General features: G+C 71.5%; 57 protein-coding genes and 1 tRNA gene (1 of these 58 only partly in view). 40 read left to right on the top strand and 18 right to left on the bottom strand.

The genetic code is table 11. The features are described from left to right. Positions 1-214 precede the first annotated feature (214 nt). From EUA94_RS18190 to mobA, 4 genes are all read right to left on the bottom strand, one after another. A complete protein-coding gene (locus tag EUA94_RS18190; protein ID WP_129428316.1) occupies positions 215-844 on the bottom strand; it encodes a bacterial proteasome activator family protein in 630 nt (209 codons plus the stop codon). A 320-nt stretch (positions 845-1164) separates the two neighbouring features. Then, positions 1165-2133: an NAD(P)H-quinone oxidoreductase gene (locus tag EUA94_RS18195; RefSeq protein WP_129428317.1), complete on the bottom strand. Its 969-nt coding sequence runs from the start codon at positions 2131-2133 to the stop codon at positions 1165-1167. Between the two features lie 4 nt (positions 2134-2137). Next, positions 2138-2461 (bottom strand): DUF6457 domain-containing protein, encoded by a 324-nt coding sequence (locus EUA94_RS18200; RefSeq protein WP_129428318.1) that lies wholly within the window; start codon positions 2459-2461, stop codon positions 2138-2140. A gap of 48 nt (positions 2462-2509) precedes the next feature. Beyond that, on the bottom strand, positions 2510-3085 hold the full coding sequence (gene mobA / locus EUA94_RS18205; RefSeq protein WP_129428319.1) for a molybdenum cofactor guanylyltransferase: 576 nt from the start codon (positions 3083-3085) through the stop codon (positions 2510-2512). Between the two features lie 42 nt (positions 3086-3127). Between mobA and EUA94_RS18210 the strand changes: the two genes are divergently transcribed. From EUA94_RS18210 to EUA94_RS18230, 5 genes are read left to right on the top strand one after another with little or no spacing between them, the layout of a single operon-like run. Then, positions 3128-3895 (top strand): carbon-nitrogen hydrolase family protein, encoded by a 768-nt coding sequence (locus EUA94_RS18210; RefSeq protein WP_129428320.1) that lies wholly within the window; start codon positions 3128-3130, stop codon positions 3893-3895. 11 nt (positions 3896-3906) lie between these two features. Beyond that, positions 3907-5136 (top strand): hypothetical protein, encoded by a 1230-nt coding sequence (locus EUA94_RS18215; protein ID WP_129428321.1) that lies wholly within the window; start codon positions 3907-3909, stop codon positions 5134-5136. Positions 5137-5182: 46 nt separating this feature from the next. Then, entirely contained in the window at positions 5183-5410 is a 228-nt protein-coding gene (locus EUA94_RS18220; RefSeq protein WP_129428322.1) for a biotin/lipoyl-binding carrier protein, read from the top strand. An 18-nt stretch (positions 5411-5428) separates the two neighbouring features. Then, entirely contained in the window at positions 5429-6073 is a 645-nt protein-coding gene (locus tag EUA94_RS18225; protein ID WP_129428323.1) for a Pr6Pr family membrane protein, read from the top strand. A gap of 9 nt (positions 6074-6082) precedes the next feature. Then, positions 6083-7093, top strand: a complete 1011-nt coding sequence (locus EUA94_RS18230) for an aldo/keto reductase family protein (RefSeq protein ID WP_129428324.1) — start codon at positions 6083-6085, stop codon at positions 7091-7093. Positions 7094-7119: 26 nt separating this feature from the next. Here the strand turns inward: EUA94_RS18230 and EUA94_RS18235 are convergent, their stop codons facing one another. Next, positions 7120-8394 carry an MFS transporter gene (locus EUA94_RS18235; RefSeq protein ID WP_129428325.1) on the bottom strand — a complete coding sequence of 425 codons (1275 nt, stop codon included), beginning with the start codon at positions 8392-8394 and terminating at the stop codon, positions 7120-7122. 21 nt (positions 8395-8415) lie between these two features. Further along, positions 8416-9165, bottom strand: coding sequence for an ABC transporter permease (locus tag EUA94_RS18240; RefSeq protein WP_242494951.1), 750 nt, complete (start codon positions 9163-9165; stop codon positions 8416-8418). Positions 9166-9278: 113 nt separating this feature from the next. Here EUA94_RS18240 and EUA94_RS18245 point away from each other — a divergent pair, with 113 nt between their 5' ends. The 12 genes from EUA94_RS18245 to EUA94_RS18300 all read left to right on the top strand — a co-directional run bounded on the left by EUA94_RS18245 (position 9279) and on the right by EUA94_RS18300 (position 18437). Further along, the gene (locus EUA94_RS18245) at positions 9279-9755 is read left to right on the top strand and encodes a DUF2231 domain-containing protein (RefSeq protein WP_129428326.1); all 477 of its coding nucleotides are present in this window, start codon (positions 9279-9281) and stop codon (positions 9753-9755) included. A gap of 43 nt (positions 9756-9798) precedes the next feature. Then, positions 9799-10482 (top strand): response regulator transcription factor, encoded by a 684-nt coding sequence (locus tag EUA94_RS18250; RefSeq protein WP_129428327.1) that lies wholly within the window; start codon positions 9799-9801, stop codon positions 10480-10482. A 7-nt stretch (positions 10483-10489) separates the two neighbouring features. Then, on the top strand, positions 10490-11848 hold the full coding sequence (locus EUA94_RS18255) for a HAMP domain-containing sensor histidine kinase (RefSeq protein ID WP_129428328.1): 1359 nt from the start codon (positions 10490-10492) through the stop codon (positions 11846-11848). Positions 11849-11858: 10 nt separating this feature from the next. Then, positions 11859-12665 carry a COG4705 family protein gene (locus EUA94_RS18260; RefSeq protein ID WP_129428329.1) on the top strand — a complete coding sequence of 269 codons (807 nt, stop codon included), beginning with the start codon at positions 11859-11861 and terminating at the stop codon, positions 12663-12665. Beyond that, entirely contained in the window at positions 12662-13624 is a 963-nt protein-coding gene (locus EUA94_RS18265; RefSeq protein ID WP_129428330.1) for an ABC transporter ATP-binding protein, read from the top strand. Before EUA94_RS18260 ends, EUA94_RS18265 begins: the two co-directional genes overlap by 4 nt. Continuing rightward, the gene (locus tag EUA94_RS18270; protein ID WP_129428331.1) at positions 13621-14496 is read left to right on the top strand and encodes an ABC transporter permease; all 876 of its coding nucleotides are present in this window, start codon (positions 13621-13623) and stop codon (positions 14494-14496) included. The genes EUA94_RS18265 and EUA94_RS18270 overlap by 4 nt, the downstream gene beginning before the upstream one ends. A gap of 5 nt (positions 14497-14501) precedes the next feature. Beyond that, complete coding sequence (locus EUA94_RS18275; RefSeq protein ID WP_129428332.1) at positions 14502-15284, top strand: hypothetical protein; 783 nt, start codon at positions 14502-14504, stop codon at positions 15282-15284. A gap of 134 nt (positions 15285-15418) precedes the next feature. After that, positions 15419-15751 (top strand): ArsR/SmtB family transcription factor, encoded by a 333-nt coding sequence (locus EUA94_RS18280; RefSeq protein ID WP_479724697.1) that lies wholly within the window; start codon positions 15419-15421, stop codon positions 15749-15751. Beyond that, positions 15748-16500: a cation diffusion facilitator family transporter gene (locus EUA94_RS18285; protein ID WP_129428334.1), complete on the top strand. Its 753-nt coding sequence runs from the start codon at positions 15748-15750 to the stop codon at positions 16498-16500. The genes EUA94_RS18280 and EUA94_RS18285 overlap by 4 nt, the downstream gene beginning before the upstream one ends. Further along, a complete protein-coding gene (locus tag EUA94_RS18290; RefSeq protein WP_129428335.1) occupies positions 16500-17399 on the top strand; it encodes a cation diffusion facilitator family transporter in 900 nt (299 codons plus the stop codon). Before EUA94_RS18285 ends, EUA94_RS18290 begins: the two co-directional genes overlap by 1 nt. Positions 17400-17451: 52 nt before the next feature. Further along, positions 17452-18090 (top strand): DUF2238 domain-containing protein, encoded by a 639-nt coding sequence (locus EUA94_RS18295; RefSeq protein ID WP_129428336.1) that lies wholly within the window; start codon positions 17452-17454, stop codon positions 18088-18090. 104 nt (positions 18091-18194) lie between these two features. Beyond that, positions 18195-18437, top strand: a complete 243-nt coding sequence (locus EUA94_RS18300; protein ID WP_129428337.1) for a hypothetical protein — start codon at positions 18195-18197, stop codon at positions 18435-18437. A 24-nt stretch (positions 18438-18461) separates the two neighbouring features. On the opposite strand, the gene EUA94_RS18305 is transcribed toward EUA94_RS18300, so the two are convergent. Next, a complete protein-coding gene (locus EUA94_RS18305; RefSeq protein WP_165357016.1) occupies positions 18462-19040 on the bottom strand; it encodes a DUF305 domain-containing protein in 579 nt (192 codons plus the stop codon). Positions 19041-19184: 144 nt separating this feature from the next. Between EUA94_RS18305 and chrA the strand changes: the two genes are divergently transcribed. Further along, a complete protein-coding gene (gene chrA, locus EUA94_RS18310) occupies positions 19185-20549 on the top strand; it encodes a chromate efflux transporter (protein WP_129428339.1) in 1365 nt (454 codons plus the stop codon). A gap of 7 nt (positions 20550-20556) precedes the next feature. On the opposite strand, the gene EUA94_RS18315 is transcribed toward chrA, so the two are convergent. From EUA94_RS18315 to EUA94_RS18325, 3 genes are all read right to left on the bottom strand, one after another. Continuing rightward, complete coding sequence (locus tag EUA94_RS18315; protein WP_479724696.1) at positions 20557-21366, bottom strand: HAD-IIA family hydrolase; 810 nt, start codon at positions 21364-21366, stop codon at positions 20557-20559. A gap of 78 nt (positions 21367-21444) precedes the next feature. Continuing rightward, positions 21445-23979, bottom strand: coding sequence for an MMPL family transporter (locus tag EUA94_RS18320; protein WP_129428340.1), 2535 nt, complete (start codon positions 23977-23979; stop codon positions 21445-21447). Positions 23980-24020: 41 nt separating this feature from the next. Beyond that, positions 24021-24671 (bottom strand): TetR/AcrR family transcriptional regulator, encoded by a 651-nt coding sequence (locus EUA94_RS18325; RefSeq protein ID WP_165357018.1) that lies wholly within the window; start codon positions 24669-24671, stop codon positions 24021-24023. Positions 24672-24741: 70 nt separating this feature from the next. Here EUA94_RS18325 and EUA94_RS18330 point away from each other — a divergent pair, with 70 nt between their 5' ends. Further along, complete coding sequence (locus tag EUA94_RS18330) at positions 24742-26244, top strand: fused MFS/spermidine synthase (protein ID WP_129428342.1); 1503 nt, start codon at positions 24742-24744, stop codon at positions 26242-26244. A 9-nt stretch (positions 26245-26253) separates the two neighbouring features. On the opposite strand, the gene EUA94_RS18335 is transcribed toward EUA94_RS18330, so the two are convergent. Then, positions 26254-27291 carry a zinc-dependent alcohol dehydrogenase family protein gene (locus EUA94_RS18335; protein WP_129428343.1) on the bottom strand — a complete coding sequence of 346 codons (1038 nt, stop codon included), beginning with the start codon at positions 27289-27291 and terminating at the stop codon, positions 26254-26256. A gap of 69 nt (positions 27292-27360) precedes the next feature. Continuing rightward, positions 27361-27447 (bottom strand) — tRNA-Ser (locus EUA94_RS18340). Positions 27448-27603: 156 nt separating this feature from the next. On the opposite strand from EUA94_RS18340, the gene EUA94_RS18345 reads away from it, so the two are divergent. The 3 genes from EUA94_RS18345 to EUA94_RS18355 are packed head-to-tail and all read left to right on the top strand — an operon-like array spanning position 27604 to position 32365. Beyond that, entirely contained in the window at positions 27604-29538 is a 1935-nt protein-coding gene (locus EUA94_RS18345) for a lysophospholipid acyltransferase (protein ID WP_165357020.1), read from the top strand. Beyond that, positions 29535-30968, top strand: a complete 1434-nt coding sequence (locus EUA94_RS18350) for an HAD-IB family hydrolase (protein WP_129428345.1) — start codon at positions 29535-29537, stop codon at positions 30966-30968. Before EUA94_RS18345 ends, EUA94_RS18350 begins: the two co-directional genes overlap by 4 nt. Further along, complete coding sequence (locus EUA94_RS18355) at positions 30965-32365, top strand: wax ester/triacylglycerol synthase domain-containing protein (protein ID WP_242494972.1); 1401 nt, start codon at positions 30965-30967, stop codon at positions 32363-32365. Before EUA94_RS18350 ends, EUA94_RS18355 begins: the two co-directional genes overlap by 4 nt. A 129-nt stretch (positions 32366-32494) precedes the next feature. Here the strand turns inward: EUA94_RS18355 and EUA94_RS18360 are convergent, their stop codons facing one another. Genes EUA94_RS18360 through EUA94_RS18370 form a run of 3 tightly spaced genes read right to left on the bottom strand, consistent with a single transcriptional unit; the run spans position 32495 to position 33989 of the window. Then, complete coding sequence (locus EUA94_RS18360; RefSeq protein ID WP_129428347.1) at positions 32495-32962, bottom strand: GNAT family N-acetyltransferase; 468 nt, start codon at positions 32960-32962, stop codon at positions 32495-32497. After that, entirely contained in the window at positions 32959-33495 is a 537-nt protein-coding gene (locus tag EUA94_RS18365) for a nucleoside deaminase (RefSeq protein ID WP_129428386.1), read from the bottom strand. The genes EUA94_RS18360 and EUA94_RS18365 overlap by 4 nt, the downstream gene beginning before the upstream one ends. A gap of 8 nt (positions 33496-33503) precedes the next feature. Next, a complete protein-coding gene (locus EUA94_RS18370; RefSeq protein WP_129428348.1) occupies positions 33504-33989 on the bottom strand; it encodes a tRNA adenosine deaminase-associated protein in 486 nt (161 codons plus the stop codon). A 110-nt stretch (positions 33990-34099) separates the two neighbouring features. On the opposite strand from EUA94_RS18370, the gene upp reads away from it, so the two are divergent. Further along, complete coding sequence (gene upp, locus EUA94_RS18375) at positions 34100-34741, top strand: uracil phosphoribosyltransferase (protein WP_129428349.1); 642 nt, start codon at positions 34100-34102, stop codon at positions 34739-34741. Positions 34742-34851: 110 nt separating this feature from the next. Here upp and EUA94_RS18380 read toward each other — a convergent pair whose 3' ends face one another. After that, entirely contained in the window at positions 34852-35865 is a 1014-nt protein-coding gene (locus EUA94_RS18380; RefSeq protein WP_165357022.1) for a LacI family DNA-binding transcriptional regulator, read from the bottom strand. A gap of 198 nt (positions 35866-36063) precedes the next feature. Here EUA94_RS18380 and EUA94_RS18385 point away from each other — a divergent pair, with 198 nt between their 5' ends. The 16 genes from EUA94_RS18385 to pntB all read left to right on the top strand — a co-directional run bounded on the left by EUA94_RS18385 (position 36064) and on the right by pntB (position 53160). Beyond that, positions 36064-37581, top strand: a complete 1518-nt coding sequence (locus tag EUA94_RS18385; protein ID WP_129428351.1) for a sugar ABC transporter ATP-binding protein — start codon at positions 36064-36066, stop codon at positions 37579-37581. Further along, entirely contained in the window at positions 37578-38651 is a 1074-nt protein-coding gene (locus EUA94_RS18390; RefSeq protein WP_129428352.1) for an ABC transporter permease, read from the top strand. The genes EUA94_RS18385 and EUA94_RS18390 overlap by 4 nt, the downstream gene beginning before the upstream one ends. Next, complete coding sequence (locus EUA94_RS18395; protein WP_129428353.1) at positions 38648-39748, top strand: ABC transporter permease; 1101 nt, start codon at positions 38648-38650, stop codon at positions 39746-39748. The genes EUA94_RS18390 and EUA94_RS18395 overlap by 4 nt, the downstream gene beginning before the upstream one ends. Beyond that, the gene (rhaS, locus tag EUA94_RS18400; protein WP_129428354.1) at positions 39745-40797 is read left to right on the top strand and encodes a rhamnose ABC transporter substrate-binding protein; all 1053 of its coding nucleotides are present in this window, start codon (positions 39745-39747) and stop codon (positions 40795-40797) included. Before EUA94_RS18395 ends, rhaS begins: the two co-directional genes overlap by 4 nt. Positions 40798-40901: 104 nt before the next feature. After that, complete coding sequence (locus EUA94_RS18405) at positions 40902-41279, top strand: L-rhamnose mutarotase (RefSeq protein ID WP_129428355.1); 378 nt, start codon at positions 40902-40904, stop codon at positions 41277-41279. Then, on the top strand, positions 41279-42475 hold the full coding sequence (gene rhaI, locus EUA94_RS18410) for an L-rhamnose isomerase (RefSeq protein ID WP_129428356.1): 1197 nt from the start codon (positions 41279-41281) through the stop codon (positions 42473-42475). Before EUA94_RS18405 ends, rhaI begins: the two co-directional genes overlap by 1 nt. 50 nt (positions 42476-42525) lie before the next feature. Next, positions 42526-44589: a bifunctional aldolase/short-chain dehydrogenase gene (locus tag EUA94_RS18415; RefSeq protein ID WP_129428357.1), complete on the top strand. Its 2064-nt coding sequence runs from the start codon at positions 42526-42528 to the stop codon at positions 44587-44589. A gap of 11 nt (positions 44590-44600) precedes the next feature. Further along, positions 44601-46022 (top strand): rhamnulokinase, encoded by a 1422-nt coding sequence (locus tag EUA94_RS18420; protein WP_242494956.1) that lies wholly within the window; start codon positions 44601-44603, stop codon positions 46020-46022. Positions 46023-46027: 5 nt separating this feature from the next. Continuing rightward, positions 46028-46237, top strand: a complete 210-nt coding sequence (locus tag EUA94_RS18425) for a response regulator transcription factor (RefSeq protein WP_129428358.1) — start codon at positions 46028-46030, stop codon at positions 46235-46237. 37 nt (positions 46238-46274) lie between these two features. Beyond that, positions 46275-47009, top strand: coding sequence for a (Fe-S)-binding protein (locus tag EUA94_RS18430; RefSeq protein ID WP_129428359.1), 735 nt, complete (start codon positions 46275-46277; stop codon positions 47007-47009). Next, positions 47009-48487, top strand: coding sequence for a lactate utilization protein B (locus tag EUA94_RS18435; protein WP_129428360.1), 1479 nt, complete (start codon positions 47009-47011; stop codon positions 48485-48487). Before EUA94_RS18430 ends, EUA94_RS18435 begins: the two co-directional genes overlap by 1 nt. Further along, on the top strand, positions 48484-49071 hold the full coding sequence (locus EUA94_RS18440; RefSeq protein ID WP_129428361.1) for a LutC/YkgG family protein: 588 nt from the start codon (positions 48484-48486) through the stop codon (positions 49069-49071). The genes EUA94_RS18435 and EUA94_RS18440 overlap by 4 nt, the downstream gene beginning before the upstream one ends. 107 nt (positions 49072-49178) lie before the next feature. Then, positions 49179-49349 (top strand): hypothetical protein, encoded by a 171-nt coding sequence (locus EUA94_RS22265; RefSeq protein WP_165357024.1) that lies wholly within the window; start codon positions 49179-49181, stop codon positions 49347-49349. A 48-nt stretch (positions 49350-49397) separates the two neighbouring features. After that, positions 49398-50093: a hypothetical protein gene (locus tag EUA94_RS18445; RefSeq protein ID WP_129428362.1), complete on the top strand. Its 696-nt coding sequence runs from the start codon at positions 49398-49400 to the stop codon at positions 50091-50093. A gap of 87 nt (positions 50094-50180) precedes the next feature. Further along, a complete protein-coding gene (locus tag EUA94_RS18450) occupies positions 50181-51734 on the top strand; it encodes a Re/Si-specific NAD(P)(+) transhydrogenase subunit alpha (protein WP_129428363.1) in 1554 nt (517 codons plus the stop codon). Next, complete coding sequence (gene pntB / locus EUA94_RS18455; RefSeq protein ID WP_165357026.1) at positions 51685-53160, top strand: Re/Si-specific NAD(P)(+) transhydrogenase subunit beta; 1476 nt, start codon at positions 51685-51687, stop codon at positions 53158-53160. The genes EUA94_RS18450 and pntB overlap by 50 nt, the downstream gene beginning before the upstream one ends. Here the strand turns inward: pntB and EUA94_RS18460 are convergent, their stop codons facing one another. Both EUA94_RS18460 and EUA94_RS18465 read right to left on the bottom strand, forming a co-directional pair. Then, positions 53161-53895 carry a VIT1/CCC1 transporter family protein gene (locus EUA94_RS18460; RefSeq protein WP_340640869.1) on the bottom strand — a complete coding sequence of 245 codons (735 nt, stop codon included), beginning with the start codon at positions 53893-53895 and terminating at the stop codon, positions 53161-53163. A gap of 52 nt (positions 53896-53947) precedes the next feature. Continuing rightward, a complete protein-coding gene (locus EUA94_RS18465) occupies positions 53948-55093 on the bottom strand; it encodes an acyl-CoA dehydrogenase family protein (protein ID WP_129428365.1) in 1146 nt (381 codons plus the stop codon). 122 nt (positions 55094-55215) lie between these two features. Between EUA94_RS18465 and EUA94_RS18475 the strand changes: the two genes are divergently transcribed. Continuing rightward, on the top strand, positions 55216-56475 hold the 5' portion of the coding sequence (locus tag EUA94_RS18475; RefSeq protein ID WP_165357027.1) for a sensor histidine kinase. The gene runs 516 nt beyond the window's last position; only the first 1260 of its 1776 coding nucleotides appear in the window; its start codon is at positions 55216-55218; its stop codon lies off the right edge, out of view.

Raw genomic sequence — 56475 nt, forward strand, 5'->3', positions numbered from 1 at the left:
CGTACGTCTGCCCCAGTCCCCAGACATGCCGGCAGCCAGGCCGGCTGCCTCCGGCACCAGACCCTCACGGATCCCAGCCCAGAACCGACGATCAAACTCCCGCGGACTCTTCGGACGAGCACCCATCACACATCTCCTCAACATCGAGGTGTTGCATGACTACCTAGAACCCGCCCGGCTCCCGGGCAGACGAATGATGCGGACTATCGCGGGGTCAGAGGTACATGCCGCTGGAGGGTCCGCCGGACTCCTCGTGCGCCTCGCTGCCGCCCGGCATGGTCGGCATGCCGACGGGCTGGTGCTGACCGCCCTGGCCCATCGGGAGGGCGCGGCGGATCTGCTCGAGCTGGGCGCGCGAGGCCATCTGCTGGGCGTAGATCGCGGTCTGGATGCCGTGGAAGAGCCCCTCGAGCCAGCCGACCAGCTGGGCTTGCGCGATGCGCAGCTCGCCCTCGGACGGGGTGCCCTCCTCGGTGAAGGGCAGGGTCAGCCGGTCGAGCTCCTCGACGAGCTCGGGCGCGAGGCCGGTCTCGAGCTCCTTGATGGAGGCGGCGTGGATCTCCTTGAGGCGCTGGCGGCTGGCCTCGTCGAGCGGAGCCGCCTTCACCTCTTCGAGGAGCTGGCGGATCATGCTGCCGATCCGCATCACCTTCGCGGGCTGCTCGACCAGCTCGGTGATGTGGCGCTCGCCGTCGCCCTCGTCGCCGCCCTGCGTCATCGCCGGCAGCGCACTCGCGGGGATCGTGCCGATGGGCTGGCCGTCGGGGCCGATCACGACGACCTGATCGTCGTCGCCACCAGAAGTGGCCACGTCGGTCTGCTCGGGCTGCTGCTCCTCGGTCATGTCGTCAACCCTAGTCGGGGGTTCCGAGCCCGTTTGAGCGGTGGGTGAGGCGGATTTGGCCCGCCCGGAACCCGCCTCCCACGCCGCTCCCGGGCGTGTCTCCACGCGCCATGCGTACGAGCGGTGGCTGAGGAGGATCGCCAGGGTCCGGAACCCGCCTCACACACCGCTCGTGGAGCGGTGATGGAGCCACCTTCGGCACCGAGGAAAGGTGGCTGGACCACCGCTCGAGGGGCGTCGTACGCGGAGCGCGGGACGGCGGTGGCGGGGCCACACTCCCGGGCCGCCGAATGTGGCTGGACCACCGCTCGAGGAGGCGATCAGAGGGTGAGGACGATCTTCCCGGAGTGGCTGCCGTCCTCCATGAGCTGGTGCCCGCGGGCGACGTCCTCGAGGGGCATCGTCGTCTCGACGATCGGCCGGATGGCGCCGGCGGCGACGAGGGGCCACACGTTCTCGACGACGCCGCAGCAGATCGCCGCCTTCTCGGTGACGGGACGGGCCCGGAGCGAGGTCGCTGTGACGGAGGCGCGCTTGCGAAGCAGGACGGAGAGGTCGAGCTCGCCCTTGGCGCCACCCTGCATGCCGATGACCACGAGCCGCCCGCCGGTGGCGAGCGCGTCGACGTTGCGGCCGAGGTACTTGGCGCCCATGTTGTCGAGGATGACGTCGGCACCGCCGGCCTCGGCCAGCACCTCGACGAAGTCGTCCTCGCGATAGTCGATGACGTGCGTTGCACCCAGCGACCGGCACAGCTCGAGCTTCGCCGGTGAGCCGGCGGTGGCGAACACCTCCGCGCCGCGCGCGGCCGCGAGCTGGATCGCCATCGTGCCGATCCCGCCGGCACCGCCGTGGACGAGGAAGCGCTCGCCCTTCGCCAGGTGCGCGGTCATGAAGACGTTGGACCACACGGTGGCCGCGACCTCGGGCAGGCCGGCCGCCTCGATCAGCGAGACGCCGCCCGGGACCGGCATGACCTGGCCGACCGGCACCGCCACCAGTTCGGCGTACCCGCCACCCGCGAGCAGCGCGCACACCTCGTCGCCCACGGACCAGCCCGTCACGCCCTCGCCCAGGCCGACGACGCGGCCGCTGCACTCGAGCCCGATCGTCTCGGAGGCGCCGGGCGGGGGTGGGTAGAAGCCCTGCCGCTGCAGGGTGTCGGCGCGGTTGACGGCCGTCGCGACGACCTCGATCAGCACCTCGCCGGCGGCCGGGCTCGGAGCCTCGACCTCGCCGACGGACAGGACCTCGGGGCCACCGGTGCCGGTGGCGACTGCTGCACGCAAGGGCTCAGTCCTCGTAGCGGTCGGTGGAGTGGTCGACCGTCGAGTCGTCGGGCACGTCGTCGTCGACGTCGTCTGGGTCGGGCGCGTCGGCGGGGCGGTCCCAGCTCTCGGCGAGCGCCTGGGCCTTGGCAGCCATCCGCTCGACCTTCTCCGGGTTGAGGTCACCGGCCCCGGCGGCGAAGCCGAGGAGGTACGCCGTGATCGGCGCAGCGGTCTTCTGCACGTTCTGCGCCGTCACCCGGGCCAGGTCGAGGATGAGGCCCTCGTCGACCTCGGTCTCGACGTCGAGCGCATCGGCGAGCTCGTCGATCCAGTCGTGGAGGTTCACGACCCCAATGTCTCGCACCCGACCCGGCGGCGGCAAGGGACGGTCGTCTCAGCGCAGGTCGCGCAGGTCGGCCCACGTGTCGATGTCGACCGCCTCGTCCCCCACCGTCGGCACGTCGGCGAGGTCGAGCGGCGCGAGGAGCCGGTGCAGCGCCATGCCGTGCTGCGCCTCCAACCCGGGACGTACGCCGGACAGCCGGGCCGCGTCGACGACACCGGCGAGCTGGCGCCGCCCGTCGGCGTCGACCAGGAACGCGCCGTCCCGGCCGACCGTCGCGTCGCGCAGCCGCCGCATCGTGGCGGGGGTGACGCGCGGCATGTCGACCGCCAGGACCCCGACGAGCCGCGGCCGGCGCAGTAGCGCGTCGACCCCGGTGAGCAGGCCGGCGACCGGGCCGCCGCGGGGCGGGTCCTCGCAGACGAACGTGACCGGACGGGCCGTGGGGACGCTCTCCGGTGCAACCACCACGACCTCGTCGGCGTCGAGGAACGCGTCGACCGCGAGCTCCAGCAGCGTCCGACCGTGAAGCTCGACGGCCGCCTTGTCGATCCCGTCCATCCGGGCGGCCGTCCCGCCCGCGAGCACGACCCCGCAAAATCCGCCCGCGCCGACGTAGAGGTCCATGGAGCCATCCTCCCAGCCCCCGTCCTCTGGCACTCTGGACCTATGACCGACCGGCTGCGCGTACGCGTCCACCAGTGGGCGAGCGGGCTCGACGCCGCCGCCAACCGCGGCCGCCTCGCCGAGGCAGTGACGCCCGGCGCGGACCTGGTCGTCCTCCCGGAGGCCTTCGCGCGTGACTTCGGCGAGGCCGGGTCGGACGTCAGCGCGTACGCCGAACCGCTCGACGGACCGTTCGGCACCGAGCTCGCGCGGGTCGCGGACGCCGCCTCGTCCACGGTGGTCGCCGGGATGTTCGAGGTGGCCGACGATCCCGAGCGACCGCACAACACCCTCCTGGTCGCGGGAGCCGCGCAGGCGGCGTACCGCAAGATCCACCTCTACGACTCGTTCGGCTACCGCGAGTCCGACCGCCTCACCGGGGGTGCACCGGAGCCGGTCGTCGTCGACGTCGCGGGATGGCGGGTGGGCCTGATGACCTGCTACGACCTGCGCTTCCCCGAGCTCGCGCGGCTGCTCGTGGACGACGGGGCCGAGGTGATCGTGGTGCCTGCGGCCTGGCTGCCGGGGGACCGGAAGGTCGAGCACTGGCGCACCCTGCTGGCCGCCCGCGCGATCGAGAACACCTGCTTCGTGGTCGGCGCTGCCCAGCCCGAGCCGCGCTACTGCGGCCACTCGGCTGTCTTCGGCCCGATGGGCGAGCTCCTCGCCGATGCGGCCGACGGTGAGGCCACCTTCGAGGTCACCCTCGACCGTGACGACCTCCGCGCGAGCCGTCGTACCAACCCGTCCCTGACCAACCGTCGGCTGTAGCCTTCCGCGTCGTGCCTTCCCCCACCTCCGACAGCCCCCGCGGGTCCTCCCGCGGCAAGCGGGCTGCCGAGCGAGCGCCCTCGCGGGTGCGTCGCCGGCGGGAGAAGGCGGACCCGACCCCGTCGGAGCCGACGGTCACGACACCAGTGGCGCCCCCCACCCCGCGACCGGTCGCCCCGACCGCGCCCGTCGGGCCCGCCCCCGCAGCGTCGGTGGAGGAGCCGCGCCAGGAGGGTCCGCGGCGACTGCTGCTGACGCTGTGGTTCGTCGTCCTCGGGCTGGGTGCCGCTGCACTGGCGATCTCCGCTGTCACCGGGATCCTCGGCCACCTTCCCAGCGGCCTGGACCGGTTCGGCGCGCCGCCGGGCTGGCTCGACGGTGCCGGCGCGGTCGCCGTGGTGACTGCCCTGTCGTGGCTCCTCGCCACCCGCACCGCCGGTCGCGCCATCATCTCGGCGGGCCTGGCCCTCGGCCTGGGCGTCGCGAGCCTGCTCATCGGCGGCCGGGTGCTGCCCACCGGCGCCGCCGTGCTGACGTGCGTGGTCGGCAGCGTGTACGCCGTGATGGTGACGGTGCCGGCCATCACCTGGTTGAAGGCGGTGCGCGAGGCCGTCATCGCCACCCTCGTCGCCGCCGTGACGGCCTCCGCGGCCGTCGGCTTCGAGCCCACGGTGGCAGCAGAGCGCTTCGACATCGCGGCGCTCCTGCTCGCCCTCGCCCTCGTCTTCACCATCGTCTACCGCCTCGGTGCCGGCCTCCACGGCCTCGGTCGCCGCGGGCTGGTGATCGTCGCGATCGGGCTCGCCGTCCTTGTCGCGACGATGGCGTACGCCGAGCTGCTGAGGCGCTACGGCGCGCAGACGTTCGTCTCGTCGGTGCTCGACTTCGCCGACGCCACCTCCGAGCGCATCGGCGCCTTCCCGCGCCCGCTCGTCGTGCTGCTCGGCATCCCGGCGCTCGTGTGGGGCACCCACGTCCGCGCCCGCCGGCGGCAGGGCTGGTGGGTCTGCGCCTTCGGCGTCGCCGCGACCGTGCCGCTGGCGTCGGGCCTGATGGCGCCGGACAGCTCGTACGTCGAGGCCGGCCTGCGGGCGGCGTACTCGCTCGTGCTGGGCCTGGTGATCGGCTACGTCGTGATCCGCGTGGACCTCGCCCTCACCGGGCCCAAGGGCCGGCGTGGCCGTCGGGCCGAGGAGGCCGGGGCGCACCGTCCCGAGCCGAGTCGCTTCGCCGAGCTGTGACCCGCTGATCAGCGCGTACGCCCCGGTAACCGCTACCGTCGGGCGCATGGCCCGCTCCACCTCCCTCGAGATCGTGTCCGAGCTGGTCGCCAACGTGCTGACCATCGAGGTCGCGGAGGGCGACCGCGTCGAGGCCGGCGACACCGTCGTGCTGCTGGAGTCGATGAAGATGGAGATCCCGATGCTCGCCGAGCGGGCCGGGACGGTCACCGCGATCAAGGTGACGGTCGGCGACGTCGTGCAGGACGGCGACGTCCTCGTCGTCCTGGACTGAAGGCCCTACGCTCCTCGCATGACCGATGCCCGCGCCCGCCAGGTGCACCTCGTGGTCGCAGTAGTCGCCTGGGCCGCGACAGTGCTGCAGTTCGTCCTGGTGGTGTCGGGCTCGGCCGTCCTCGTCGAGGACGACCCGCCGGGCCTCGGCGCGCGAATCTACCGCTTCTTTGCCTACTTCACGATCCAGAGCAATCTGCTGGTGGCCGTCGTCTCGACCATGCTCGTCCGCGAGCCCGCGCTGGACCGGCCCACGTGGCGGGTGGTGCGCCTCGCCGGCCTGGTCGGCATGACGGTCACCGGGCTCGTGCACTTCTTCCTGCTGCGTCCGCTGCTCGACCTCGACGGCGCCGACTGGTTCGCGGACAAGCTGCTGCACATGGTCGTGCCGGTGCTGGCCGTCGCGGCCTGGGCGTGGGTCGGACCTCGTCCGCGGTTCGCCTGGCGCGAGGCGGCATACGCCCTCGTCTGGCCGCTGGCCTGGCTCGTCTGGACCCTCGTCGTCGGACAGGTCGACGGGTGGGTGCCCTACCCGTTCCTCGACGCCAGCGAGGAGGGATGGGGATCGGTCGTGGCGGTGAGCGTGGGGATCACGGCGTTGTTCGGTGCCCTGTTCGCGCTGTTCGCCTGGCTCGACCGGAAGCTGCCACCAGCCCCTCGCTAGGGTCGACGCATGGAGTTTCGATACCTCGGCAACAGCGGACTGAAGATCTCAGAGATCACCTACGGCAACTGGCTGACCCACGGGTCCCAGGTGGAGAACGACGTCGCCACCCAATGCGTACGCGCCGCCCTCGACGAGGGCATCTCGACCTTCGACACCGCGGACGTGTACGCCAACACCGCGGCGGAGAGCGTGCTCGGTGAGGCGCTGAAGGGCGAGCGCCGCGAGGGGCTGGAGATCTTCACCAAGGTCTACTGGCCCACCGGCCCGAAGGGCAAGAACGACACCGGCCTGTCCCGCAAGCACATCATGGAGTCGATCAACGGCTCGCTCGAGCGGCTGCAGACCGACTACGTCGACCTCTACCAGGCCCACCGCTTCGACGTGGAGACGCCGCTCGAGGAGACGATGCAGGCGTTCGCCGACGTCGTCCGCCAGGGCAAGGCGCTCTACATCGGCGTCAGCGAGTGGACCGCCGACCAGATCCGCGCCGGCGTGGAGCTGTCGAAGGAGCTCGGCTTCCAGCTCATCTCGAGCCAGCCGCAGTACTCCATGCTCTGGCGCGTCATCGAGGGCGAGGTCGTCCCGACCTCCCGCGAGCTCGGGGTCTCCCAGATCGTGTGGAGCCCGATCGCGCAGGGCGTGCTGACGGGGAAGTACAAGCCCGGCCAGGCCCCGCCGGAGGGCTCGCGCGCCACCGACACCAAGGGAGGCGCGGACATGATCTCGCGCTTCATGAACGACGACGTCCTCACCGCCGTCCAGGACCTCGAGCCGATCGCGAAGGACTGCGGCCTCACCATGGCCCAGCTCGCCATCGCCTGGGTGCTGCAGAACGACAACGTCGCCGCCGCCCTCGTCGGCGCCTCGCGTCCCGAGCAGGTCGGTGACAACGTCAAGGCCGCCGGCGTGAAGCTCGACGACGACGTGATGAAGCGCATCGACGACGCCCTCGGCTCCGTCGTGGTCAGCGACCCCGGCAAGACGGCGGAGGGTACGCCGAAGGCCCGCGTCGTCTGAGTCTGCTGCTGTCGCAGGCGCCGGCGTCAGTGGTCGTACGCCGCCCGCGTGACCCGGTAGCGCACGAAGGCCGGGACGGCGAGGGCTGCTGCGACGGTGAAGACGACCACCAGCACGCCACCGCCGGCCGCGGCGACGGCGGCGCCGGTCGCGGCTGCGGTCGCGCCGTGGGCCACGTCCGCGATGCGCGGGCCACCGGCGACCACGACGATGAAGATGCCCTGCAGGCGGCCGCGGACCTCGTCGGCCGCGGCGGACTGCAGCATCGACGTACGGAACGCGGCGGAGGCCATGTCGGCGGCGCCGCCGATCGCGAGCATCAGCACCGCGACGCCGAGCATCATGGCCGGGGCGTACGACGCCAGCATCGCGGCCACGCCGAAGCCGATCATCGCGAACCCCCACACGAGGATCGCCACGATCACGGCCAGGCCCTGGCGCTCGACCCGCGACACCCAGCCCGACAGCACGCCGCCGACCACCGCGCCCAGCGGGATCGCGGCGAAGAGCAGCGCGAAGGCCAGGCCGCCCTCGCTCGGTCCGCCGAACGCGACGTCCGCCATCTCCGGGAACAGCGCGCGCGGCATCCCGAAGACCATCGCGATGATGTCGACGACGAACGACATCATCAGCACCGGCTGGGTCCGCAGGTAGCGGAAGCCGTCGATGACCGCGCGGATGCCCGGCGTGACCGTCGCGCCCATGACCGGCAGCGCCGGCAGCCCGACGACCGCGCCGAGGGTGGCGAAGAGCGTGATCGTGTCGAGCAGGTAGAGCCAGGAGAAGCCGACCAGTGGGATGAGCGCTCCGCCGACGAGCGGACCGGCGATGCCGCCGGCCTGCATGACGGTCATGTTGAGCGAGTTCGCCGCGGGCAGGAGCTGCTTGTCGAGGATGCGTGGCAGCAGCGCGGACCGGGTCGGTTGGTTGACCGCGAAGAACGCCTGCTGCACGGCGAAGAGGCCCAGCAGCAGCCACACGTCCTCCGCGCCGAGCGCCGCCTGCAGCCAGAACCCCGCACTGGTGAGGATGAGCCCGACGGTCGTGACCATCAGCAGCGTGCGTCGGTCGAAGACGTCGGCGAGCGCCCCGCCCCACAGCCCGAAGACCACCAGTGGGACGAGGCCGAAGACGCCGGTGAGCCCGACGTACGCCGACGAGCCGGTCATCGTGTAGATCTGCGCGGGCACCGCCACGACGGTCAGCTGCGCGCCGATGACCGTGACGATGTTGGCCAGCCAGAGCCGGCGGAAGTGGGGGTTGGCGAGCGGTCGGGTGTCCGCCAGCAGTCGCCTCTCCACCTCGGCAGGCTAGGTCACCGGTCAGGTCTCGACGGCGGGCAGGTACGGCGAGCGTCCGAGCTGGCGTGTGACCACGACACCCGTGATCGTCATCGCCAGGGCGATCCCGGCGAGGACGACCAGCTGGAACTGTGCGGCGACCTCGGGACTGGCGCCGCCGAAGAGGGCGCCCACGAACGCGCCGGGAAGGGTGACGAGTCCTGTCGAGCGGGTCTGGTCGAGGTTGGGGAGCAGTGACTCCCGCACCGCCTCCTGCCCGATCTCGAGGTGGGCGCGGGCGGGGGTCGCGCCGAGCGAGAGCCACGCCTCGACCTCGTCGCGGCGGTGTCGTACGCCGCGCAGGAAGTTCCGACCCGACAGGGTTGCTGCGCTCATGGCGTTGCCGATGATGATGCCGGCGACCGCGACGAGGTGGCGTACGTCGAGGTCGACGAGCCGCAATACGAACACTGCGGCGAGCGAGACCCCGGCGCCGGCCACGACGCCGACGACCGCCGCCCGTCGGCCGTGCCACAGCTCGCGCAGCCGACCTGCGGCCGTCCATGACGCCGTCGTCAGCATCAGTACGAGGAAGGCGACCACCGTCCACGGCAGGGACAGGATGCCGCGCAGCAGCAGTGCGACGACGGCGAGCTGGACCACGGCCCGGGCCAGCGCGGTCAGGGGAGTCCAGCCCAGGCCGACTCCCGAGCGCCAGGCGATGAGCACCGTGGCGAGCACCACGACGAGCAACCCCGCTCCGAACCAGGCGTAGTCGATGACCTGCGGCACGAGCAGACCGTATCCCCACGCGCGGCGGCCCACGGTCCAGTCAGGTTGTCGGCAGGTGGGCGGCCGGACGCTGGCGACGTCGCCCGCGAAGGACGTGGGCCGAGGAGGCGTCCATGTTCGACCTGGTCAACGGCCTGCCCATCCACCCGCTCGTGGTCCACGGCGTGGTCGTCCTGCTGCCACTCGCCGTGCTCGGGACGATCGCGATCGCGGTCAGGCCGGCGTGGCGGCTCACGTACGGCGGCCTCGTGGTGGCCTGTGCAGCAGTGGCGACCGCGCTGCTGCCCATCGCGACGTCGAGCGGCGAGGCGCTCGAGAAGCACGTGGGCGACCCGGGCGAGCATGCGGAGCTCGGCGACCAGCTCATCTGGTTCGCGATCCCGCTGCTGGTCCTGACGCTCGCGCTGGTCGTGCTCGAGCGGCGCAAGGCCGCCGGCAAGCCGGCGGTCGGGCCGTCAGCCCTGCCGATGGCGGTCGCCGGGCTCGCGGTCGTCGCAGCCCTCGCGGCCGGCGTACAGGTCTATCGCGTCGGTGACTCCGGCGCCCGCGCTGCCTGGGGCGACCAGGTCGCGTCCTCGACCGGTGATTGAGGCGGGGTCGACTCGGTCGACACGGACAGGAGAGGGTGGTGTCGTGCTGACCATCGGTGTCTGCGAGGACCAGGAGTCGATCCGCAAGGTGCTCGTACGCGGCCTGCGCCAGGCCGGTCACGAGGTCGTCGTCGCCCATGACGGGCGCGAGGCGCTCCTGCAGTTCGGACCCGACGAACCTCTCGACGTCGTCGTGATGGACGTCGGACTTCCCGACTCCGACGGACGCGACGTGGTCCAGGCCCTCAAGTCCGCCGGACAGCACGCACCCGTCCTCTTCCTCACCGCACTCGGCGCTCCGCACGAGGTGCTGGCGGGATTCGCCGCCGGCGCGGACGACTACGTCGTCAAGCCGTTCGAGATCGCGGAGGTGCTCGCCCGCCTCGACGCGCTGGCCAGGCGGGGTCCGGACCGTCGGCTGCAGGCCGGCGGCCTGGTGCTCGACCCGGTCCAGCACGCCGCCCGCAGCGAGCACGGCCGGGTGCTGCTCACCCCGACGGAGTTCCGGATGCTCGCGGCGATCACCTCGCGTCCGGGAGAGGTCGTCCGGCGTCGCAGCGTCGTCGCCGCTGCCTGGCCCGACGGTGCGAGCGTCTCGGAGAACACGATCGACTCCTTCATCCGCCGGATCCGGGCCAAGCTCGACGAGATCGAGTCGCCCACCGCGATCGAGACCGTCCGGGGCGTCGGCTTCACCGCGGTCGACCGTCCGGCCGCGCACTGGTGAGCCGCCGATGACCGAGCCCCGCAACCCGGCGAGCGTCCGGAGCCGCCTCGTCGCGCTCACCGGCACGCTGTCCGCGTTCGTGGCGCTCGGGCTGGTCGTCATCGTCCAGGTGGTCCTTGCGGGGGCGGCGACCGACGCCGTCACCCGGGTGCTGGACGACCGGGCCGACGCCCTCATCGGCGCGGCGAGCCCGGCGTCCGCGGGAGGCTCGCTCCAGGTGCCGGCCGACCTGCTCGCGCCCGGTGTCGCGGTGTACGACGCGACGGGTGAGCTGGTCGCGGGCTTCGTCGCCCCCTCCCAGCAGGTCACCTTCGACGGCCTCTCGGGCGCCACTGAGCGGAAGGTCGTGGAGGTCGACGACACGTACGCCGCGATGGCGCGACCGTTCACGCTCGACGACGGGACCAGGGGAGTGGTGGTCCTGTCCGAACCGGTCACGCCCTACGAGAACGACGAGCGCAACGCGTTCGCCGTCTCGGTCGTCGCCGGTCTGCTCATGGTGCTCCTCGCAGTGGTCATGGCGGCCTGGATCAGCCGTCGCGCGCTCGCCCCGGTCGAGGCGATGGCGCACACCGCGCGGGAGTGGAGCGAGCACGACCTCGATCGCAGGTTCGACCTCGGCGCACCGACGGATGAGATCCGCGCGCTGGGCCGGACGCTCGACGACCTGCTCGACAAGGTCGCCCGGACCATCCGTGCCGAGCAGCGGCTCACGTCAGAGCTCGCCCACGAGCTGCGCACGCCGCTCACCGCGATCCAGGCCACCGCCGAGCTGGTGTCGATGCGTCCCGACCTCGACCCGCAGCTGCGCGAGGACGTGGACGACGTGCTCGCCGGGTGCCGGGCGATGGCCGCGACGATGACGGTCCTGTTGGAGATCGCGCGCCGGCAGGCCGAGGGATCGCTGGACGGGAGCACCACGGGCGAGCACCTCTCCGACGCCGTACGCCGGAGGCACGCCGACGCCCGGCTCGAGGTCGACCTGCCCGACGACCTGGCCGTGAGCGTCCCCGTCGAGGTGGTCCTCCGCGTGCTCGCGCCGGTGCTCGACAACGCCCTCCGCGTCGCGGACCGGGTGGTCCTGACCGCTGGTAGCGGGTCGGGACCCGGCCTCGTGACGCTGCACGTGCGGGACGACGGCCCGGGGGTGGCCCCCGCGCTGGTCGACAGCCTCTTCGAGCCCGGCAGCACCGACCGGGTCGGCACCGGCAGCGGCCTGGGACTCTCCCTGGCCCGCCGGGTCGCCCGGAGCGCGGGCGGCGACCTGACGCTCCTCACCGACGGGCGTACGGGCGCGACGTTCGTCGTGACGCTGCCAGGCCGTGGCCTCCACGACAGTCAGGTTGTCGTCAGCAAGGACCACTGACACTCGGGTCATGACCGACTCGACACGTACGGCACGCCGTGCCACCGGCGCGCGCACCCTCCTCAACAAGGTCCCCGAGGTCACCGTCTGGTTCTGGGTGATCAAGATTCTTTGCACCACCGTCGGGGAGTCGCTTGCCGACTGGATCAACGAGCAGCTCGGCGTGGGGCTGGTCAACACGGCGCTCCTGTTCACCGCGATCTTCGCCGGTGTGCTGATCATCCAGATGCGGCTGACCCGCTACGTGCCGGCCGCCTACTGGCTCGCCGTCGTGGTGGTCAGCGTCACCGGCACGCTCTACACCGACATCCTCACCGACCAGCTCGGCGTCCCCCTCTGGATCAGCACCCTCGTCTTCTCGGTGCTGCTGGCCGGGGTCTTCGCCGTCTGGTACGTCCGCGAGCGCACGCTCTCGATCCACAGCATCACCACGACGCCGCGCGAGGGCTTCTACTGGCTCGCGGTGCTGGTGACCTTCGCCCTCGGCACCGCCACCGGCGACTGGACCCTCGACCTCACCGGCTGGGGACCGGGCCTGTCGGTCCTGCTGCCGCTGTCGCTCATCGCGGTGGTGGTCGTGATGTGGCGCTCGGGCGCGGACGCCGTCCTCGCCTTCTGGCTGGCCTACATCCTCACCCGGCCCCTCGGTGCCAACCTCGGTGACTGGCTCGCTGCCGACAAGGCCGAGCAGGGACTCGGCCTGGGCACATTCATGACCAGCGTCGTCTTCCTCCTGGCGATCCTGGCGACGGTCGCCTACCTCACCGTCTCCCGTGTCGACGTCATCGAGGACGCGAACGAGTCGGTGAGGGCATGAGCGCCGGCGCTGCGGCCGTCGAGGTCGTCGGCGTCACCAAGACGTACGCCGGGCTGGTGGCTGTCGACGACGTGTCGATGCGGGTCGCGCCCGGCGAGGTGTACGGCATCCTCGGGCCCAACGGGGCCGGCAAGACCACCCTGCTGCGGATGCTCTTCGGCCTGATCCGGCCCGACAGCGGCGAGATCCGCGTCTTCGACCGGACCTGGGCCGACGACGACGTCCGGACCCTCGACGGTGTCGCCGGGTTCATCGAGAGCCCGAAGTTCTACCCCTACCTGACCGGGCGCCAGAACCTCGAGGGACTGCGGCTGCTCGACGGCACCGGCCTCCCCGACCGCGTCGAGGAGGTGCTCGACATCGTCGACCTGACCGGTCGCGAGGACCACAAGGTCGGTGGCTACTCCTACGGGATGCGCCAGCGGCTCGGCGTCGCGGCGAGCCTGCTGCGGAGCCCGCGGCTGCTGGTCCTCGACGAGCCGGCCAACGGCCTCGACCCCGGCGGCATCCGTGACATGCGAGCGCTGGTCAAGCGGCTCGCGGCAGGAGGGCTCACGGTCCTGCTGTCCTCGCACCACATGGACGAGGTCGAGGAGATCTGCGACAACGTCACGATCATGCGGCGCGGGTCGGTGGCCTTCCACGGCACCATCGCCGACCTCCGCACGATGGCCCCCGACCCCGGCCACCTGCTCCGCACCGGTGACGACGCGAAGGCCGTCGTGGTCGGGCGGTTGCGACACCCGGACATCGTCGTGGAGCCGTCACCGGACGGTGGCCTGGTCGCGACCGGCTCGGAGCGCGGGCTCGCGGCGTACGTCGCCGACCTGGTCCACGCCGAGATCCCGCTGCTCGCCTTCACCCCGACGCGTACGCCGCTCGAGGCACTCTTCTTCATGCTCACCGACGCCGAGGCCGATCCCCCATCACGCCCGGTGGTCGCGGGGGCTTGCCGATGAGCGCGACCGTCGATGATCGCCCCGAGGTCCACGCCGCCCTGGCCGCAACCCGCGGCCAGGCCGGGCTCGCTGCCGCGCTCCGATGGGAGACCCGCAAGCTCCGCGCGCAGCTGCGGAGCAGGGCGCTCCTCCTGGGCGCCCTGCTCGCCCCGATCGCTGTCGTCGTGGTGGTGAGCGCCCAGTCACGACCGCCCAAGGACACGCTCTTCGGGCGGTTCGCGACGGAGAACGGCTTCGCCATGGCGCTGCTGGTGCTGGGCTTCGCCAGTCAGTGGCTGCTGCCGCTGGTGACCGCCGTCGTGGCCGGCGACATCTTCGCCAGCGAGGACCAGCACGGCACCTGGAAGACCGTGCTCACCCGTTCGGTCAGCCGGTCGCGGCTGTTCTGGGCGAAGGTGCTGGTGGCTCTCGGTTTCGGCCTGGTCGCGCTCGTTGTGCTGGCCGCTGCCACGATCGCGACGAGCGCGCTGGTGGTCGGACGCCAACCCCTGACCGGCCTGTCCGGCCAGGTGGTCGAGCCGCACTCGGCCCTGCTGCTGGTCGCCGCGGCATGGGCCACAATGGTTCCTCCGCTGGTCGCCTTCACTTGCGTGGCGCTGCTGTTCTCGGTGTGGTCGCGCAACGCGGCCGTCGGCATCGCCGGGCCCGTCGTCCTCGGGATGGTCATGCAGCTCGTCGGCGGCCTCGGCGGCATCGAGGCGGTCCGCCCGCTCCTGCTCACCACCCCGTTCGAGGCCTGGCACGGCCTCCTCGCGTCCCCCCGGTTCACCGGGCCACTCCTCGAGGGCTGCACCACCAGCCTCGTCTGGAGCGTGGTCAGCCTGGCCACCGCGTTCCTCGTCCTGCGCCACCGCGACATCACCGGAGGTTGAGCACCATGCGTCGCTTCATCATCAGTCTCATCGCCGCACTCGCGGTCGTCCTGGCCGTCGGGGGAGCCGTCATGGCAGGCTCCGGCGGCAGCAGCCGCGTCACCCGGGCCCGGCTCGAGCGCTCCCTGCCCACCGTCTTCGCCCACGTCTACACCTCCCAGGCGAAGCTCCTCGGGCACCAGGGCGTCACGCCGGAGTCCCTGCACCCCACCGCCATGTGCGACAAGGGTGGTGCGGTCGAGGCCGACGTCGGCCCCGGCAGCAACTGGAACTGCCTGGTCAGCTGGAGCGACCCGGACAACCCGATGCCGCCCGAGGGCTACGGCAAGATCGAGCTCAACGTGCACAGCAACGGCTGCTACACCGCGGCAGCCCCGAGCAAGCTGGTCGGCTTCCTGACGCTCACCGACACCGCGGGGCGGGTCGTGACCAACCCGGTGGCCGAGTTCGACGCCTGCTTCGACCCGCACGGTGACAACACCTCGACGGGGGTGGAGTTCCCCTCCCTGCTCGCGATCACCACGACTGCCCTGCGGCCCGACGGCCAGTCGCACGTCTCCGTGCAGGTCACCTGCGGCACCGGCAGCGGCGGCTGCCACGGATCGGTGACCGCGGCCGCCGGCTCCACCACGCTCGGCACCGTCCCGATCGACGTGGACGAGGAGCAGACCGGGACGCTGGCCTTCCCGACGCCGGTGCCCGACGGCACGGCCGAGGTGGTCTTCACCGCCACGCTCACCGACGGCGTCGGCCCCGCGAAGCCGGTCACGCTGCCGATGCCCGCCTGACGGCCCCCTATCAGCCCGATGGTGTCGGCCCCCCGTCCGGCACCATCGGGGCCACCAGCTCCGGCTGCTAGCATCGGCATATGACGATGACAGCGATGGAGACCGTGCGCCTCGACGTCGTCGAGGCCGCCGGGATGACCGCCGCAGCGTGTCTCTTCCACGGGTTCTCCGATCCGTCGCGGCTGTCGATCGTGCGCCACCTCGCGCTCGGCGAGCACCGCGTCATCGACCTGACCGCGCACCTCGGCCTGGCGCAGAGCACCGTGTCGCAGCACCTCGCCTGCCTCCGGGACTGCGGCCTCGTGTCCTCACGGCCGGTGGGTCGGGCCTCGATGTGGTCGCTCAACCACATCGACACCGTGATGGACCTGCTCGCCTCCGCGGAGAAGCTGCTCGGCCTCACCGGTGACGCCGTCGCCCTCTGCCCGCGCTACGGCGTGGACGCGCTCCACGAGGAAGCGCGATGACCACTGTCGTCGCACCGGACGTCGTCGAGCGCGTACGGCTGGGTCGCCGCGCGCAGCTCCTCGCGGCGACCTCCGTCGCCTACAACGTCGCCGAGGCGGTCATCGCCATCACCGCGGGCCTGGTCGCGGGGTCCGTCGCACTGGTCGGCTTCGGCCTGGACTCGATCGTCGAGGTGTCGAGCGGACTGATCATCCTGTGGCAGTTCCGCCACCCCCTGCCCGAGTCACGCGAGCGGACCGCGCTGCGGCTGATGGCGGTCTCGTTCTGCGCGCTGGCGGCGTACGTCGCGGTGGAGTCCGTACGGGCCCTGGCGAGCGGGCACGCGCCCGATCCGTCACCGATCGGCATCGCCCTGGCCGCGGCGTCGCTGGCGATCATGCCGTTCCTGTCGTGGGCCCAGCGGCGCACGGGCCGGGCCCTGGGGTCCAACGCTGTCGTCGCCGACTCGACACAGACCCTGCTCTGCACCTACCTCTCGGCGGTGCTCCTCGCGGGCCTGCTGCTCAACGCCACCCTGGGGTGGCACTGGGCCGATCCGATCGCCGGTCTGGTGATCGCCGCCGTGGCGGCCAAGGAGGGTCGGGACGCCTGGCGTGGCGAGGGGTGCTGCGGGCCGGTCGGATCGGCACATCCGCACCACGACGACCAGCGCTCCTGCTCGTGCGGCGACGCGTGCGGCTGCGGCACCCCGTCCAACGACCTCCTGACCATCGCGAGTGCCCGCCGGCCGACCGACGGCGATCACTGATGGGCGCAGGACACGGTCACGGCCATGCCGGCAGCCGCCACCGGTGGCGGCTGGCTGTCGCCTTCGGACTGGTCGCGGCGTTCTTCGTGGTCGAACTGGTGGTCGGCATCGTCAGCGGCTCGCTCGCACTGATCTCCGACGCCGGCCACATGGCCGCGGACGTGGTCGCCCTCGGAGCCGCGCTGGTCGCGACGAAGATCGCCACCCGACCCGACGACAGCGGCCGGCGCACGTACGGCTCCTACCGCGCCGAGGTCTTCGCCTCCGGCTTCACCGTGCTGATCATGCTCGGCGTCTCGGTGTACGTCGTGGTCGAGGCGCTGCGTCGGTTCGGTGAGCCGGTCGAGGTGGCGTCCGGTCCGATGCTCGTCGTCGGTGGCATCGGGCTGGTCGTCAACCTCGTGTGCCTGGCGCTGCTGCGCGGAGGCGCGCAGGAGTCGATCAACGTCAAGGGCGCGTACGTCGAGGTGGTGGCCGACGCGGCCGGCAGCGTCGGCGTGATCGTGGCGGGAGTCCTCGTCGCCGTCACCGGCATCGCGCAGGCGGACACCGTGGTGGCCGTCGCGATCGGGATCTTCGTTGCCGTCCGAGCCGTGGTGCTCGGGCGTGAGGTCCTCGCCGTCCTCGGCCAGCACGCGCCCGTGGGGCTCGACCTCGATGCGGTCGTGCGGGACCTCGAGGCGGTGGCGGGCGTGGCCGAGGTGCACGACCTCCACGCCTGGACGCTGACCTCGGGGATGAACGTCGCCACCGCCCACCTCGTCGTCGGCGTGGGTGCCGACGCGCAGGCCGTCCTCGAGGGCGCGCAGACGACCCTGCGCGAGGTCCACGGCATCGAGCACGCCACCCTGCAGGTCGAGGTCACGCCCGCCCGCGAGTGCCGCGCGGCCACGTGGTGACACACTGCGGCGTACGCGCCTGTCGACGACGGCGCCACGAGACGGGGTGCGCGTGACCGAGGCAGCGATCATCGAGCACGCGGCCACTCCGACCGTCGCCAAGTCCGCCAACGTCCTGGCCAAGGGCGCCCTCGTCCTCCTGCTCCTCCTGGCGCTGCTCTACCCCGACCAGGGCAACCTGCGCGACAAGGCCGCCGGCATGCGCGCGGTGGGCTATCCCCTGATCTCGTTCACCCTGCCGGTGCTGTGGTGGACCCTGTGGCGCGAGCGGATGTCGTTCCCCTGGCTGTCCGACCTGCTCATCACGATCACCTGCTTCAGCGACATCCTCGGCAACCGGATGGACCTCTACGACACCGTCGTGTGGTTCGACGACCTGATGCACTTCGCCAACACCGGCCTGCTCGCCGCGGCCTTCATCCTGCTGACGCTGCCGCGCGACATCGGGTTCGGTCGGGTCCTCGAGCGTGCGCTCGCCTTTGGCGCGACGGCTGCCATCGCCTGGGAGCTCGCGGAGTTCTTCGCCTTCGTCAGCAAGTCGACCGAGCGGGAGTTCGCGTACGCCGACACGCTGGGCGACCTCTCGCTGGGCATAGCGGGTGCCGTCGTGGCGGCCGTCGTCCTCCACCGGTCGTGGCAGCACGGCCGGCTGCTCGACCCCGAGCCGCTGCCCCCGCGCCTCGCGGTCTGACGTCGCACCGAGCGGGGTTGACGCACCTCACACGGCCCGGGACTTGGATCGTTCCAATTTCGTCGCCACACTGGACGTTGAGGTCCCAACCCGAGGAGAGACCCATGCGTCTGATCGACGAGCTCAACGAGCTCCACGACGACTACGCGATGAAGATCGAGGCCGCCGTCGGCCGCGACGACGTCGAGCTGGGCGAGCAGCTGGCCCAGGGCTACGAGGACGACGCCATCGTCCTGATGGCCGAGCGCGAGGGCCTGACCCACCTGCTCCCGCTGAAGCGCCCCGTCACGCACGAGAGCTCGCTGCACCGCCTGGCCCGGCGCCTGCGCCCCAGCCGCGCCGCCTGACACAGCTTCACCGGCGCGACCCGATCACCGGTCCAACGGCGACCGCGCCGCGTGCATCCACCGGATCTCGACCCTCTGGTCGTCCCGGATCGTGCGGGCGAGCTCGACCACCTCACGGTGCTCGGCGAGGCCGCCCATCAGCAGCTGCTGCGACATCATCACGGCCGCCATGTGGTGGCCGATCATGTTGTCGAGGAAGGCGCGGTCGAGCGCGACGCCGCTGAGTCCGGACAGGTCGCGCATCATCGGTGCGTACGCCGCATCCCGCTCGCCGGCGTACCACTCGGCCAGCCAGCCCTGCATCAGCTCGATCTGGGCCGTCTGGTCGGCCACGATCCTGCGTCCGAAGGCCCGCATCGCCGGCCGGTCCGAGCGGATCAGCTCGCCCGCCGCGACGATCGCCTCGCGGTGGTGGGCGACCATCTCGCTGAGGTAGCCCGCCTCGTCGGTGCTGCGGGCAGAGCCCATCATCGACCCGTCCACCCAGCCGGACGTCGACATCGGATGCCGGCCCCAGCCGGGCCGGTCGTCGGAGTGGGCGAGCGCCATCCCGGTGATGCCCGCTCCCAACAGCACCACCACCACGGCTGCAACGATCGCCATTAAGCGTCTCATCGTCTGCACCTCCCTCACCTCGAGAGTGCTCCGGGTGGGAGCCCGGGGTCAGGGCCGAAGGTCCTCGCCCGACCGGGCGTTAGTCGAGTCGCCCGCTTGACTTTGGTGGACCGCAGGCGGTGGGGTGCTCCCGTGCCGGCACCCGAGGAATCGACGCGCGACGTGATCCCCCTGCGCGTGGCAGCGCGGGCGTGGTTCGCGATCTCGCTGCAGACCTTCGGCGGCCCGGCCGGACAGATCGCGGTCATGCAGCGCACGCTGGTCGACGAGAAGCGCTGGATCGGCCAGCAGCGGTTCCTCTTCGCGCTGTCCTACTGCACGCTGCTCCCCGGCCCCGAGGCCCAGCAGCTCGCGACGTACGTCGGGTGGCTGCTCAACGGCGTACGAGGCGCTCTCGTCGCGGGTCTCCTCTTCATCCTCCCGGGCGTCGTGGCCCTGCTCGTGCTCTCGGGTGTGTACGTCGCGTTCGGCGACACGACGCTCGTCGAGTCGCTCTTCCTCGGCCTGGCCCCGGCCGTGATCGCGATCGTCGTTCAGGCGGTGGTCCGGGTGGGCCGCAAGGGGCTCGGCCACCCGGCGCTCGTCGCGCTGGCGGTGGTCTCGTTCGTCGCGCTGACCTTCTTCGGCGTCCCCTTCCCCGCGGTCGTGCTGGCGTCCGGCGTCATCGGCTGGGCGCTCGGTCGCCGCATCCCGACGCTCACCCACCCGCCGAAGGGCGCGGTCGACGACGGACCGCCCCCGCTGATCAGCGACGACGCGCTGCACACCGAGCGACCCTCCGGCCGTCGCGCGGCCCTCACCCTCGCGATCGGCCTGGTGGTGTGGTTCGCCCCGGTCGCAGGCGCGGCACTGCTCCTCGGCCGGTCGAGCATCTTCGTCGACCAGGGCGTCTTCTTCTCGGGCGCCGCGGTCGTCACGTTCGGCGGTGCGTACGCCGTGCTGGCCTACGTCGCGCAGCAGGCCGTCGAGGTCTACGGCTGGCTCGCGCCCGGCGAGATGGTCCGGGGCCTCGCGCTCGCCGAGACGACTCCCGGGCCGCTCATCATGGTGGTGCAGTTCGTCGCCTTCGTCGGTGCCTACCGCGCACCCGGCGACCTCGACCCCTGGGCCGCGGCTGTCCTGGCGGCCCTGATCACCACGTGGGTGACGTTCGTCCCGTGCTTCCTCTTCATCCTCCTCGGCGCGCCGTACGTCGAGCGCCTCCGCGGCAACCGCGACCTCGCCGCCGCGCTGGCGGGCATCACCGCGGCCGTGGTCGGGGTGATCGCGAGCCTCGCGGTCTTCTTCGCGCTGCACACGCTCTTCGACGAGACCCTGACGGTCACGACCGGACCGCTCGACCTGGAGCTGCCGGTCCTCGGGTCGCTCGACCTCGCCGCCTTTGCGATCTCCGTGCTCGGGTGCGCGCTGGTGTTCTGGCGGAAGTGGTCGGTGCTGCGCACGCTCGGTGCCTGCGCGCTCACCGGTCTGGTGATCGGCCTGGCGCTCGCGGCGTGAGCCTCGGTCAGATGTCCTCGCGCAGGTGGAACTCGCTGACCAGCGGGACGACGTCGGCGATCGAGTCGACGATGCGGGTCGGTCGGTAGGGGAAGTTCGCCACCTCGTGGCGCTCGGTGGCGCCGGTCGCGACGAGGATCGTCCGCATGCCGGCCTCGAGCCCGCTGATGATGTCGGTGTCCATCCGGTCGCCGATCATCACCGTGGTCTCCGAGTGCGCCTCCAGCCGGTTGAGCGCGCTGCGCATCATCAGCGGGTTGGGCTTGCCGATGAAGTAGGGCTGGCGTCCGGTCGCGGTGCTGATCAGCGCCGCCACCGAGCCCGTCGCGGGGAGCATCCCCTGCGCGCTCGGACCGCTCGGGTCGGGGTTGGTCGCGATGAACCGCGCACCGCCGTTGATCAGCCGGATCGCCCGCGTGATCGCGTCGAACGAGTAGGTCCGCGTCTCGCCGAGCACGACGTAGTCGGGGTCCTGGTCGGTCATCACGTAGCCGATGTCGTGCACCGCCTGGGTGAGCCCCGCCTCGCCGACGACGTACGCCGACCCGCCCGGCCGCTGGTCGTCGAGGAACTGCGCCGTCGCGAGCGCCGACGTCCAGATCGACTCCTCCGGCACGTCGATGCCGCTGCTGCGCAGCAACCGCACGCGGAGGTCGCGTGGGGTGAAGATCGAGTTGTTGGTGAGCACGAGGAAGGGGATCTTGTGCTCGCGAAGGGTGGCGATGAACTCCTTCGCCCCGGGAATCGGGTCCTCCTCGCGCACGAGGACACCGTCCATGTCGGTCAGCCAGGTGCGTACGGGGCGCGGTTCGGTCACGGCGCCATTGTCCTGCACCCCGGGCCGGCGCCGATCAACGGACCAAACGACGTTGTCGTCGCGCTCGAGAGCACGGGATCACGTCGGTTGCGAGCGTTCGGTCCGCTCGTCCGTCAGCGCGCCCACGCCGACCCCGGCGTGCACCGGGTGGCGTCGCTCCAGCTTCGCGCCCTCGACGTCGACGTCGGGGAGGATCCGGTCGAGCCACGTCGGCAGCCACCAAGCGCGCTCGCCCAGCAGGTGCATCGCCGCCGGGATGATCAGCATCCGGACCACGAACGCGTCGAGCAGCACGCCGAAGGCGAGCCCGAAGCCGATCGGCTTGATGGTCGCGTCGTGGGAGAAGATGAAGCCCGCGAAGACCGAGATCATGATGATCGCCGCCGCCGTCACGACCGCCCGGCCAGCGCGCAGGCCGTGCTGCACCGCCACCCGCGCGGGCGCCCCGTGCGCATGGGCCTCACGCATCCCGGAGACCAGGAAGAGCTGGTAGTCCATCGCCAGGCCGAAGAGGATCCCGGTCGCGATGATCGGCAGGAAGCTCAGCACCGGACCGGGAGCGTGCACGCCGAACAGGTCGGCCAGGAAGCCCATCTGGAAGATCGCGGTGATCCCGCCGAAGGCCGCGAGCAGCGACAGCACGAAGCCGAGCGTGGCCGTCAGTGGCACCAGGATCGAGCGGAAGACGAGGATCAGGATGAGCATCGAGAGCCCGACCACCAGCACGAGGTAGACCGGCAGCACGCCCGAGAGCTTGTCGGAGATGTCGATGCCGGCGCTGGCGTTGCCGGCCACCCCGAGGGTGGCTTCGCCTCCGGAGGCCGTCGTCGGGGTCAGCGTCCGCAGGTTCTGGACCAGCTCGGCGGTCGCCTCGCTCGACGGCGACCCGTCGGGGACGACCTGGAACGCCAGCGCGGAGCGGTCTTCCGACGCACCGATCGGCACGACCGCGTCGACGTTCCAGACCCGGCCGAGCTGCTCGGCGACCACCGCCTGCTCGGCGACGACGTCGCCCTCGGCGACCGGTCCGGGCAGGTCCGCGACCACGAGGAGCGGGCCGTTGGACCCCTCGCCGAACTTCTCCGCCTGGACGTCGTACGCCTTGAAGCCGGCGGAGTCCGGCGGCTGGGTCGACCCGTCGGGCAGGCCGAGCCGCATCTGCGTCGCGGGCGCGGCCACGACCAGCAGGGCCGCGACGCCGAGGCCGAGGACGGTCCAGGCGCGGGTGGTGCTCATCGGCTCGTCGCTGCTTGCAGTCGCGATCGCGTCGTCGTCGTACGTCGTCCCTCCCGCGAGCGCGGTCCGTTCGCGCCGCCTGAGGATCCGCGGGCCCATCAGGGCGAGGACGGCCGGGGTGAGCGTGACGGCCATCAGGATGGCGACCAGCACCGCGACGGCGCCGACGGTGCCCATCAGGCCGAGAAAGCCGACGCCGGTGACGTTGAGGGCGAGCAGGGCGACGATGACGGTGACGCCGGCGAAGACGACGGCGTTGCCCGAGGTGCCGTTGGCCAGGCCGATCGACTCGTGCAGCTCGGCGCCCTGCTTCAGCTGGCGGCGGTGGCGGTTGATGATGAAGAGCGAGTAGTCGATGCCGACCGCGAGGCCGAGCATCACCCCGAGCACGGGGGTGACGGAGACGAACTCCACGACCCCGGAGAACGACAATGAGGCCAGCGAGGCGACGCCGACTCCCAGCAGCGCGGTGACCAGCGGAAGGGCCGCGCCCCGCACGGTCCCGAGCATGAGGAAGAGGACGATCGCGGCGATGACCACGCCCGCGACCTCGCCCGGTCCGAGGATCGAGGGGACGGTCTGCGCGATGTCCTGCGAGGGGTAGAGGTCGACCCCGTCGATGCCGGCGTCGGCGACCAGGTCCTCGATCTCGGTCTTCACCTCGGTGGTGACCTCGTTGGTCGACACGTCGAAGGTGACGTTGGCGACGGCGGCGCTGCCGTCGTCCGACACGGTGCGGAAGCCGGACGACAGCCCGGTGAGGATGGCGCCCTGCTCGAGCTGGGGGGCCTGCTCGTCGACCTTCGCCTGCTGCTGGTCGAGCTGGGCCTGCCCGTCGTCGAGCTTCTGGACGGCGTCGTCGAGCTGCGCGCGGATGGCCGGGAGCGTGCCGTCCTCGCGCGCCGCGGCGCGCTGCTCGGCCACCGCCGCGCGGCCGGCGTCGATCTGTGCCTGGGCGCTGGCGAGCTGGGCCAGCCCGTCGTTGAGCTTCTCCCGACCGTCGGCCACCTGGTCGGCGGAGGCGTCGAGCTGGTCCTGCGTGGTGAACGGGTCGGACACGTCGCTGACCGACTCGACCTCGGCGACCCGGTCGAACAGGGCGACCAGCTCACTCTTCTGCGCGGTGGTGAAGGCGGAGCCGTCGCTGGTCTCGGCGACGATGGAGCCGTTGCCGCCGCCGGTGCCCTCGAAGTCGCGCTCGAGCTGCTGGGAGACCCGCGTCGTCGGGGTGTCGGGCAGCGAGATGTTCGACGACAGCGCGCCCGCGAACGACACGTACGTCACCGCACTCAGGGCCAGCAGCGCCAGCCAGGCGCCGATCACGGTCCAGTGGCGGCGCGCGGCGAAGCGGCCGATGCGGAAGAGGAGCTCAGCCATGTCGGGTGGCGTGCCTTTCGGTGCTGTGGTGGGGAGGGAGGTCAGCCGGCGTAGCCGGAGCGGAGGCGCTGGAGCAGCCGGTCGAGCAGGCGGTCCCAGTCGGTTCGGGCCGGCGTCGAGACGTCGGTGGTCAGGTCGGGGTGGTTCTCGAGCCAGCGGCGGGCGATGGCGCTGAGACCGCTGGTGAGCAGGGTCAGGGTGAGCTCGAGGTCGAGCGGGTCGAGGCCCGGAGCGCGGTCCTGGAGCCGTTCGCGCAGCCGGCCGGCGACGAGCTCGAAGGCCGTACGGGAGATCACGTCGGCCCGTTCATGGGCCACGTCGGCACCGCCGACGACCTGGGCGATCGTGACGATCGCGGTCGGGAGGTCGACGCCGCGGGTGGCCTCGCAGACCGCGTCGAGCGCGGCCGGACCGTCGTCGGGAGCCGCGGGCAGCTCGGCGGTGCCGCGGTCGACGCCGGCCAGGAGCTCGGTGGTGACCTCCGCGAGGATCTGCTCGCACACCGTGACCATCAGGTGGTCGAGGCCGGTGAAGTGGTTGAAGACGGTGCGCCTCGACACCCCTGCCAGGGCGGCCACCCGGTCGACCGTGAAGCCGTCCGTGCCGTGCTCCGCGGCAAGGCTGCGGGCCGCGTCGATGATCGCGGCACGGCGCTGCTCGCGCAGGGCGCCACGACCGTCGGAGGACTTCACCCGATAATTGTTGCACTGAGTGCAAATAGATCCCGCATCGGCGGTTGAGGGCGTACGACAGGATCTGCGCATGAGCGACGAAGCGCCCGCACCCCAGCCCGAGGCAGGGCCCGGGCTCGGGCCGTGGGCGGCCGCGGCTCTCGTCTTCGGCTCCTCCGCTGCTGTCCTCGTCGTCGAGCTGGTCGCGCTGCGGCTGATGGCGCCCTACTACGGGCTCACCCTCGAGACGAACACCATGGTCATCGGGCTCGCCCTGACCGCGATCGCCGCCGGCACGTGGGCCGGCGGCTGGAGCGCCGACCGCTACGCGCCGCGCCTCCTGCTCGGACCCCTGCTGGGCATCTCGGGAGCGGCCGTTGCCCTGACCCCGGCGGTCGTCCGCAGCGCCGCGGCGTCGGGCAACCCCGGCCTGCTCCTGATCATGGTGACCCTCTCGATCCTCGTCCCCGGGGCGCTGCTCTCGGCCGTCACGCCCGTGGTGATCAAGCTGCGACTGACCAGCCTCCAGCAGACCGGCAGCGTGGTGGGCCACCTGTCCGGGGTGGGCACCGTCGGCGCGATCGTCGGCACCATCGTGACCGGGTTCGTGCTCATCTCGCGCGTGCCGGTCAGCGGGATCCTGGTCGGCCTCGGCATCGTGCTCCTGGTGACGTCGGTGGTGGTGCAGGTGGCCGGTCGCCGTGGCCGCGGCGACGTCGTGCTGGCCCTCGTCGTGGCGATGGCGGGCATCGGTGCGGCGACCTCCCCGAGCGGCTGCGACGTCGAGACGACGTACCACTGCCTGGCGATCACTCCCGACCCCGACAACCCGTCCGGCCGGACGCTGGTACTTGACGGGCTGCGCCACTCGTACGTCGACACCGACGACGCGACGCACCTCGAGTTCGCGTACGTCCGGGCGATGGCGTCGGTCATCGACACCGCCTTTGCGGCCGAGGAGCCGCTCGCCGCGTACCACCTAGGCGCCGGGGGACTGACGCTGCCGCGCTACCTCTCCGCGACCCGACCGGGCACGGCGAGCGACGTGTCGGAGATCGACTCCGGGGTGGTCGCGGCCGACGTCCGGCTCCTGGGTGGGTCCCTGCCCGATGGGGTCGACGTGGAGGTCGAGGACGGCCGCCTCGCGATCGACGACCTGGCGCCGGACAGCCTCGATCTCATCGTCGGCGACGCCTTCGGCGGCGTCAGCGTGCCGTGGCACCTCGCGACCGTCGAGGCCATTGGCGGGCTGGGGGAGGCGCTGGCCGAGGACGGGGTGTACGTCGCCAACCTCATCGACTTCGGTCCGCTCGAGTTCGCCCGAGCGGCCGTCGCGACGACCGCCGACGTCTTCGACCACGTGGCGCTGCTCGCGGAGCCCGCCGCATTGGCGGGCGACGGTGGCGGCAACCTGGTCGTGGTCGCCTCGGACGCGCCGCTCGACGTCGCCGCTGCGGTCGCGCGGATGGGGGAGCGCGACCTCGGGTGGGACGCGCTGGAGGGCGCCGGGCTGGCCGCCTGGGTCGGCGACTCACCCGTCCTCACCGACGACTACGCGCCGGTCGACCAGCTGCTCACGCCGTACTCCCGCTAGTCCGACGCGTCAGCGGGTCGGGTCGACGATCGTCATGCCCGCGACCGTCGCCCCATCGAAGCCGGGCAGGAGCGCCGCGGCCTCCTCGAGGCCGATGGTCCGCTCGACGAGGCGCTGCGGCTGGAGCGCCCCGCTGCGGATCAGCTCCATCATCGGCGGGTAGTCGGCCGCCGCCATCCCGTGGCTGCCGAGGAGGTCGAGCTCCCACGCGATGACGCGCGCCATCGGGACCCGCGGGTGCCCGTCGACCGGCGGCAGCAGCCCGACCTGGGCGAGCCGGCCGCGGCGGCGGAGGCTGAGGACGGCGTCGGAGCAGGTCTGCTCGCTGCCGACGGCGTCGACGGAGACGTGGCTGCCGCCGTCGGTCAGGCGTGCGACCGCGGCGGGGACGTCGGCCCCGTCGGCGAGCACGGTGTGCTCGGCGCCGAGGTCGGTGGCGATCGCGAGCGCCTCCGGGTTGCGGTCCACCGCGACCACCCGGGCGCCCACGGCACGGGCGATCATCACTGCGCTGAGCCCGACCCCGCCCGCCCCGACGACGGTGACCCACTCGCCCTCGGCGACCCGGGCCCGGCCGACGAGCGCGCGGTAGGCCGTGGCGAACCGGCACCCCAGGCTCGCGGCGGTCGCGAAGTCGATCGCGTCCGGCAGCGCGACCAGGTTGGTGTCGGCGGCGTGGAGGGCGACGTACTCGGCGAACGAGCCCCAGTGCGTGAAGCCCGGCTGCTGCTGGTCAGGACAGACCTGCGCCTGGCCCGACGTACACCACTCGCAGCGCCCGCACCCGCACACGAACGGGACGGTGACCCGGTCGCCGACCTGCCAGCGCGTGACTCCCGCACCGACCTCGGCGACGGTGCCGGCGAGCTCGTGCCCCGGCACGTGCGGGAAGGCGATGTCGTCGTGGCCCGCCCACGCGTGCCAGTCGCTCCGGCACAACCCGGTCGCCGCGACGCGTACGACGACCCCGCCGGCGGGCGCGCCCGGCCGCGGCACCTCGCGCACCTCGGGTCGGGAGCGGACGGCGTCGATCACCACAGCGCGCATGCGCCCATCCTCGCCGACCAGAAATCGCCGATCGGGCCGGCCCCGCGAGGGACCGGCCCGATCTGTCGGCGGTGGCGGTGGGATTTGAACCCACGGTGGGTTTGACCCCACACAACATTTCGAGTGTTGCACCTTCGGCCGCTCGGACACGCCACCGCGCGGAACCTTACCGGAGGGCCGGCGCCTCCAAGAAACCGGCGGCCGGTCCCACCAACTGGGCCGATGCCGTGGTCAGGGAGCGTCCGCGACGGTAACTTCGGCGCACACCCGTGCTCGCCGATGGCGCGGGTCGGAAAAGGACGGAGCCGAGACGTGACTGCCGTCCGACGTGCACGAGACCTCGCCCGCGTCGCCCTCCCGAAGAGCGTGGGCGAGCGGCTGCCGGCCGCGCCACCGCAGGAGGTGACCGAGCTGCTCCACGACAAGCGCTTCCAGGGCGCGGTCGCCGAGCAGGCCAAGGAGCAGGGCCGGCCCGAGGAGGAGGTCTGGTCGGAGGTCAAGGGCTACCTCCACGAGATGTCCGCCGCCCACGACGACCGCACCGCCCAGGGTTGGGCGCGGATGGGCGAGTGGTTCCTCCGGGCGTACGACGTGCTGGTCGACGAGGACGACATGCAGGCGCTCAAGCGCCTCGACCGCACCCACAGCCTGGCGCTCGCCTTCAGCCACCGGTCCTACCTCGACGGCATGGTCATCCCCAACGCCCTGTCCTCACGGCGGTTCTCGCCGACGTACACGTTCGGCGGCGCCAACCTCAACCTGCCCGTCATCGGCACCGTCGCGAGCCGCACCGGCCTGATCTTCATCCGCCGCTCGACGCAGGAGATCCCGGTCTACCGGCTCGCGCTGCGCTCCTACATCCGCCAGATGGTGACCAACAAGCGCAACATGGCGTGGTCCATCGAGGGTGGCCGCACCCGTACGGGCAAGCTGCGTCCTCCGGTGCACGGCATCCTCAAGTACCTCACCGACAGCGTCGACGGCGACGATGCCCCCGACGTGCAGGTCGTCCCGATGGCGGTGGTCTACGACCAGCTGCACGAGGTGTCGCTGATGACCGAGGAGGCGCGCGGCGGCAGCAAGACGCCCGAGGACTGGCGCTGGCTGGTGCGCTTCGCCCGGCTCCAGCGCAACCGGCTCGGCCGCGCCTACCTGACCGTCGGTGAGCCGTTCTCGCTCCGCGAGCGGATGCAGGCGCTCGCGGACGAGGGCGTCACGGGACACCAGGCGGTCGAGCGGATCGCGCTCGACATCTCCCACCGGCTCAACCGCGCGACCCCGGTCACGGTGACCGCGATCGTTTCGCTCGCGCTCCTCGGTGCCGACCGCGCGCTCACCGTCGACGAGGTGCTCGACACGGTCGAGCCGCTGGCGACGTACATCGAGGCGCGGCAGTGGCCGGTCGCCGGCGCCGCGGACCTCCGGGACCGCTCGACCATCCGTCGTGCGCTCGCCGAGCTGGCCCGCAGCGGCGTGCTCACGGCGTACGACGGGGGGACCGAGCCGGTCTGGAAGATCGGGGACGACCAGCACCTGGTCGCCGCGTTCTACCGCAACACGGTCATCCACATCCTCGTCGAGCGTGCGATCGGCGAGCTCGCGCTGCTCACCGTGAGCGAGCTCGAGCCCGACGCCGAGCTGCCGCCCGGCGGCGAGCTCCAGGTCGGGTGGGAGGAGGCGAAGCGGATGCGCGACCTCCTCAAGTTCGAGTTCTTCTTCCCGAGCCGGGCGGGCTTCGAGGACGACCTCCGCACGGAGCTCCAGCTGCTGGTGGGCGAGGGCGCTGGGAACGAGGGGGGCGACATGACGCCCGTACGCGCCCGCGAGCTGCTGGCCAACGCGCGACCCCACCTCGCGCACCTGGTGCTGCGGCCGTTCCTCGACGCCTACCTCGTGCTCGCCGACCGCCTCGCCGACCGCGGGGACAGCACCGTCGACGAGGACGACCTGCTCGCCGACTCGCTGGCCGTCGGCCAGCAGTGGGCGCTGCAGCGACGCGTCGCGAGCGCGGAGTCGATCTCGCTGGAGCTGTTCCGCACCGCGATGTCGCTGGCCCGCCACAAGGGTCTGCTCGAGGGCGGCGACGGCCTCGGCAGCGCGCGCGAGGCCTTCGCGGCCGAGCTCCGGGAGGCCGTACGTCGGGTCAACGTCATCGGCGAGATCGCCGGCGAACCGACCCAGGTCGTCGTCCACGTGGTCCCCGAGTCGCAGGCTGAGGCAGAGGCGCAGCCGCAGGACACCAGGTGAGCGGGCTCTCCGCCGACGTCCTGGCCGCGATCGACGCGATCGAGGCCGGACCGCAGCGTCCGAGCGTGGGCGCGTTCTTCGACCTCGACGGCACCCTCGTCGCGGGCTACACCGCCGCGACCTTCTACGGCGACCGCCTCAAGGGGCGCGACGTGTCGCCCGCCGAGTTCCTCCGTACGGTCGTCACGGCGGTCGACGGCGAACTCGGCGGTGACCCGACGCGGATCGCTCACGTCGCGTTCTCGGCGATGCGCGGGGAGTCCGAGGAGGCGTTCGCCGACCTCGGCGAGCGGCTCTTCCGGTCCAAGATCGCCGGCACCATCCGCCGCGAGTCGCGCGCCCTCGTGATGGCCCACCAGCGCGCCGGCCACACGGTCGCGGTCGCCTCGGCCGCGACGTCGTACCAGATCGCACCGGTCGCCCGTGACCTCGGCGTCGAGCACCTCGTGTGCACGCAGCTCGTCGTGGAGGACGGCCAGTTCACCGGCGCCACCGACGGTCCGATGCTGTGGGGACGGCACAAGGCGAGCGGCGTGCGCGCCTTCGCCAAGGAGCACGCCCTCGACCTCTCGACGTCGTACGCCTACGGCAACGGCTACGAGGACGTCGCCTTCCTTTCCTCGGTCGGCCACCCGACCGCGCTCAACCCGCATCGCGACCTGCGCTCGGCCGCCGCCCGGCTCGGCTGGCCGGTGCTCGACCTCAGCGATCCGGTGGGCGGCTCGTTGATTGCGGCGGGGCGTACGGCGGCGGCGCTCGCCGGCATGAACACAGGTGTCGTCGCCGGCCTGGCGTACGGCCTCCTCCGACGCGACGGCAAGGAGGGCCGCAACCTCGCGGTCAAGCTCGCCACCTCGCTCCCGATGTCGCTGGCGGGGGTGACCGTCGAGGTGCTGAACCGCGAGCGGCTCTGGACCCACCGGCCCGCGATCTTCGTCGCCAACCACCAGAGCGCCCTCGACATCCCGGTCCTGGGCAACCTGCTGGAGCGCGACTTCACGATCGTGGCGAAGAAGGAGGCGCGCTGGGACCCGCGCGCCATGGTCGGCTCGGTCGTCATCGACCCGGCCTACATCGACCGCTCCGACTCCGAGTCGGCCCGCGCCACCCTCGACGGCGTCGTCGACCGGATCCGCGCCGGCACGTCGCTGATGATCTTCCCGGAGGGCACCCGGTCGGCGACGCCGGTGCTCGGCCCGTTCCGCAAGGGCGCCTTCCACCTTGCCGCGCAGGCAGGCGTGCCGATCGTTCCGGTCGTGCTGCGCAACACCGGCGAGCTGATGCGCCGCAGCTCCTTCGTGCTCAACCCCGGGGTCGTCGACGTGTGCGTGCTCGAGCCCGAGACCGACTGGAGCGTGGACGACATGAGCGAGCGGATCGCCGCCCTGCACACCAAGTTCGAGCAGACCCTCGCGAAGTGGCCCTCATGAGCGCCCGCGAGGACTTCGAGCGCTGGGGTGGCGCCGCTGCGTTCGGCGCGGCACCCGAGCTGACGCCCATGCAGACGCTGATGTGGCGCGCGGAGCGGCACCCGGTGCAGTCGTCCACGACGACCGTGATCATCGACCTCGACCGGGCGCCGGACTGGAAGCGCTTCGTCGCCGCGACCGAGTGGGGCACAGGGCTCGTACGCCGGCTGCGCCAGCGCGTCGTCGACCCCGTCGTGCCGACCGCCGCGCCGACCTGGGCCGACGACCCGACCTTCGACCTCGGCTACCACCTGCGGCGCGAGCGGGTGTCGAGCCGCGAGGAGATGCTGGCCCAGGCCGCCCAGATCGCGCTGCGGCCCTTCGACCGCTCGCGCCCGCTGTGGGAGGGCGTGCTCTTCGAAGGTGTCGGCGACGGTGCGGCGTACGTCCTCAAGATCCACCACGCGCTGGCCGACCCGCTCGGCACCGTGCAGCTCCTCTCCATGCTTCAGTCGGGCAAGCGGACGCACACCGCGCGCAAGCCCCTCGGCGAGGACGCCGTCGCGCCGGCGGACGCCGATCCGGTCGATCTCGCGGTCTCCGGGCTGCGCACCGACGTCGCGACCCTCCCCGACTCGGTGCTGGCCACGGCACGCACCCTCGGCCACGCCGCCGCCCGGCCGCAGGCCGTCGTCGCCTCGACCCTGCGCTACGGCGCGTCCGTCCGACGGCTGCTCTCGCAGGCCGCGCCGCCCTCGCCGGAGCTGTCGCCGCGGACCGGGAAGATGTGGTCGTTCCTCACCCTCGACGCGCCGCTCGAGCAGCTGCGGTCGGTCGCCAGGCAGGGCGGTGGCACGCTCGATGACGCCGGCGTCGCCCTGGTGCTCGGCGGGCTCCGTCGCTACCACGGGCGACGTGGCGCCCGGATCCGCGAGATCCCTGTCGGCGTACGCGTCTCCCTCGACCGCGCCGACGACCTCGGCAACCGGTTCGCCGGCGCGATCATCTCCGGACCGCTCGCGATCGAGGACCCCGTCGACCGCGTCGCCGCGGTGCGCGGCGAGGTGCTGTCGCTGCACACCGAGCGCGCACTCGAGGTCCTCGACGCGGCCGCGCCGCTGCTCAACCGGATGCCTTCCTTCGTCGGCGCCTCCGCGCTGCGGACCGCCTCGGTCCCCGACGCCTTCGTGCTGACGCTGCCCGGGCCGCCGCGCAAGCGCTACATGGCGGGGGCCGAGGTGCAGGGGATGTACGTCCTCGGCCCGCTGCCCGGTGCCGCGCTGACCGTCTGCTTGGTGACCTGCGGCGACACCGCCTGCATCGGCGTCAACGTCGACGCGAGTGCCGTCGCCGACCTCGACCAGCTCGCGGAGAGCCTGGCCGAGGGAGTCGAGGAGTTCATCTCGGTGGTCGAGTAGTCCGCGAGCGCCAGCGAGCGGACGTATCGAGACCCGACCGCTGGCCCGACCCGGACACGTGTCCGCGATGTTGCCCCCGAAGCTCGCGGCCGAGGGCCACTACTCGGACACGTGTCCGGGTCGGGCGGGTCAGCCGTCGGTCGAGCCGACGTAGTAGAGCATCCGGTAGTCGACCCCGGCCTCGATGTTGACGTAGCCGTGGCGCTCGTAGAACCGGCGGGTGTCGACGTCGACCTCGTCGACTCCGATGTGCATCTCCGGTGAGCCGTGGTCGCGGACCAGGCTCCTGGACAGCTCGAGGATCTGCGTGCCGATGCCGTGTGAACGCAGCGCGGGTACGACGTACAGCTCCTCGAGCTGGGAGACAGGTCCGTCGAACCAGATGGCCGGGCGCAGGCTCAGGAACGCAAAGCCCACGGCAGTTCCGGAGTCCTCGGCCAGCACCGCGACGATCTCCTCGAGCGGCAGCAGCCGGGCGAACCGCACCTCCAGCACCTCGACGTCGTCGACCTCGGTCTCGAACTCGGTGTTGAAGTCCCACAGCAGCCGCGCGAGAACCGCGGCATCGTCTGTGGTGGCGCGGCGCACCTGGGTCATCGCGCCTCCCCATCCTCTGTACCTAGGGACGAAATGGGTGGTGGAACGACCTCCACGCCTACCATTTCGTCCCTAGATACCGGCTGGCGGTGGGCGGCGAAGAAGCCGTCGAGCAGAGCGGTCGACTCGGCGGCCAGCACACCCGCCACCACCTCCGGCCGGTGGTTGAGGCGGCGGTCGCGGACGACGTCCCAGAGGGAGCCGGCGGCGCCCAGCTTGTCGTCGTACGCACCGAAGACGAGGCGGTCGACGCGGGCGAGCACGAGGGCGCCGGCGCACATCGTGCACGGCTCGAGGGTGACGACGAGGGTGCAGCCGGTGAGCCGCCACTCGCCGCGGGCGGCCGCGGCCGCGCGGAGGGCGACGACCTCGGCGTGCCCGGTCGGGTCGCCCTCGGCCTCGCGGGTGTTGCGGCCAGCGCCGATCACCGCGCCGGACTCGTCGAGCACGACGGCGCCGACGGGTACGTCCTCACCGGCGAGGGCGGCACGTGCCTCGGCGAGGGCCAGCCGCATCGGCTCGTCCCAGGTCATGAGGGTGGTCATGCAGACGTGAGGCCGACGGCGTCGTCGAAGAGGTCGCCGAAGCCGAGGCGGCGCGCGATGTCGGACAGCACGTCGTCAGGGTAGAGCTCGACGTCGTCGAGGAGGGCGCCCAGGTCGATGGCGTGCAGGCCGAGGTCGGCGAGCAGGTCGAGGTCGCCGGCCGGCACCTCCTCGTCGTCATCCTCGGGCGTCGGCAGCCCGAGGAAGTCGACCGCCGACTGCGCCAGCTCCCACTCGTCGGCCGCGGTGATGTCGGAGAGCAGGACGCGGGTCGTCGCGCCCAGCACGCGTACGAGCACGAAGAAGTCCTCATCGACCGCGACCATCGCGACGGCACCGTCCGGGCCGCCCACCTGGCGCAGTGCGTGGCTCAGCGAGTCGACGGACTCGAAGGCGGGCGAGGCGATGTCCTGCACCTGCCAGTCGCCGTCCTCGAGGAAGGCGACCAGCGCATAGTCGATCTCGCCGATGAGTTCGGACACGTCACGACCCTCCCCAGGCTGCGGACGCGTCCAATGTCGCACGCCCGGGCGGGACCAACAACCCCGTTTGCGACTCGTTCACCCCCACCCGCACCACTAGGGTGACCGTCATGCGCCTGCACGTGGTCAACCACCCCCTCGTCTCCCACAAGCTCACCGTCCTGCGGGACGAGAACACGGACTCGCCGACCTTCCGGCGGCTCACCGACGAGCTGGTCACCCTCCTGGCGTACGAGGCCACCCGCGAGGTGCGCGTCGACCCGCTCGACATCGTCACCCCGGTCGGCCCCACCACGGGTGTGTACCTCGCCCAGCCCAAGCCGATGGTGGTGCCGATCCTGCGCGCCGGCCTCGGGATGCTCGACGGGATGATGCGCCTCCTGCCCACGGCCGAGGTCGGGTTCCTCGGCATGGTGCGCAACGAGGAGACGCTCGAGGCGTCGACGTACGCCGAGCGGCTGCCCGAGGACCTGTCGGGTCGCCAGTGCTACGTCCTCGACCCGATGCTCGCGACCGGCGGCACCCTTGCGGCGGCGATCAACTTCCTCACCACCCGCGGCGCCGACGACATCACCGCCATCTGCCTGCTGGCCGCGCCCGAGGGCGTCGCCAACCTCGAGGCCGGCCTCGCGGGCCTCGACGTCCCGGTCACCGTGGTGACCGCCGCGCTCGACGAGAAGCTCAACGAGAAGGGCTACATCGTCCCCGGCCTCGGTGACGCCGGCGACCGCCTCTACGGCGTCGCGCACTGACCTTCCGGGGTAGTCCGCATCAAAAAGCTTGCTGATCTTGCTCGCGCACCAGAATTTTGATGCGGACTATCCCTCCCGCACGACGAGGTATCCCTCCGCGTCGGGGGCGCTCAGCCCAGGGTGGAGCGACGGGCGACGAGCTCGGGGGTGAAGACCACCTGCTGGTGCACGTGCTCGGGGTTATCCGCCTCGTCGAGCACGAGCTCCGTGGCCCGGCGGCCGAGCTCCTGGCGGGGCTGGCGCACCGAGGTCAGCGGGACGGCGGCTGCACTGGCGTACTCGATGTCGTCGTAGCCGACGATCGCGAGGTCGCCCGGCACCGACAGGCCCGACGTGCTCAGCTGCTGCAGCAGGCCGAGGGCGAGCAGGTCGTTGGCGCAGAAGGCCGCGGTCGGTCGCCGGTTGCGGCCGAGCCCCATCACCCGTTCGCCGGCCGAGCGCCCCTCGACGACCGTCAGGGCCTCGGTGGTCACCACGACGAGCTGCTCGGGCGGCAGGCCCGCATCGGCCCACGCCTTGCGGGCGCCCTCGAGGCGGTCGCGCACCTGGCCGATCGTGTCCGGTCCGCCGATGAAGGCGACGCGGGTGTGCCCCTGCTCGATGAGGTGCTCCACGGCCAGGCGACCACCGAGCTCGTCGTCGACGGCGACGGAGCAGAACGTGTCGTCGGAGCGCGTACGGTCCACGATCACGACCGGCGTGCCGTTGCGACGTACGTCGGCGAGCGCGGGCGACTGCGCGTCGACCGGGGTCACCAGGATCCCCTGCACCCGCTGCTCGACGAGGTGGGCGAGGTAGTCCTGCTCGCGGGAGGACCGGTTGTCGGAGTTGCAGAGGAAGAGGGAGAGACCGGCGGCCTCGGCGGCGCGCTCGACACCCTCGGCGACGTCGGTGAAGAACGGGTTGCGCGCGTCGAGGAGCACGTAGGCCAGGGTGCGGCTGCGCCCGGCGCGCAGCTGCCGCGCCGACTCGTTGCGCACGAAGCCGAGGTCGCGCATCGCCTGCTCCACCCGCGCCCGGGTCTCGGGTGAGACGCGGTCGGGCCGGTTGAGCACGTTGCTGACCGTGCCGAGGGAGACGCCGGCGCGCGCGGCGACGTCCTTGACCGAGGAGGCCCTGACCACCCGTGTGCCCCCTCCGCAACTCGGCAAGGCTCCGCGGTTGAAACGATCCGCGGAGCGACTGGATGCCGAGAGTACGCCATGGGAAGGCGTCGCGGCAGGTGCTCCTACTACCCGTACGGAATGGTGCAGACAACCTCTTGACAGGTGTGACGGTACTCACCTACCTTTCGTTGAAACCTTTCAATCCAAGGAGTTCCGATGCCCGCCAGCCCCACCGCCACCACGGTGCTCGAGCTGCGCGACGTCTCGAAGTCGTTCGGCCCGGTGGTGGCCCTGAGGTCCGGCTCGCTGCGGGTCGACGGCGGTTCGATCCACGCGCTCATCGGTGAGAACGGCGCCGGCAAGTCGACGCTCGTGAAGGTCGTCGCCGGCGTCCACCGCCGCGACTCCGGCGTCTTCGAGCTGGGCGGCGAGGCGGTCGACTTCTCCTCCACCGCCGACTCCAAGCACGCCGGCATCGCGGTGATCTACCAGGAGCCCACGCTCTTCCCCGACCTGTCGGTCACCGAGAACATCTTCATGGGCCGCCAGCCGCTCGCCCGCGGTCGTCGCATCGACCGCGCCGCGATGATCACCGAGGCCGAGGGACTCTTCGCCCGCCTCGGCGTGCGGATCGACCCCCGTCGCCCGGCCGCCGGCCTCTCCATCGCGGACCAGCAGATCATCGAGATCGCCAAGGCCATCTCCCTCGACGCGCGCCTCCTCGTGATGGACGAGCCCACCGCGGCGCTCAGCGGTGTCGAGGTCGACCGGCTCTTCGCCGTCGCCCGGAGCCTGCGCGACGAGGGTCGCGCCCTGGTCTTCATCTCCCACCGCTTCGACGAGGTCTTCGCCCTCGCCGACACCGTCACCGTGATGCGCGACGGGTCCTACATCGACACTCGCCGCATCGACGAGACCTCGCCGTCCGAGCTGGTGTCGCTGATGGTCGGCCGCGATGTCGATGACCTCTTTCCCAAGGTGGCCGCCACGATCGGCGAGCCGGTCCTACAGGTCCGCGGGCTCAATCGGGCCGGCGTCTTCCACGACGTCGACCTCGAGGTGCGCGCCGGCGAGATCGTCGGCCTGGCCGGCCTGGTCGGAGCGGGACGCAGCGAGGTCGCCCGTGCGGTCTTCGGCGTCGACCCCTACGACAGCGGCTCGGTCACGCTCAACGGCAAGGACGTGCGGGCGCACGACCCACGTTCGGCGATCCGCGCCGGCATGGCCTTCATCCCCGAGGACCGCCGCAAGCAGGGCCTCGTCATCGACTCCTCCGTCACCCGCAACGTCGCCGGCGTCATCCGCCGCGGCATCGCCAAGGCGGGGCTGCTGACCGCGGGGATGGAGAACAAGGCCGCCGGCCCCTGGGCCTCGCGCCTCGAGGTCAAGACCAGCGCCCTGGACATGAACGCCGCCACCATGAGCGGTGGCAACCAGCAGAAGGTCGTCATCGCCAAGTGGCTGGCGACCAACCCCAAGCTGCTGATCATCGACGAGCCCACCCGCGGCATCGACGTCGGCACCAAGGCCGAGGTCCACCGCCTCCTGTCCGCGCTCGCCGGCCAGGGCCTGGCGATCCTGATGATCTCCTCCGAGCTCCCCGAGGTCCTCGGCATGGCCGACCGGGTGCTGGTCCTCTGCGAGGGCCGCATCACCGCCGAGCTCGACCGTGCCGACGCCACCCCCGAGGCCGTCATGCACGCAGCCACCCACCACCTGGAGACCGCGCGATGAGCCACACCGACGTGCAGCCCGACAGCGAGGTCTCAGCAGGCGAGGCACTCCTCGTCGAGCCGAGCCGGCTCTCCCCGACCCGGCGCGCGCTCACCACCGTCCTCCGCTCCCGCGAGCTGTCGATCTTCCTGGTCCTGGTCGCGGTCGTGGTGCTCGCGACGAGCAAGAACAACAGCTTCCTCTTCAGCTCCGACGGCTGGCGCAACTTCCTGCTGAACCCGTCGATCCTGGTGCTGCTGGCCGTCGGCCAGGGCGTCGTGATCATCACCCGCAACGTCGACCTGTCGGTCGGCTCGGTGATGGCGCTCACCGCCTACCTGACCGGTCGCCTCTTCGTCGACCACCCGGGCCTGCCGATCGTGGCGGTGATCGCCGCCTGTCTCCTGCTCGGTGCGGCGCTCGGCCTGGTCAACGGACTGCTGGTGGCGTACGGCAAGGTGCCGGCGCTCGTCATCACGCTCGGCACCCTCTACATCTACCGCGGGATCATGCTGACCTGGGCGGGCAGCGACCGGATCAACGCCGGCGACCTGCCGCGTGAGTTCCTGCGGCTCGGCACCCGCTCGGTCCTCGGCATCCCGATGCTCACCATCATCGCCGTGGTCGTCCTGGCGGCAGTCGGCTACTACCTCCACACCGCCCGCGGTGGCCGCGAGCTCTACGCGATCGGTTCCGACCCGGACGCCGCCGTGCTCTACGGGCTGCCCGTACGCCGCCGGCTCCTCGCCGCGTTCGTCCTCAGCGGCGCGCTGGCCGGGCTGGCCGGCGCCCTCTACACCGCGCGCTACGGCACGGTGAGCTCGAGCGTCGGCAGCGGCATCGAGCTCCAGGCCGTCGCGGCGGCCGTGATCGGCGGCATCGCGATCTTCGGCGGCAGCGGCACCGTGTGGGGCGCGGCGATCGGCGCGTTCCTGCTCATCACGATCAACCGGGCGCTGCCCAGCCTCGGGATCGAGGACTTCTGGCAGCGCGCCGTCGTCGGCGCCCTGATCCTCGGCGCGATCGTGCTCGACCGCGTCCTCGCCACCCGACAAGCCCGCAAGCTCGCCGAATCGAGGGACCGAGCATGAGCACCCTGACCGCGCCCGAGGCGCCCACCCGCACCTACAACGCGTACTCCGCGCCGCTGTGGCAGCGCCTGCTGATGACGCGCGAGACGGCCGTCATCGCCCTCACCGCCGCGGTGATCCTCTACTCGATCGTCAACGTGCCGAACTTCGACGGGCCGCTGACGCTCAAGTTCCTGCTCCAGGACATCGCACCGATCCTGCTCATCGCCCTCCCGATGACGCTGGTGATCATCACCGGCGAGATCGACCTGTCGGTGGCCAGCATCATGGGCCTGAGCAGCGTGCTGCTCGGCGTGCTCCACGAGGGTGGGATGTCCGTCCCGGCGGCCGCGCTGCTCGCCCTGCTGGCCGGTCTGGTCTGCGGTGCCCTCAACGGCTTCCTCATCGCGTACGTCGGGCTGCCGTCGCTCGCGGTCACCATCGGCACCCTGGCGCTGTTCCGCGGCATCGCGGTCGGGCTCCTGGGCACCAAGGCGATCACCGACTTCACCGAGAAGTGGTCGGACCTCGCCACCGGCACGATCGGCGAGACGAAGATCCCGCTCGTCATGATCCCCTTCGCGGTGCTCGCGATCGGCTTCGTCGTGCTGCTGCACTTCTCGACCTTCGGGCGCGGCGTCTACGACATCGGGCTCAACGACGAGGCCGCGCACTTCACGGGCGTCGACGTGGCCCGTACGAAGATGGTCCTGTTCCTGCTCTCCGGGGTCGTGTCCGCCCTCGCCGGCATCTACTTCACCCTCCGCTTCGGCTCGGCCCGCGGCGACAACGCCACCGGCTACGAGCTGCAGGTCATCGCCGCCGTCCTCCTCGGCGGTGTCTCGATCTTCGGCGGTCGCGGCCGGCTCCACGGCGTCCTCGCCGGGGTCGTGCTGATCGGCGTCCTCTCCAGCGCGCTGCGCCTGGAGAGCGTGACGGTCAACGTCACCAACATCATCGTCGGCCTCCTCCTGGTGGCCTCGGTGATCCTCCCCAACGTCCTTGCGTGGGCCTCGACGAGGCTCCCGCGCAAGGCGACACCGGCGGCTCCTCGGGAGTCCCACACCCCAGAAAACGCGGCATCCGCCGGCGTCTCAACGAGAGGCAGTGACTCATGAAGTTCCACACCAGGAAGCCCACCGCTCTGGCCGCGCTCCTGCTCACCGCGACCTTCGCATTCGCCGGGTGCGGCAGCGACGACGCCGGTGACTCCGGCAGCAGCGCCGAGGGCGGCGACAGCGGCGGGGGCGACCTGACCCTGACGATGCTCCCGAAGAACCTCGGCAACGCCTACTTCGACACCAGCACCACGGGCGCCGACAAGGCCGCCGAGGAGCTCGGTGCCGACATCGAGGAGGTCGGTCCCGAGACCGGCAGCCCGGATGCCCAGGTGTCGTACATCAACACCGTGGCCCAGCAGGGCAAGAGCGCGCTGATCCTCTCCGCCAACGACCCCGACGCCCTGTGCGACGCGATCGAGGAGGCCCGCAGCGCCGACGTCAAGGTCGTCACCTTCGACGCCGACACCAACCCCGACTGCCGCGACCTGTTCGTCAACGCGGCCACCTCCGAGGGCATCGCCGCCAAGCAGCTCGAGCTGATCTCCGAGGCGATCGGCGGCTCCGGCGAGATCGCGATCCTGTCGGCCACCGCCAACGCCACGAACCAGAACGCCTGGATCGAGATGATGGAGACGGAGCTCGCCGACAACCCGGACTACGCCGACATCGAGCTCGTCGACACGGTCTACGGCGACGACGAGGACCAGAAGTCCTTCGACCAGACCGAGGCGCTGCTGCAGAACCACCCCGACCTCAAGGGCATCATCTCGCCCACCACGGTCGGCATCGCGGCCGCGGCGCGCTACCTCTCGGACTCGGAGTTCAAGGGCAAGGTCGCGCTGACCGGTCTGGGCACCCCGAACCAGATGCGTGAGTTCGTCGAGGACGGCACCGTGGCCTCGTTCGCGCTGTGGAACCCGGGCGACCTGGGCTACCTCGCGACGTACGCCGCTGCCGCGCTCGTCGACGGTGACATCACCGGCGAGGAGGGCGACTCCTTCGAGGCCGGCGAGCTCGGCTCCTTCGAGGTCGGCGCCGACGGCGTCGTGCTCCTCGGCGAGCCGTTCACCTTCAACGCGGACAACATCGGCGACTTCGACTTCTGAGTCGAGCCACCGCGCCAAGGAACACCTCTCCCGGGGCCGTCGGCCCCAGCCGCCGACGGCCCCGGGACCACCACCTCACGTCCTCGTCCAGCAAGGAGAGTGCGATGCCGCGCGTCTGCTTCACGCTCCAGGTTCGTCAGGACCGGATGGCCGAGTACGTCGAGCGCCACGCGGCCGTGTGGCCCGAGATGCTCCAGGCCCTCCACGACACCGGCTGGCACGACTACTCCCTCTTCCTGCGCGAGGACGGCCTGCTCGTCGGCTACCTCGAGACGCCCGACCTGGCCGCCGCGCAGGCAGGCATGGCCCGCACCGACGTCAACGCCCGCTGGCAGGCCGAGATGGCCGAGTTCTTCGAGGAGCTCGACCTCCCGCCCGACCAGGGCTTCTGGCAGCTGAGCGAGGTCTTCCACCTCGAGGACCAGCTCGCCGCCCTTCCCCCACAGTCCCCCTCATCGACCCAGACACCACAGGACCAGTGATGACGACCTCTTCCGTCTCTTCCGGCTTCTCCGCCATCGGCGACCGACTCGGCGACCTCGCGATCGAGGTGCCGTCCTGGGCCTACGGCAACTCCGGCACCCGCTTCAAGGTCTTCGGCTCCGCGGGCACCCCGCGCACGGTCGAGGAGAAGATCGCCGACGCTGCCGCCGTACACCGCTTCACCGGCCTCGCGCCGAGCGTCGCCCTGCACATCCCGTGGGACGAGGTCGACGACTACGCCGCCCTCGCGACGTACGCCAAGGAGCAGGGCGTCACCCTCGGCACGATCAACTCCAACACCTTCCAGGACGACGACTACAAGCTCGGCGCGCTCACGCACACCGACCCGCGGGTGCGGCAGAAGGCGATCGACCACCACCTCGCCTGCATCGAGGTGATGCACCAGACCGGGTCGCGCGACCTGAAGATCTGGCTCGCCGAGGGCACCAACTACCCCGGCCAGGGCGACATGCGCGCCCGCCAGGACCGGCTGGCCGAGGGCCTGCGCACGATCTACGACCAGCTCTCCGAGGAGCAGCGACTGGTCCTGGAGTACAAGTTCTTCGAGCCGGCGTTCTACCACACCGACGTCCCGGACTGGGGCACGTCGTACGTCCACGTGGCCGCCCTCGGCGACCGGGCGTTGGTCTGCCTCGACACCGGCCACCACGCCCCCGGCACCAACATCGAGTTCATCGTGGCGCAGCTGCTGCGGCTCGGGAAGCTCGGCTCGTTCGACTTCAACAGCCGCTTCTACGCCGACGACGACCTGATCGTGGGCGCGGCCGACCCGTACCAGCTGTTCCGGATCATGGTCGAGGTCATCCGCGGCGGCGGCTTCGGCAACAAGGCCGACGGCACGCCCAACGACGTCGCGCTGATGCTCGACCAGTGCCACAACATCGAGGCCAAGGTGCCCGGCCAGATCCGCTCGGTGCTCAACGTGCAGGAGATGACGGCCCGCGCGCTGCTCCTCGACACCGCCGCCCTCGACGAGGCCCGCAGCTCCGGCGACGTGCTGCTCGCCAACGAGATCTTCATGGACGCCTTCTACACCGACGTACGCCGTGACCTGGCGGCCTGGCGCGAGGAGCGCGGCCTGCAGGCCGACCCGATGCGCGCCTACCTCGACTCCGGCTACCAGCAGCAGATCGAGGCGGACCGCGTCGGCGGCTCGCAGGCCGGCTGGAACTGACCTCCCCTTCCTTCTCCACCATCAGTGAAACCCGCAAAGGACCCCGCACCGTGAGTGACCTCAAGCCCACCGTCAGCCCCGCCGTGGAGGAGCTCGTCGAGCGCTCGAACCGACTGGGCGCCGACCCCAAGAACACCAACTACGCCGGCGGCAACACCTCCGCCAAGGGCACCGAGACCGACCCCGTCACCGGCGAGGACGTCGAGCTGCTGTGGGTGAAGGGCTCCGGGGGCGACCTCGGCACGCTGACCGCGGGCGGCCTCGCCGTGCTGCGGCTCGACCGGATGCGCGCGCTCGTCGACGTCTACCCCGGCGTCGACCGCGAGGACGAGATGGTCGCGGCCTTCGACTACTGCCTGCACGGCAAGGGCGGCGCCGCCCCCTCGATCGACACGGCGATGCACGGTCTCGTCGACGCCGCGCACGTCGACCACCTGCACCCCGACTCCGGCATCGCGATCGCGACCGCCGCGGACGGCGAGCAGCTCACCAAGGAGGCGTTCGGCGACAAGGTCGTCTGGGTGCCGTGGCGTCGTCCCGGCTTCCAGCTCGGCCTGGACATCGCGGCCAGCAAGGAGGCCAACCCGCAGGCGATCGGCTGCATCCTGGGCGGCCACGGCATCACCGCGTGGGGCGACACCAGCGCGCAGGCCGAGAAGAACTCGCTCTGGATCATCCGCACCGCCGAGCGCTACATCAAGAAGCACTCCAAGAAGCTGCCGTTCGGTGCGCGCCTGAAGAAGTACGAGCCCCTCGCCGCGGCCAAGCGCCGCGCCCGTGCCGCCGAGATCGCCCCGCTGCTGCGCGGCGTCGCGTCGACCGATCGCCCGATGGTCGGGCACTTCACCGACGACAAGGTCGTCCTCGACTTCCTCGCCTCCAAGAACCACGCGCGCCTCGGCGAGCTCGGGACGTCGTGCCCGGACCACTTCCTGCGCACCAAGGTCAAGCCGATGGTGCTCGACCTCGCTCCCGACGCCTCGCTCGACAAGGTGAGCGCCCGGGTGGCCGAGCTGCACGAGGCCTACCGCGCCGACTACGCGTCGTACTACGACCGCAACGCCCAGGCGCTCGGCGGCGACTGGCCGGCCATGCGCGGCGCCGACCCGCTGATCGTCCTCGTGCCCGGCATCGGGATGTTCTCCTACGGCAAGGACAAGCAGACCGCCCGCGTCGCCGGCGAGTTCTACACCAACGCCATCAACGTGATGCGCGGTGCGGAGGGCCTGTCGACGTACGCCCCGATCGACGAGTCGGAGAAGTTCCGCATCGAGTACTGGGCGCTCGAGGAGGCCAAGCTCCAGCGGATGCCGAAGCCCAAGCCCCTCGCCACCCGTGTCGCACTGGTCACCGGCGCCGCGTCCGGCATCGGCCTGGCCACCGCGCGGAAGCTCGCGGCGGAGGGCGCCTGTGTCGTGATCGCCGACCTGTCGCTGGAGAAGGCGCAGGCTGCGGCCGCCGAGATCGGCAGCACGGACGTCGCCGTCGGCGTCCAGGTCGACGTGTCGAACGCCGACGCCGTGCAGGCCGCCCTCGACGCCACGGTGCTCGCGTTCGGTGGCGTCGACCTGGTCGTGAACAACGCCGGACTGTCGCTGTCGCGATCGCTGCTCGAGACGACCGAGCAGGACTGGGACCTCCAGCACGACGTGATGGCCAAGGGCTCGTTCCTCGTCGCGAAGGCCGCCGCGAAGGCGATGATCGAGCAGAAGATGGGTGGCGACGTCGTCTACATCTCCTCGAAGAACTCGATCTTCGCCGGACCCAACAACGTGGCGTACGGCGCCGCCAAGGCCGACCAGGCCCACCAGGTGCGGCTGCTCGCGGCCGAGCTCGGCGAGCACGGCATCAAGGTCAACGGCGTGAACCCCGACGGCGTCGTCCAGGGCTCCGGCATCTTCTCCAGCGGCTGGGGTGCCTCGCGCGCCGCGGTCTACGGCGTGGAGGAGAAGGACCTCGGCGCGTTCTACGCGCAGCGCACCCTGCTCAAGCGCGAGGTGCTGCCGGACAACATCGCCAACGCGGTCTTCGTGCTCTGCTCCGACCAGCTCAGCCACACCACCGGCCTGCACATCCCCGTCGACGCCGGCGTCGCCGCCGCCTTCCTGCGCTAGTCGGTGTCGACGTGATCGAGGGGACGGGCTCCGTCAGCGTCGCCGCCGTCGACCTCGGCGCGTCGAGCGGACGGGTGATGCTGGGCGAGGTCGGCCACGACCACCTGCGCCTGAGGGCCGCCGCGCGGTTCGCCAACGGCCCGGTGCCGGCGGAGGACGGACTGCACTGGGACGTGTCAGCGCTCCACCGGCACGCGCTCGATGGGCTCCGGGCCGCCGCCGCTGCGGCACTGGGCGGCCTCGTGAGCGTCGGCATCGACTCGTGGGCCGTCGACTACGGCCTGCTGCGCGACGGCCGGCTGCTCGCCGAGCCGTTCCACTACCGCGACGAGCGGCGCGGCGAGGCCGGTCCGCGACTGGTCCACGAGCGCGTCCCGCCGGCCGAGCTGTACGCGCGCACCGGGCTCCAGCACCTCCCCTTCAACACGCTCTACCAGCTCGAGGCCGACACCCGTCTCGCCGAGGCGGACCGCGTGCTGCTCGTGCCCGACCTGCTGGCGTACTGGCTCACCGGCGCGGAGGTCGCGGAGCGCACCAACGCCTCCACGACCGGACTGCTCTCCGTCACCTCCGGCCAGTGGGACGACGAGCTCATCGAGCGGCTCGGCCTGCCCCCCGCGCTCCTCGCGGACCTCGTCGACCCCGGAGCCACGATCGGCACCCTGCTACCCGAGGTCGGCGCCGCCGTCGGCGCGCCGGGCCTGCGGGTCGTGGCGGTCGGGTCGCACGACACCGCCTCGGCCGTGGTCGGCGTACCCCTCGCCGGCGACGACGCGGCGTACATCTCCCTCGGCACGTGGGGCCTGGTCGGGCTCGAGCTGGATGCCCCGGTGCTCACCGAGGCCGCGCGCGCGGCCAACTTCACCCACGAGGGCGGCGTCGACGGCACGATCCGGTTCCTCACCAACGTGATGGGCACCTGGCTGCTCAGCGAGACCCTGCGCACGTGGGATCGCGACGACCTCCGCGCCCTGCTCGAGGCGGCCGCGGACGTCACCGGACCGGTGACCGTCTTCGACGTCCAGGACCCGCGCTTCGTCGCACCGGGCGACATGCCGGCGCGCATCGCGTCCTGGTGCGCCGAGCACGACGTCGCCGCGCCTGCCGACGCGGCCAGCCTGGTGCGCTCGATCGTCGAGAGCCTCGCGGCGGCGTACGCCGAGGCGCTGCAGACCGCCGCCACACTGGCCGGCCGGCCGGTCCGGCAGGTGCACGTCGTGGGCGGCGGCAGCCAGAACACCCTGCTCTGCCAGGCGCTCGCCGACCGCACCGGGCTCCCTGTCGTCGCCGGTCCCGTCGAGGCCACCGCGCTCGGCAACGTGCTGGTGCAGGGTCGCGCCGCCGGCGCAGTCACCGGAGGGCTCGCAGAGATGCGCGAGCTCGTCCGCCGCACCCAGGACCTGCGGCGCCACGAGCCGTGTTCCCCTCGGTAGTGCGGATGGACCATGCGCGCAGGACGGGCCTCGCCGCCGACGAGCTGCGCGTTCTCCGGCTCCTCGCCGAGGGCGAGACGGTGGACGTCGTCGCGCGCCGGCTGGGCGTGTCCGAGCGCACTGTGCGCCGCAAGACCCGGAGCGCCTGCGACAAGGTGGGGTGCGAGACCACGATCGAGGCGATCGTGTGGGCCGTACGCCACGAGCTGCTCTGACCCGAGGCACAATCGATCGAGACGAAAGGACCACGACGTGAGGGTCGCCCTCCAGGTCACCTGCGTGAACGACGCGATGTTCCCCGACACCGGGAAGGCCGTCGTGCGGTTGCTGCGACATCTCGGGGTGGACGTCGACTTCCCGTCGGCCCAGACGTGCTGCGGCCAGCCGATGGTCAACACGGGCTACCTCGACGAGGCCGTGCCCGTGGTGCGCACCTTCGTCCGCGCGTTCGCGGGGTACGACGCCGTCGTCACGCCGTCGGGCTCGTGCGCCGGGTCGGCGCGGCACCAGCACTCGATCGTGGCCGAGCGGTCGGGCGACCCGGCCCTGGTGGCCGCCGTCGCCGAGACCGGACCCCGGACGTACGAGCTCTCGGAGTTCCTCGTGGACGTGCTCGGCGTGACCGACGTCGGTGCGTACTTCCCGCACCGGGTCACCTACCACCCGACCTGCCACAGCCTGCGGATGCTCGGGGTCGGCGACCGCCCGCAGCGCCTCCTCGAGCAGGTGCGCGGGATCGAGCTCGTCGACCTGCCGATGGCGGAGGAGTGCTGCGGCTTCGGCGGCACCTTTGCACTGAAGAACGCCGACACGTCGATCGCGATGGGGGCCGACAAGGCGCGGCACGTCCGCGACACCGGCGCGGAGGTCCTCGTCGCCGGAGACAACTCGTGCCTCATGCACATCGGCGGCATGCTCTCGCGCCAGCGGGCGGGCGTACGCGTCGTGCACCTGGCCGAGATCCTCGCCTCGACCGAGGAGAGCTGATGAGCGGCACGTTCGTCGGCATGCCCGCCTTCCCCACGGCCGCGCGCGCGGCGCTGGGTGACACCCAGCTGCGGCGCAACCTCGCCCATGCCACCCAGACCATCCGCGACAAGCGGGCCTTGGTGGTGGCCGAGGTCGAGGACTGGGAGGACCTGCGGCTCGCCGGAGCCGGGGTCAAGGAGGCCGCGCTCCGCGACCTCGCCACGCACTTGGAGACCCTGGAGGCCTCGCTCACGCGGGCCGGTGCGACCGTCCACTGGGCCCGCGACGCCGCCGAGGCGTGCGCGATCGTCGCGTCGATCACCCACGCCCACGGCGCGGACGAGGTCGCCAAGGTGAAGTCGATGGCCACGGCGGAGATCGGCCTCAACGAGGCGCTCGAGGCGGAGGGCATCGCCGCCTGGGAGACCGACCTTGCCGAGCTCATCGTGCAGCTCGGCGACGACCTGCCGTCCCACATCCTCGTGCCGGCGATCCACCGCAACCGGGCGGAGATCCGCGAGATCTTCCAGCGCCGCATGGGCGACGTCGGCAAGGCCGCACCGGCCGACCTCAGCGACGAGCCGGCCGTGCTCGCGGGTGCGGCACGCGAGCACCTGCGCGAGAAGTTCCTGCGGGCCAAGGTCGCGGTGAGCGGCGCCAACTTCGCCGTCGCCGACACCGGCACCCTCGTGGTCGTCGAGTCCGAGGGCAACGGCCGGATGTGCCTGACCCTGCCCGAGGTGCTGGTCAGCGTCGTCGGGATCGAGAAGGTCGTCGCGACGTGGGCCGACCTCGACCCGATGCTCCGCCTGCTGCCGCGCTCGTCGACAGGCGAGCGGATGAACCCGTACACCTCGACCTGGTCGGGCGTCAGTCCCGGCGACGGCCCGCAGGAGGTGCACGTCGTGTTGCTCGACAACGGCCGCACCCGTGCCCTCGCGGACGACGTCGGCCGCCAGGCGCTCCGCTGCATCCGCTGCTCGGCCTGCCTCAATGTCTGCCCGGTGTACGAGCGGGTCGGCGGCCACGCGTACGGCTCGGTCTACCCCGGTCCCATCGGCGCGATCCTCAACCCGCTGCTCAACGGGGTCTCCGACGAGCAGACCGCGTCGCTGCCGTACGCCTCCTCGCTCTGCGGCGCCTGCTTCGAGGTCTGTCCCGTCCGGATCGACATCCCGTCCGTCCTGGTCGACCAGCGCGCTGCGGTCGTCGACTCCCACCGCAATGACCGGGTCCCGTCGGCCGAGGCACTCGCGATGAAGGCCACGGCCTGGGCCTTCTCCGACTCCCGCCGCCTCGCGTGGGCCGAGCGCGCGTCCGGTATCGCGGGTCGGGTGATCACCCGCTTCTCGCGTACGACGCTGCCCGGCGGCCGCGCCGCATCTGGCCGGCTCCCCGGTCCCGCGGCCGGCTGGACCGGCGCCCGCGACCTGCCCGCGCCGCCCGCGGAGTCGTTCCGCGAGTGGTGGGACCGCACCGACGGAGGTCAGCGATGACGTCCGCCCGCGACGACATCCTTGCCGCCGTACGGTCTGCGCTGGCCGACGTGTCGCCCGCCGTCTCCGTCCCGGCGGCGCCGAGGGCGCCCGACCGGGGCGACCTGGTCGCGCTGTTCGTCGAGCGCGTCGAGGACTACCGCGCCGTCGTCACCCGGTGCACGTCCGCCGAGCTGGGGGGAGTGGTCGCCGAGGTGCTCGGCGCCCGTACGTCCGTCGTACCCCCCGGGCTCGAACTCGAGGTCCCGAACGCCGTCGTCGACGACGCCTTCACCGCCGACCAGCTGGACGCCATCGACGCGGTCGTCACCCGCGCGCGCGTCGGGATCGCGGAGACCGGCACGATCGTCCTGGACCACCAGCCTGACCAGGGCCGGCGCGCGATCAGCCTCGTCCCCGACCTGCACGTCTGCATCGTGGACGTGAGCCAGGTCGTCGCCGACGTGCCCGACGCCATCGCGCTGCTCGACCCGTCGCGACCGCTCACCTGGATCAGCGGCCCGTCGGCCACCAGCGACATCGAGCTCAACCGGGTCGAGGGCGTCCACGGCCCACGCACCCTGCACGTGGTGCTCGTTCTCTGAGGGTCGAGTGCGCTCGCGGTAGTAGTCCCCGCGGGGCCGCGCACTCAACTGCTCGCGCCTGTGGATGAGCCCAGCGCGGGGTGCTCCGGTCGCACGACACTCGCGACATGGAGGACCGACTCTGGGAGGAGCTCGCGCAGGCGCAGGCCGGGCTACTGAGCCACCGGCAGCTGCGCGGGCTGTCGGTGTCGCGTGGAGAGATCCGCAACCACGTACGCGTCGGGCGCTGGGCGATTCGGTCGGGTGAGGTCGTCAGCACGACCACCGGACCACTCTAGCCCGAGCAACGACTCTGGCTCGGCATCCTGCACGGAGGACCGTCCGCCATGGTGGGAGGGCTCAGCGCGGCCGCGGTGCACGGGCTGAAGCGGTGGGAGCGCGAGGAGATCACGATCCTGGTCGCCAACCCGATGAGCTTCGAGCCCCTCGAGGGCTTCCGGTTCTTCAGGACGCGCCGGCCGTTCAAGCGCCTCGTCGCGCCGGGTGAGCTGCCGGTGTGTCGCGTCGAGCCGGCGGTGCTTCTCTTCGCCGCCCACGAGCCCCACCTCCGTACGGCGCTGGGTGCCGTCACCGCCACCGTGCAGCAGCGCCTGACGACCCATGAGCGCTTCGCCGACTGGGTCGACCAGCTCACGCCACTGCGTCGCTCGAAGCACCTGCGCGAGCTGCTGGGTGACGTCGCCGGAGGGGCTCACTCGATGGCCGAGGTCGACCTCCGCAAGGCGTGCCGCGACCACGGCGTACGACCTCCCGATGCCCAGCGCCCGCGCAACGACAGCCGCGGCCGGCGGCGCTACACGGATGCCGAGTGGCGCTTGGCAGACGGCCGGGTGGTCGTCCTCGAGGTGGACGGGAAGTTCCACGACGACGTGATGGAGGCGACGGACCACCGACGACGCAACAGGAGGCTCACCACCTCCACCCGGATCGTGGTTCAGTGCTCGGCCTGGGAGATCCGGCACGAAGCGTGGGAGGTCATGGAGGACCTCATCGCCCTCGGCGTCCCGGCCGTCGACGGTTGAGTGCGCGGCGCCGCGGCGACCAGTGCCACGAGCGCACTCGACTCTTTCGGTACGTTGTGCGCGGCCCGACCCACCCAGGAGGCAGCAGTGCGCATCGGCATCCCCCGCGAGTCACGACCCGGCGAGACGCTGGTGGCCGCCACGGCCAAGACGGCGGCCCAGCTCGTCGCGCTGGGCTACGACGTCGTGGTCGAGCAGGGCGCAGGTACGGCGGCGGACCAGCCCGACTCGGCGTACCTCGATGCCGGCATCGACATCGGCACGGCCACCGACGTGTGGACGAGCGACGTCGTGGTCAAGGTCAATGCCCCCACCGACGCCGAGATCGGGCTGCTGCGCCGCGGCGCGACAGTGATCGCGCTGCTCGCTCCCGCCCGCAGCCCCGAGCTCGTCGAGCGGCTGAGCGCCGCCGGGGTCACCGCCCTCTCGATGGACGCGGTGCCGCGGATCTCCCGCGCGCAGTCGATGGACGTCCTGTCGTCGATGGCCAATGTGGCGGGCTACCGCGCGGTCATCGAGGCGGCCCACGAGTTCGGTCGGCTCTTCACCGGCCAGGTCACCGCCGCGGGCAAGGTGCCGCCGGCCCGCGTCTTCGTCGTCGGCGCTGGCGTCGCCGGCCTCGCCGCCATCGGTGCCGCGGGGTCGCTGGGCGCGATCGTCCGCGCGTTCGACGTACGCCCCGAGGTGGCCGAGCAGGTCGAGTCGATGGGCGCGCAGTTCGTCACCGTCGACATGGAGCAGGAGGTCTCCTCCGACGGCTATGCCAAGGAGATGACCGCCGAGCAGGAGGCCGCCACCGCTGCGATGTACGACGAGGAGGCGCGGGCCGCCGACATCGTCATCACCACCGCACTGATCCCTGGCCGACCCGCACCGCTGCTCGTCACCGCCGAGACGGTCGCTGCGATGCAGCCCGGCTCCGTCGTCGTCGACATGGCCGCGGCCAACGGCGGCAACGTCGCCGCCACGGTCACCGACCAGCGGGTCGTCACCGCCAACGGTGTCACCGTCCTCGGCTACACCGACCTCGCCGGCCGGCTCGCCGCGCAGACGAGCCAGCTCTACGGCACCAACATCGTCAACCTGCTCAAGCTGATCACGCCCGAGAAGGACGGCGCGCTCACGCTCGACATGGACGACGTGATCCAGCGCGGCATCACGGTCAGCCGCAGTGTGGAAGGGGGAGGCGCGACTGCTGAAATCATGTGGCCGCCGCCGCCCGTGCAGGTCTCGGCCGCGCCCACCGGCGAGACGACCCAGGTGATGCCGGTCGAGAAGGTGCCACCGACGCCGCCCGATCCGAGGCGACGGCTGTACGCCGCCGGGCTGGCCGTCGTGCTCTTCCTCGCGCTCGCGACCCTGGCGCCGGCCAGCTTCCTGCCGAGCCTGACCGTCTTCGTGCTCGCGGTGGTGATCGGCTTCTACGTCATCGGCAACGTGCACCACGCGCTCCACACGCCCCTGATGAGCGTCACGAATGCGATCAGCGGGATCATCGTGGTCGGCGCGATCCTGCAGGCACCGATCGACAACCTCGCGGTGCAGATCATCGCCGGGGTGGCCATCCTGCTCGCCAGCATCAACGTCTTCGGTGGCTTCCTCGTCACCCGGCGGATGCTCAACATGTTCCAGAAGGGCTGAGCAGGTGGTCTCGTTCGTCTCCGGCGCCTACATCCTCTCGGCGCTCCTCTTCATCTTCGCGCTCGCCGGTCTGAGCAAGCACGAGACCGCGCGGCGCGGCAACCAGTTCGGCATGGCCGGCATGGGGCTCGCGCTCGCGGCGACGCTGCTGCTCGTCCTCGACCAGCTGTCGAGCGACTCGTACGACACCACGTCGGCGTGGGTCGGTCTGGTGATCATCCTCGTCGCCGGCACGGTCGGAGCGGTGATCGGGATCCGCCTCGCGCGTGGTGTCGAGATGACCGGCATGCCCGAGCTGATCGCGATGATGCACAGCTTCGTCGGCCTCGCGGCGGTGCTGGTCGGCTACAACACCTACATTGAGGTCGCGGAGCTCGGTGTGCACTCGGACGCGGTGCACAACGCTGAGGTGTTCCTCGGCGTCTTCATCGGCGCGGTGACGTTCACCGGCTCGATCGTGGCCAACCTCAAGCTCAGCGCAAAGATGAAGTCCTCTCCGCTGACGCTGCCCGGCCGGCACCAGCTCAACCTGGCGATCCTCGTGGTCTCCGCCGTGCTGATGGTCTGGTTCATGCTCGCCGACGGCTGGGTCGGGATGGTCCCGCTGGCGCTGATGACCGTCCTCGCGCTCGTGCTCGGCTTCCACCTCGTCGCCGCGATCGGCGGCGGCGACATGCCCGTCGTCGTGTCGATGCTCAACAGCTACTCCGGGTGGGCGGCCGCGGCCGCAGGCTTCATGCTCGGCAACGACCTGCTCATCATCACTGGTGCGCTCGTCGGCTCGTCGGGTGCGATCCTCAGCTACATCATGTGCAAGGCGATGAACCGCTCGTTCGTCAGCGTGATCGCCGGCGGCTTCGGATCCGACGGAGCCGTCAGCGGCGAGGCCCGCGACTACGGCGAGCACCGCGAGATCCAGGCGGACGACGTCGCCGCCCTCCTCACCGACGCGTCGTCCGTCGTGATCACGCCGGGCTACGGCATGGCGGTGGCCCAGGCGCAGTACCCCGTCGCCGAGCTGACCCGCAAGCTGCGTGACAAGGGCATCGACGTACGTTTCGGCATCCACCCGGTCGCCGGCCGGCTGCCCGGCCACATGAACGTGCTGCTCGCCGAGGCCAAGGTGCCCTACGACATCGTGCTCGAGATGGACGAGATCAACGACGACCTGCCCGAGGTCGACGTCGTCCTCGTGATCGGGGCCAACGACACCGTGAACCCGGCCGCGCTGGAGGAGCCGAACTCGCCCATCGCCGGCATGCCGGTGATCGAGGTCTGGAAGGCCAAGGACGTCATCGTCTTCAAGCGCTCGATGGCCACCGGCTATGCCGGCGTGCAGAACCCGCTGTTCTTCAAGGAGAACACCCAGATGCTCTTCGGTGACGCCAAGGACAAGGTCAACGAGATCGTCGCCGCCCTCGGCTGATCAGCCGAGGTGGATGCCGGCGAAGGAGCCGATGGCATAGGTGACGCCCATCGCGAGCAGCCCGCCTGCGATGTTGCGTACGACGGCGGGCAGGCGTCGGCTGTAGCCGATGCGGGCGCTGACGAACCCGGTCAGGGCGAGCGCCGCGACCACGCTGAGCACGGTGACGACCACGCGCGCGCTGTCGGGCACGAACGCCACGATGAGCAGCGGCAGCAGGGCGCCGATGGTGAAGGCCAGCATCGACGCCCAGGCGGCGTGCCACGGATTGGTGAGGTTGTCGGGGTCGATGCCGAACTCGATGTCGGCGTGGGCCCGCAGCGGGTCGTGCTCGGTGAGCTCGCGCGCCACCTTCAGGGCGGTCTCACGGGAGAGGCCCTTGTCCTCGTACATCCGGGCGAGCTCGCGCTCCTCGGTCTCCGGCATCCGCTCCAGCTCCTGGGCCTCGAGGCTGAGCAGGGACTTCTCGGAGTCGCGCTGGGTGCTGACCGAGACGTACTCGCCGGTGCCCATGCTCAGCGCGCCGGCCGTCAGCGCCGCGATGCCCGCGATCACGATCGTCCCGCGGTCGTCGGTGGCGCCCGCGACGCCCATCACGACGCCAGCGGTCGACACGATGCCGTCGTTGGCGCCGAGCACGGCTGCGCGCAGCCAGTTGAGGCGCGAGCCGACGTGCTCGCCCATCTCGTCGTGGAAGTGGCGGGGTTCCTCGTCCGTACCGATCTCAAGGCTCACCCCGACATCGTCGCCGTCGCCACGGCCCGTCGCAACGAAGGTGAGGCTGCGCTCACAGCCCGAGGTCGCGGCCGATCAGCATCTTCATGATCTCGTTGGAGCCGGCCCAGATCTTGGTGACGCGGGCGTCGCGCCAGGCGCGGGCGACGCGGTACTCGTTCATGTAGCCGTAGCCGCCGTGGACCTGGACGCAGTGGTCTAGCACGTCGTTCTGGACCTGCGAGGTCCACCACTTGGCCTTGGCCGCGTCGACCGGGGTCAGGTCCTGCTTGGTGTGGGCGACGACGCACTGGTCCACGAAGGCCTGGGTGACGTCGACCCGGGTGACCAGGTCGGCCAGCAGGAACTGCGTGTTCTGGAACGAGCCGATCGGCTGGCCGAAGGCCTGGCGGTCCTTGGCGTACTGCACCGTCTCCTCCAGGATCTGCTTGGCGTGAGCCAGGTTGGTGATGGCCGAGCCGAGGCGCTCCTGCGGCAGGAACTGCATCATCGAGATGAAGCCGGTGTCGAGCGGCCCGACGAGGTCGTCGTTGCTGACGCGGACGTTGTCGAAGGCGAGCTCGGCGGTGTCGGACTCGTCCTGGCCGACCTTGTCGAGCACCCGGCCGACGCTGAAGCCGTCGAGGGTGGTGTCGACGGCGAAGAGCGAGATGCCCTTGGCCTTCTTCTCCGGGCTGGTGCGGGCAGCGACGAGCACGAGGTCGGCGGAGCCGCCGTTGGTGATGAAGGTCTTGGAGCCGTTGAGGATCCAGTCGTCGCCGTCGCGTACGGCCGTGGTCCGGAGGTTGGCGAGGTCGGAGCCGCCACCCGGCTCGGTCATCCCGATCGCGGTGACGATCTCGCCGGTGGCGCAGCCGGGCAGCCAGCGCGCCTTCTGCTCGTCGTTGGTGAGGTGCACGAGGTAGGGCACGGTGATGTCGGCGTGGATGCCGACGCAGCTCGGCAGGGTCATGTTGACCTTGGCGAGCTCCTCGGTGAGCACGGCGTTGAAGCGGTAGTCGCCGGCCTCGGAGCCGCCGAACGCGTCGGGGATCTCCAGCGCGAGGAAACCCTGCTTGCCGGCCGCGAGCCAGAAGTCGCGGTCGAGCCCGTGGCCATCGGCGTACGACTCGAGGTGCGGGGCCACCTCGCGGTCCAGGAACTGCTTGACCGAGGCGCGGAAGGCCTCGTGGTCCTCGTCGTAGATCTCACGCTTCATGGGCGCTATGTTACCCGCGAGTCACCTGGTGGTCGCGCATCATCCCGAAGTCGCTCCCCCGGCTCACCACGCCACCGCGTAACGTGCCCTTGACTGGCTCGTTATCGGGAACGGGAGCAGTGGTGAGGGAACCAGAACCAGGGACGTTCGCGCGTCCGCGAGGACAGGCGTGGGGCAACGAGGCCCAACGCGCGGTCCTGCATGCCGTCGCCGAGGACATCGCGCGGCGCTCGGGCCACCGCGTCGCGGCGATCGAGGCGCTGCGCTCCGACGGCAACCTCGAGTTCGTGGCAATCGCCGGCAACCCCGAGGCCAGGCAGCAGCTGCTGGGGCAGGCCTCTCCCCTCTCGCTCGACCGCATCCTCGCGTTCGGCACCCAGCTCGACGGTTGGGTCCACGTCCCCTCCGACCTCATCGACGACGACACGCGCGAGTGGATGCACCGCTACGGCCACACGCCCGACCTGCCGGGGGGCGACGGGCCCGACGGGTGGCAGCCCGAGGACCGCCTGGTCCGGCTGCTGACCAACGAGGACGGCGAGCTGCGCGCCATCCTCTACCTCGACGAGCCGCTCTCGGGGCGCCGGCCGACGCCCACGTCCATCGCCGCGATCAACGAGGAGATCGAGGTGATGTACGACGCCGTGGTGAGCATCGTCGAGCGCGAGCTCTACGGCGAGCAGGTGCGGATGCTCGCGCAGGCGCGCTCCGCGATGCAGAGCGTGCGTACCGACAGGGGTGTCGGTGACTTCCTCCGGGGGATGTCGGACGCCATGGCCGAGGCGATGCCCGTCGACTCGGTCGACGTCCTCCTGGCGGACGTAAGCGTCCCGGACCTCGAGCCGCACACGGCGTTCTTCGCCGGACACATGCGTGAGGTGTGGCTCAGGCGCGGGCACCTGGTGGTCGGGCCGACGAAGACCTGGGGCGTGACGGACGCGGCGGTCCCCACGCCCGACAAGCTGCGCGGGCTGATGGAGCGTCGCAACCTCGGGTCGTGGCTCCTCGTGCCCATCGGCATGGGCGAGGAGTACCTCGGGACGATGGGCCTCGGGCGCAGACCCGGTGGTGCGCGCTGGATCGACTCCGAGATCAACGCGGCGACCGTGGTCGCCAGCGACCTCGCCGGCGTGGTCCTCGACTCGCGCCTGATGGAGCGGGAGCGTCGGCTCAACGCCGAGCTGCGCGACATCAACGACTACCGCCGCGACATGGTCATCACGCTGGCCCACGAGCTGCGCAACCCGGTCAGCGTGCTGTGGACCCATCTCGAGCTCCTCAAGCAGGACTCCTCGCCCAGCGCCGTGCGCGAGTCCCGGGACGCGATGGACCGGGCCGCCCGCAGGATCGAGGACATGACCGAGGACCTGATGGCGCTCGCC

It is taken from the genome of Nocardioides zhouii (genome assembly GCF_004137345.1).
GTDB lineage: Bacteria > Actinomycetota > Actinomycetes > Propionibacteriales > Nocardioidaceae > Nocardioides > Nocardioides zhouii.

Bases quoted from the DNA above. Each gene is read 5' to 3' on its own strand.
- EUA94_RS18220 (WP_129428322.1), top strand. From the start codon at position 5,183: ATGGCCCGCTCCACCTCCCTCGAGATCGTGTCCGAGCTGGTCGCCAAC.
- EUA94_RS18270 (WP_129428331.1), top strand. From the start codon at position 13,621: ATGAGCGCGACCGTCGATGATCGCCCCGAGGTCCACGCCGCCCTGGCC.
- EUA94_RS18385 (WP_129428351.1), top strand. From the start codon at position 36,064: ATGCCCGCCAGCCCCACCGCCACCACGGTGCTCGAGCTGCGCGACGTC.
- EUA94_RS18330 (WP_129428342.1), top strand. From the start codon at position 24,742: ATGAGCGACGAAGCGCCCGCACCCCAGCCCGAGGCAGGGCCCGGGCTC.
- EUA94_RS18360 (WP_129428347.1), bottom strand. From the start codon at position 32,962: ATGACCCAGGTGCGCCGCGCCACCACAGACGATGCCGCGGTTCTCGCG.
- EUA94_RS18255 (WP_129428328.1), top strand. From the start codon at position 10,490: ATGACCGAGCCCCGCAACCCGGCGAGCGTCCGGAGCCGCCTCGTCGCG.
- EUA94_RS18405 (WP_129428355.1), top strand. From the start codon at position 40,902: ATGCCGCGCGTCTGCTTCACGCTCCAGGTTCGTCAGGACCGGATGGCC.
- EUA94_RS18425 (WP_129428358.1), top strand. From the start codon at position 46,028: ATGGACCATGCGCGCAGGACGGGCCTCGCCGCCGACGAGCTGCGCGTT.
- EUA94_RS18365 (WP_129428386.1), bottom strand. From the start codon at position 33,495: ATGACCTGGGACGAGCCGATGCGGCTGGCCCTCGCCGAGGCACGTGCC.
- EUA94_RS18320 (WP_129428340.1), bottom strand. From the start codon at position 23,979: ATGGCTGAGCTCCTCTTCCGCATCGGCCGCTTCGCCGCGCGCCGCCAC.
- EUA94_RS18280 (WP_479724697.1), top strand. From the start codon at position 15,419: ATGACCGCCGCAGCGTGTCTCTTCCACGGGTTCTCCGATCCGTCGCGG.
- rhaI (WP_129428356.1), top strand. From the start codon at position 41,279: ATGACGACCTCTTCCGTCTCTTCCGGCTTCTCCGCCATCGGCGACCGA.
- upp (WP_129428349.1), top strand. From the start codon at position 34,100: ATGCGCCTGCACGTGGTCAACCACCCCCTCGTCTCCCACAAGCTCACC.
- EUA94_RS18265 (WP_129428330.1), top strand. From the start codon at position 12,662: ATGAGCGCCGGCGCTGCGGCCGTCGAGGTCGTCGGCGTCACCAAGACG.
- EUA94_RS18305 (WP_165357016.1), bottom strand. From the start codon at position 19,040: ATGGCGATCGTTGCAGCCGTGGTGGTGGTGCTGTTGGGAGCGGGCATC.
- EUA94_RS18390 (WP_129428352.1), top strand. From the start codon at position 37,578: ATGAGCCACACCGACGTGCAGCCCGACAGCGAGGTCTCAGCAGGCGAG.
- EUA94_RS18225 (WP_129428323.1), top strand. From the start codon at position 5,429: ATGACCGATGCCCGCGCCCGCCAGGTGCACCTCGTGGTCGCAGTAGTC.
- EUA94_RS18190 (WP_129428316.1), bottom strand. From the start codon at position 844: ATGACCGAGGAGCAGCAGCCCGAGCAGACCGACGTGGCCACTTCTGGT.
- EUA94_RS18285 (WP_129428334.1), top strand. From the start codon at position 15,748: ATGACCACTGTCGTCGCACCGGACGTCGTCGAGCGCGTACGGCTGGGT.
- mobA (WP_129428319.1), bottom strand. From the start codon at position 3,085: ATGGACCTCTACGTCGGCGCGGGCGGATTTTGCGGGGTCGTGCTCGCG.
- EUA94_RS18395 (WP_129428353.1), top strand. From the start codon at position 38,648: ATGAGCACCCTGACCGCGCCCGAGGCGCCCACCCGCACCTACAACGCG.
- EUA94_RS18230 (WP_129428324.1), top strand. From the start codon at position 6,083: ATGGAGTTTCGATACCTCGGCAACAGCGGACTGAAGATCTCAGAGATC.
- EUA94_RS18445 (WP_129428362.1), top strand. From the start codon at position 49,398: ATGGTGGGAGGGCTCAGCGCGGCCGCGGTGCACGGGCTGAAGCGGTGG.
- EUA94_RS18355 (WP_242494972.1), top strand. From the start codon at position 30,965: ATGAGCGCCCGCGAGGACTTCGAGCGCTGGGGTGGCGCCGCTGCGTTC.
- EUA94_RS18440 (WP_129428361.1), top strand. From the start codon at position 48,484: ATGACGTCCGCCCGCGACGACATCCTTGCCGCCGTACGGTCTGCGCTG.
- EUA94_RS18465 (WP_129428365.1), bottom strand. From the start codon at position 55,093: ATGAAGCGTGAGATCTACGACGAGGACCACGAGGCCTTCCGCGCCTCG.
- EUA94_RS18260 (WP_129428329.1), top strand. From the start codon at position 11,859: ATGACCGACTCGACACGTACGGCACGCCGTGCCACCGGCGCGCGCACC.
- rhaS (WP_129428354.1), top strand. From the start codon at position 39,745: ATGAAGTTCCACACCAGGAAGCCCACCGCTCTGGCCGCGCTCCTGCTC.
- EUA94_RS18300 (WP_129428337.1), top strand. From the start codon at position 18,195: ATGCGTCTGATCGACGAGCTCAACGAGCTCCACGACGACTACGCGATG.
- EUA94_RS18245 (WP_129428326.1), top strand. From the start codon at position 9,279: ATGTTCGACCTGGTCAACGGCCTGCCCATCCACCCGCTCGTGGTCCAC.
- EUA94_RS18275 (WP_129428332.1), top strand. From the start codon at position 14,502: ATGCGTCGCTTCATCATCAGTCTCATCGCCGCACTCGCGGTCGTCCTG.
- EUA94_RS22265 (WP_165357024.1), top strand. From the start codon at position 49,179: ATGGAGGACCGACTCTGGGAGGAGCTCGCGCAGGCGCAGGCCGGGCTA.
- EUA94_RS18290 (WP_129428335.1), top strand. From the start codon at position 16,500: ATGGGCGCAGGACACGGTCACGGCCATGCCGGCAGCCGCCACCGGTGG.
- EUA94_RS18210 (WP_129428320.1), top strand. From the start codon at position 3,128: ATGACCGACCGGCTGCGCGTACGCGTCCACCAGTGGGCGAGCGGGCTC.
- EUA94_RS18335 (WP_129428343.1), bottom strand. From the start codon at position 27,291: ATGCGCGCTGTGGTGATCGACGCCGTCCGCTCCCGACCCGAGGTGCGC.
- EUA94_RS18435 (WP_129428360.1), top strand. From the start codon at position 47,009: ATGAGCGGCACGTTCGTCGGCATGCCCGCCTTCCCCACGGCCGCGCGC.